The 57671-nt window shown below is 46.0% G+C and carries 48 protein-coding genes (1 of these 48 running past the window's edge); 14 read left to right on the top strand and 34 right to left on the bottom strand.

Annotation, left to right across the window (positions count from 1 at the left end):
* Positions 1-2487 carry the 3' portion of a DNA-directed RNA polymerase subunit beta' gene (rpoC, locus tag AB6E30_RS13935; protein ID WP_017060527.1) on the top strand. 1716 nt of this gene lie to the left of the window's left edge, so only the last 2487 of its 4203 coding nucleotides appear in the window; its start codon lies off the left edge, out of view; it ends in the stop codon at positions 2485-2487.
* Between the two features lie 330 nt (positions 2488-2817).
* Here the strand turns inward: rpoC and AB6E30_RS13930 are convergent, their stop codons facing one another.
* The gene (locus AB6E30_RS13930) at positions 2818-3315 is read right to left on the bottom strand and encodes an Rsd/AlgQ family anti-sigma factor (protein WP_032546263.1); all 498 of its coding nucleotides are present in this window, start codon (positions 3313-3315) and stop codon (positions 2818-2820) included.
* A gap of 165 nt (positions 3316-3480) precedes the next feature.
* Here AB6E30_RS13930 and nudC point away from each other — a divergent pair, with 165 nt between their 5' ends.
* Both nudC and hemE read left to right on the top strand, forming a co-directional pair.
* Entirely contained in the window at positions 3481-4290 is an 810-nt protein-coding gene (gene nudC / locus AB6E30_RS13925; protein WP_017068864.1) for an NAD(+) diphosphatase, read from the top strand.
* A gap of 299 nt (positions 4291-4589) precedes the next feature.
* A complete protein-coding gene (hemE, locus tag AB6E30_RS13920) occupies positions 4590-5657 on the top strand; it encodes a uroporphyrinogen decarboxylase (protein ID WP_017060530.1) in 1068 nt (355 codons plus the stop codon).
* Positions 5658-5760: 103 nt separating this feature from the next.
* On the opposite strand, the gene AB6E30_RS13915 is transcribed toward hemE, so the two are convergent.
* Both AB6E30_RS13915 and AB6E30_RS13910 read right to left on the bottom strand, forming a co-directional pair.
* Positions 5761-6354 (bottom strand): uracil-DNA glycosylase family protein, encoded by a 594-nt coding sequence (locus AB6E30_RS13915; protein ID WP_372103960.1) that lies wholly within the window; start codon positions 6352-6354, stop codon positions 5761-5763.
* Entirely contained in the window at positions 6354-7280 is a 927-nt protein-coding gene (locus tag AB6E30_RS13910; protein ID WP_136974345.1) for a D-2-hydroxyacid dehydrogenase, read from the bottom strand. The genes AB6E30_RS13915 and AB6E30_RS13910 overlap by 1 nt, the downstream gene beginning before the upstream one ends.
* Positions 7281-7351: 71 nt before the next feature.
* Here AB6E30_RS13910 and AB6E30_RS13905 point away from each other — a divergent pair, with 71 nt between their 5' ends.
* Complete coding sequence (locus AB6E30_RS13905; RefSeq protein WP_137001877.1) at positions 7352-7939, top strand: YjaG family protein; 588 nt, start codon at positions 7352-7354, stop codon at positions 7937-7939.
* Between the two features lie 104 nt (positions 7940-8043).
* Here AB6E30_RS13905 and AB6E30_RS13900 read toward each other — a convergent pair whose 3' ends face one another.
* A complete protein-coding gene (locus tag AB6E30_RS13900; protein WP_372103958.1) occupies positions 8044-9186 on the bottom strand; it encodes a CNNM domain-containing protein in 1143 nt (380 codons plus the stop codon).
* 270 nt (positions 9187-9456) lie between these two features.
* On the opposite strand from AB6E30_RS13900, the gene hupA reads away from it, so the two are divergent.
* Together hupA and AB6E30_RS13890 are read left to right on the top strand one after the other, a co-directional pair.
* The gene (gene hupA / locus AB6E30_RS13895; RefSeq protein ID WP_004729753.1) at positions 9457-9729 is read left to right on the top strand and encodes a nucleoid-associated protein HU-alpha; all 273 of its coding nucleotides are present in this window, start codon (positions 9457-9459) and stop codon (positions 9727-9729) included.
* A gap of 47 nt (positions 9730-9776) precedes the next feature.
* On the top strand, positions 9777-10475 hold the full coding sequence (locus AB6E30_RS13890; RefSeq protein WP_137001879.1) for a DUF1481 domain-containing protein: 699 nt from the start codon (positions 9777-9779) through the stop codon (positions 10473-10475).
* Between the two features lie 181 nt (positions 10476-10656).
* Here the strand turns inward: AB6E30_RS13890 and purD are convergent, their stop codons facing one another.
* Positions 10657-11946 (bottom strand): phosphoribosylamine--glycine ligase, encoded by a 1290-nt coding sequence (gene purD / locus AB6E30_RS13885; RefSeq protein ID WP_017062702.1) that lies wholly within the window; start codon positions 11944-11946, stop codon positions 10657-10659.
* 133 nt (positions 11947-12079) lie between these two features.
* Positions 12080-13687 carry a bifunctional phosphoribosylaminoimidazolecarboxamide formyltransferase/IMP cyclohydrolase gene (gene purH / locus AB6E30_RS13880; RefSeq protein ID WP_372103955.1) on the bottom strand — a complete coding sequence of 536 codons (1608 nt, stop codon included), beginning with the start codon at positions 13685-13687 and terminating at the stop codon, positions 12080-12082.
* A 325-nt stretch (positions 13688-14012) separates the two neighbouring features.
* Here purH and zntR point away from each other — a divergent pair, with 325 nt between their 5' ends.
* Positions 14013-14453, top strand: a complete 441-nt coding sequence (gene zntR / locus AB6E30_RS13875; RefSeq protein WP_017062704.1) for a Zn(2+)-responsive transcriptional regulator — start codon at positions 14013-14015, stop codon at positions 14451-14453.
* An 88-nt stretch (positions 14454-14541) separates the two neighbouring features.
* On the opposite strand, the gene fis is transcribed toward zntR, so the two are convergent.
* From fis to AB6E30_RS13830, 9 genes are all read right to left on the bottom strand, one after another.
* Complete coding sequence (gene fis / locus AB6E30_RS13870) at positions 14542-14838, bottom strand: DNA-binding transcriptional regulator Fis (protein ID WP_004729744.1); 297 nt, start codon at positions 14836-14838, stop codon at positions 14542-14544.
* Positions 14839-14861: 23 nt separating this feature from the next.
* Positions 14862-15830: a tRNA dihydrouridine synthase DusB gene (dusB, locus tag AB6E30_RS13865; RefSeq protein WP_032546269.1), complete on the bottom strand. Its 969-nt coding sequence runs from the start codon at positions 15828-15830 to the stop codon at positions 14862-14864.
* A 140-nt stretch (positions 15831-15970) separates the two neighbouring features.
* Positions 15971-16858 carry a 50S ribosomal protein L11 methyltransferase gene (gene prmA / locus AB6E30_RS13860; protein ID WP_017055901.1) on the bottom strand — a complete coding sequence of 296 codons (888 nt, stop codon included), beginning with the start codon at positions 16856-16858 and terminating at the stop codon, positions 15971-15973.
* Positions 16859-17028: 170 nt separating this feature from the next.
* Positions 17029-18372, bottom strand: a complete 1344-nt coding sequence (gene accC, locus AB6E30_RS13855; RefSeq protein ID WP_017062706.1) for an acetyl-CoA carboxylase biotin carboxylase subunit — start codon at positions 18370-18372, stop codon at positions 17029-17031.
* 15 nt (positions 18373-18387) lie between these two features.
* On the bottom strand, positions 18388-18840 hold the full coding sequence (accB, locus tag AB6E30_RS13850) for an acetyl-CoA carboxylase biotin carboxyl carrier protein (RefSeq protein ID WP_017062707.1): 453 nt from the start codon (positions 18838-18840) through the stop codon (positions 18388-18390).
* A 74-nt stretch (positions 18841-18914) separates the two neighbouring features.
* The gene (aroQ, locus tag AB6E30_RS13845; RefSeq protein ID WP_010435475.1) at positions 18915-19364 is read right to left on the bottom strand and encodes a type II 3-dehydroquinate dehydratase; all 450 of its coding nucleotides are present in this window, start codon (positions 19362-19364) and stop codon (positions 18915-18917) included.
* Positions 19365-19686: 322 nt separating this feature from the next.
* A complete protein-coding gene (gene acs / locus AB6E30_RS13840) occupies positions 19687-21636 on the bottom strand; it encodes an acetate--CoA ligase (RefSeq protein WP_372103952.1) in 1950 nt (649 codons plus the stop codon).
* Positions 21637-21854: 218 nt separating this feature from the next.
* The gene (locus AB6E30_RS13835; protein ID WP_017062708.1) at positions 21855-22487 is read right to left on the bottom strand and encodes a 3'-5' exonuclease; all 633 of its coding nucleotides are present in this window, start codon (positions 22485-22487) and stop codon (positions 21855-21857) included.
* Between the two features lie 10 nt (positions 22488-22497).
* On the bottom strand, positions 22498-24330 hold the full coding sequence (locus AB6E30_RS13830) for a DUF294 nucleotidyltransferase-like domain-containing protein (RefSeq protein ID WP_372103962.1): 1833 nt from the start codon (positions 24328-24330) through the stop codon (positions 22498-22500).
* A gap of 232 nt (positions 24331-24562) precedes the next feature.
* Here AB6E30_RS13830 and AB6E30_RS13825 point away from each other — a divergent pair, with 232 nt between their 5' ends.
* Positions 24563-25759 (top strand): 3-phenylpropionate MFS transporter, encoded by a 1197-nt coding sequence (locus AB6E30_RS13825; protein ID WP_372103949.1) that lies wholly within the window; start codon positions 24563-24565, stop codon positions 25757-25759.
* A gap of 118 nt (positions 25760-25877) precedes the next feature.
* Positions 25878-29309 (top strand): PAS-domain containing protein, encoded by a 3432-nt coding sequence (locus AB6E30_RS13820; protein WP_372055022.1) that lies wholly within the window; start codon positions 25878-25880, stop codon positions 29307-29309.
* A gap of 93 nt (positions 29310-29402) precedes the next feature.
* Here AB6E30_RS13820 and AB6E30_RS13815 read toward each other — a convergent pair whose 3' ends face one another.
* The 4 genes from AB6E30_RS13815 to AB6E30_RS13800 form a co-directional block, all read right to left on the bottom strand.
* Entirely contained in the window at positions 29403-30788 is a 1386-nt protein-coding gene (locus AB6E30_RS13815; RefSeq protein ID WP_017063661.1) for a lyase family protein, read from the bottom strand.
* Positions 30789-30800: 12 nt separating this feature from the next.
* Positions 30801-31187, bottom strand: a complete 387-nt coding sequence (locus AB6E30_RS13810) for a hypothetical protein (protein WP_372103946.1) — start codon at positions 31185-31187, stop codon at positions 30801-30803.
* Positions 31188-31387: 200 nt separating this feature from the next.
* Positions 31388-33091 (bottom strand): sodium:solute symporter family protein, encoded by a 1704-nt coding sequence (locus tag AB6E30_RS13805; protein ID WP_017062715.1) that lies wholly within the window; start codon positions 33089-33091, stop codon positions 31388-31390.
* A 10-nt stretch (positions 33092-33101) separates the two neighbouring features.
* Positions 33102-33368, bottom strand: a complete 267-nt coding sequence (locus tag AB6E30_RS13800) for a DUF4212 domain-containing protein (RefSeq protein WP_010435433.1) — start codon at positions 33366-33368, stop codon at positions 33102-33104.
* A 448-nt stretch (positions 33369-33816) separates the two neighbouring features.
* Between AB6E30_RS13800 and AB6E30_RS13795 the strand changes: the two genes are divergently transcribed.
* Entirely contained in the window at positions 33817-35568 is a 1752-nt protein-coding gene (locus tag AB6E30_RS13795; RefSeq protein ID WP_136979831.1) for a potassium/proton antiporter, read from the top strand.
* Here the strand turns inward: AB6E30_RS13795 and AB6E30_RS13790 are convergent.
* The 11 genes from AB6E30_RS13790 to aspA form a co-directional block, all read right to left on the bottom strand.
* Positions 35565-36194 carry a response regulator transcription factor gene (locus AB6E30_RS13790; protein ID WP_017062717.1) on the bottom strand — a complete coding sequence of 210 codons (630 nt, stop codon included), beginning with the start codon at positions 36192-36194 and terminating at the stop codon, positions 35565-35567. The genes AB6E30_RS13795 and AB6E30_RS13790 overlap by 4 nt on opposite strands.
* Positions 36195-36406: 212 nt before the next feature.
* Positions 36407-38257, bottom strand: a complete 1851-nt coding sequence (locus AB6E30_RS13785) for a protein-disulfide reductase DsbD (protein WP_372103943.1) — start codon at positions 38255-38257, stop codon at positions 36407-36409.
* A 175-nt stretch (positions 38258-38432) separates the two neighbouring features.
* Entirely contained in the window at positions 38433-38921 is a 489-nt protein-coding gene (locus AB6E30_RS13780; protein ID WP_017063664.1) for an arginine repressor, read from the bottom strand.
* A 327-nt stretch (positions 38922-39248) separates the two neighbouring features.
* Positions 39249-39713, bottom strand: coding sequence for an aspartate carbamoyltransferase regulatory subunit (pyrI, locus tag AB6E30_RS13775; RefSeq protein WP_059021942.1), 465 nt, complete (start codon positions 39711-39713; stop codon positions 39249-39251).
* A gap of 15 nt (positions 39714-39728) precedes the next feature.
* Complete coding sequence (gene pyrB, locus AB6E30_RS13770; RefSeq protein WP_372103941.1) at positions 39729-40658, bottom strand: aspartate carbamoyltransferase; 930 nt, start codon at positions 40656-40658, stop codon at positions 39729-39731.
* Between the two features lie 456 nt (positions 40659-41114).
* Positions 41115-42125, bottom strand: a complete 1011-nt coding sequence (locus AB6E30_RS13765; RefSeq protein ID WP_004729719.1) for an ornithine carbamoyltransferase — start codon at positions 42123-42125, stop codon at positions 41115-41117.
* Positions 42126-42272: 147 nt separating this feature from the next.
* Positions 42273-43184 carry a carbamate kinase gene (gene arcC, locus AB6E30_RS13760; protein ID WP_016790859.1) on the bottom strand — a complete coding sequence of 304 codons (912 nt, stop codon included), beginning with the start codon at positions 43182-43184 and terminating at the stop codon, positions 42273-42275.
* A 73-nt stretch (positions 43185-43257) separates the two neighbouring features.
* Positions 43258-44481 carry an arginine deiminase gene (arcA, locus tag AB6E30_RS13755; protein ID WP_017062724.1) on the bottom strand — a complete coding sequence of 408 codons (1224 nt, stop codon included), beginning with the start codon at positions 44479-44481 and terminating at the stop codon, positions 43258-43260.
* 805 nt (positions 44482-45286) lie between these two features.
* The gene (locus AB6E30_RS13750; RefSeq protein ID WP_017062726.1) at positions 45287-46735 is read right to left on the bottom strand and encodes a YfcC family protein; all 1449 of its coding nucleotides are present in this window, start codon (positions 46733-46735) and stop codon (positions 45287-45289) included.
* 510 nt (positions 46736-47245) lie between these two features.
* Positions 47246-48553 carry an anaerobic C4-dicarboxylate transporter gene (locus AB6E30_RS13745; protein WP_017061168.1) on the bottom strand — a complete coding sequence of 436 codons (1308 nt, stop codon included), beginning with the start codon at positions 48551-48553 and terminating at the stop codon, positions 47246-47248.
* Positions 48554-48733: 180 nt separating this feature from the next.
* A complete protein-coding gene (gene aspA / locus AB6E30_RS13740; RefSeq protein WP_372103938.1) occupies positions 48734-50185 on the bottom strand; it encodes an aspartate ammonia-lyase in 1452 nt (483 codons plus the stop codon).
* Positions 50186-50469: 284 nt separating this feature from the next.
* Between aspA and AB6E30_RS13735 the strand changes: the two genes are divergently transcribed.
* Positions 50470-50994, top strand: a complete 525-nt coding sequence (locus AB6E30_RS13735; RefSeq protein WP_012604974.1) for an FxsA family protein — start codon at positions 50470-50472, stop codon at positions 50992-50994.
* 189 nt (positions 50995-51183) lie between these two features.
* On the opposite strand, the gene trmL is transcribed toward AB6E30_RS13735, so the two are convergent.
* From trmL to AB6E30_RS13715, 4 genes are all read right to left on the bottom strand, one after another.
* A complete protein-coding gene (trmL, locus tag AB6E30_RS13730; RefSeq protein ID WP_009844716.1) occupies positions 51184-51663 on the bottom strand; it encodes a tRNA (uridine(34)/cytosine(34)/5-carboxymethylaminomethyluridine(34)-2'-O)-methyltransferase TrmL in 480 nt (159 codons plus the stop codon).
* A 77-nt stretch (positions 51664-51740) separates the two neighbouring features.
* Entirely contained in the window at positions 51741-52358 is a 618-nt protein-coding gene (locus AB6E30_RS13725; protein ID WP_017066564.1) for a superoxide dismutase, read from the bottom strand.
* Positions 52359-52399: 41 nt separating this feature from the next.
* Positions 52400-53779 (bottom strand): envelope stress sensor histidine kinase CpxA, encoded by a 1380-nt coding sequence (cpxA, locus tag AB6E30_RS13720; RefSeq protein WP_017068848.1) that lies wholly within the window; start codon positions 53777-53779, stop codon positions 52400-52402.
* A complete protein-coding gene (locus tag AB6E30_RS13715) occupies positions 53779-54468 on the bottom strand; it encodes a response regulator (RefSeq protein ID WP_017066566.1) in 690 nt (229 codons plus the stop codon). Before AB6E30_RS13715 ends, cpxA begins: the two co-directional genes overlap by 1 nt.
* Before the next feature lie 187 nt (positions 54469-54655).
* On the opposite strand from AB6E30_RS13715, the gene AB6E30_RS13710 reads away from it, so the two are divergent.
* The 3 genes from AB6E30_RS13710 (at position 54656) to pfkA (ending at position 57518) form a co-directional block, all read left to right on the top strand.
* Positions 54656-55165, top strand: coding sequence for a CpxP family protein (locus tag AB6E30_RS13710; protein ID WP_017063671.1), 510 nt, complete (start codon positions 54656-54658; stop codon positions 55163-55165).
* A 164-nt stretch (positions 55166-55329) separates the two neighbouring features.
* Complete coding sequence (fieF, locus tag AB6E30_RS13705) at positions 55330-56238, top strand: CDF family cation-efflux transporter FieF (protein WP_136977490.1); 909 nt, start codon at positions 55330-55332, stop codon at positions 56236-56238.
* Positions 56239-56555: 317 nt separating this feature from the next.
* Positions 56556-57518: a 6-phosphofructokinase gene (gene pfkA, locus AB6E30_RS13700; protein ID WP_017061160.1), complete on the top strand. Its 963-nt coding sequence runs from the start codon at positions 56556-56558 to the stop codon at positions 57516-57518.
* Positions 57519-57671 lie beyond the last annotated feature (153 nt).

Below are 57671 nucleotides of genomic sequence, written 5' to 3'. Positions count from 1 at the left end.
ACTGTCGGCCGTGCAATGCTATGGCAAATCGTTCCAGCTGGCCTACCGTACAGCATCGTTAACCAAAAGTTAGGTAAGAAGCAGATCTCTACTCTTCTTAACGAGTGTTACCGTAAGCTTGGTCTAAAAGATACAGTAGTATTTGCTGACCAAATCATGTACGCAGGTTTTGCATACGCTGCACTTTCTGGTGTTTCTGTAGGTATCGACGATATGGTTGTACCTCAAGCGAAATACGATGAAATTGAATCTGCTGAAGAAGAAGTTCGCGAAATCCAAGAGCAATTCCAATCTGGTCTTGTTACTGCGGGTGAGCGTTACAACAAAGTTATCGATATCTGGGCATCTACGAATGACCGCGTTGCGAAAGCAATGATGGATAACCTATCTTCTGAAACAGTTATCAACCGTGACGGCGAAGAAGAACAGCAAGAATCGTTCAACAGCATCTACATGATGGCCGACTCGGGCGCACGTGGTTCTGCAGCTCAGATTCGTCAGCTAGCAGGTATGCGTGGTCTGATGGCGCGTCCAGATGGTTCAATCATCGAAACGCCGATCACAGCGAACTTTAAAGAAGGTCTAAACGTCCTTCAGTACTTTATCTCAACGCACGGTGCTCGTAAGGGTCTTGCGGATACAGCACTGAAAACAGCAAACTCGGGTTACCTAACTCGTCGTCTAGTAGACGTTGCTCAAGACGTTGTAGTACACGAACATGACTGTGGCACGCATGAAGGTATCGACATGATGCCTCACATCGAAGGTGGTGACGTTAAAGTTGCACTTTCTGAGCTTGCTCTAGGTCGTGTAGTAGCTGAAGACGTTCTTAAGCCTGGTACTGAAGATGTACTGATTCCACGTAATACTCTGATTGATGAGAAGTGGTGTCAAATCATGGAAGACAACTCAGTAGATAGCATGAAAGTGCGCTCTGTTGTTACCTGTGATGCAGACTTCGGTTGTTGTGCACAGTGTTACGGTCGTGACCTAGCACGTGGTCACCTAGTGAACCAAGGTGAAGCAGTTGGTGTTATCGCTGCACAATCTATCGGTGAACCGGGTACACAGCTAACGATGCGTACGTTCCACATCGGTGGTGCGGCATCTACTGCAGCAGCAGAGAACAGCATCCAAGCTAAGACAACTGGTACTGTGAAACTTCACAATGCTAAGTTCGTAGTTAACAAAGATAAGAAACTGGTTATCACTTCTCGTGCATCTGAGATGACGATTATTGATGAATTCGGCCGTACTAAAGAGAAGCACAAACTTCCTTACGGTTCGATGCTAACCAAAGGCGACAACGCAGCAGTTACTGCTGGTGAAGTTGTAGCTAACTGGGAAGCGCATACCATGCCAATCATCACTGAAGTGGCAGGTCGTATCCAATTCGTAGATATGATCGATGGTATTACAGTTTCTCGTCAAACTGACGATCTAACGGGTCTTTCTTCAAGTGAAGTTACAGACGCAGCAGCTCGCCCAGCAGCAGGTAAAGATATGCGTCCAGCTATCAAACTTGTTGATGAGCAAGGTAACGACGTAATGATCCCTGGTACTGATATGCCAGCTCACTACTTCCTACCTGGCAAAGCGATTGTAAACATCGAAGATGGCGCTGAAGTTGGCATCGGTGACACACTATCTCGTATCCCTCAAAAATCGAGCGGAAACAAAGATATCACCGGTGGTCTACCACGCGTAGCTGACCTATTCGAAGCTCGTAAGCCTAAAGAGCCTGCGATCCTTGCTGAGCACACAGGTACTGTGTCTTTCGGTAAAGAAACGAAAGGTAAGCGTCGTCTAGTAATCACTCGTGAAGGCGGTGACGCTTACGAAGAGATGATTCCTAAGCATCGTCAATTGAACGTGTTCGAAGGTGAGAAGATTGAACGTGGTGATGTAATCGCCGACGGTCCTGAAACTCCACACGATATCCTGCGTCTACGTGGTATCCACGCAGTAACTCAGTACATCGCGAACGAAGTTCAAGAAGTTTACCGCTTACAAGGCGTAAAGATTAACGATAAGCACATCGAGACTATCGTTCGTCAAATGCTACGTAAGTGTACAATCACTCATTCTGGTGACTCTCCGTTCCTACCTGGCGAACAAGTTGAGTACCACAATGTTAAGATTGCTAACCGTAAGCTAGAAGCTGAAGGTAAAGAACTAGTACGTTTCGAACGTGATCTACTAGGTATTACTAAAGCATCTCTTGCAACTGAGTCATTCATCTCAGCTGCATCGTTCCAAGAAACGACTCGCGTACTAACAGAAGCTGCGGTTTCTGGTAAGCGTGATGACCTTCGCGGTCTGAAAGAGAACGTAATTGTTGGTCGTCTGATCCCAGCTGGTACTGGTTTCGCATACCACCAAGAGCGTCAAAAACAACGTGAAGAAGAGCAAGAAGGTCCTTCAGCTGAACAAGCTACTGACAATCTAGCAGCACTTCTAAACGCTGGTTTCTCTTCAGAAGAGTAAGCTCTACGAGTAGTCTCTAAGAGATAAGAAAAAGGCACCTTCGGGTGCCTTTTTTGTATCTGGCGTATTGGTATTTAGCTATGACTTATAAAGTGATAGGTGTGCTTATCTAGCTGGTGAGGTTGGATTTATGTCCTGAAGAGTGCTCTTTGAGGCCAGTAAGATAAAGGGTAGAGATGACTAGGCTGATTAGGGCTGTAACCATATGCTTATGGCTAAAGGTCAGGGCGAGCGAGTAAGCTCTGTCTGAAAGGTTCTGGGTAGTTTGGATAACCTTACAGACAAAACAAAAAGCTTGCACAGAGGCAAGCTTATTAAGGATTCGGCTAACTAAGCGCCTGGTGGAATCGCTAAACTGTCTGCAATAAGCTGGATAAGATTATCTTCTACTTCAAAACGTAGTTCGAGTAGTTCACCTACTTTGGACATATCTCCTTCGAAGTTAGGCAACTCATCGTCTGCATTTACTTTAACGTACTTATCATTGAATTCTAGAAGCGGCTCGGTTGTAAGTACGATCTTCGCGTAAGTTGTATCAATCTCGTCATTGGTTTTAAAGCCTGTTGCTTGCCATTTTTTCATGACCATATCGTAGATCTTAAAATGACCCTCTGAGATATAATCGACAACATGATCACAGAATGAGCTTATTTCTTTAGGGGAAGGGAGTTCAACAACGTTTGATTGCCCGTTGCTAGCTGGCTGCAAGGCACCTAGCTTACAATACTCAACGATTAGAGACTGTCGAGTTTCGAGCCAATGATCGATGACCTCATTAGAGCCACCCCATTGTTCTTGTATTTGTTTGAATTTATTTAGCATGACCATGTCCTCATGATCTGATCACAACCTTGTGATCAAGTAATTGCCTAAGCAGGGTCCGTTTTATTGGTAGCTACTAAAAGTAATAGCTTGAAATATTCTCTGCTACAACTCTAGTATGAAATTAGATTGCCAGTAAAATGAACGAACTGCAAGCAATGAGGCATAGGGATGTTAAAAAAAAGTGATAACAAAATGACAGAGCAAGCTTATTGGTGCGTCGTTTCTGGTAGTGATATTTGGGTTAATAATGATCAGTTTCCGTTTGGCTCTGCTGAAGAGCTAGGGCTGAGTGTGGAGCATGCAATCTGTATTGGTCAGCATCAAGGTCGCAAGGTGTATTGGCTCAACGATTGTGATGTGGAGAATGAGCTGAGCATGGTCAGCCTAAGAGAGTTACTACACTGGCCCGAAGAGAGTTTCTTGACTGCAAGCAAAGCCATCCAATATGGGCATATGACTCAAAGTATGCGTTTTTGCCCTCAGTGTGGTGGTCGAAATCATCTCAATCATAACCAGGTGGCGATGCAGTGTGGAGATTGCCGCACGCTTCACTACCCCCGTATCTTCCCGTGCATCATTGTCGCTGTACGAAACGACAACAAGATATTGCTTGCACAGCACCCAAGACATAAAACAGGCATGTATACCGTGATAGCGGGCTTCCTAGAGGTCGGAGAAACCTTAGAGCAGTGTGTGGCAAGAGAAGTCAAAGAAGAAACGGGTATCGATGTCGATAATATTCGTTATTTTGGCAGCCAGCCATGGGCGTTTCCATCAAGTATGATGATGGGCTTTCTCGCAGATTATGCTGGTGGTACGCTTAAGCCTGATTACAGCGAGCTATCGGATGCTCAATGGTTTGACGTAACAAGCCTACCTGATGTTGCTCCTGTTGGAACCATTGCGAGACAGTTGATTGAGAAAACCGTTGATGACGTGATGAAAGATGGTGTGACGGAGCAGATGCTAGAGCACTAATTTGCCTGTAATAGTATTTGGCCTATGGGTGGTCAAAAGCTAAAAAAAACCCTCCACAAGTGGAGGGGGTAAGTAAGATGTCGTTATGAGATGCTGAGTAGTGACTACTCAGATATTATAATTGTAATTTTCGCTAGCGAACAAATTTTTAACATGCTCCCGTAATTGGGTGCAAATTAAGCATTGATTTAAAAGTTAATAACTTGATCTAGGTTGCAAAGCACACAGCTTTTACCCTTCAATCAGTGTTAGAATACTTGCCATCAAAACTAGACAAGATTGAATTGGAATTTAACGGAATGACCGAATTAAAAAACGATCGCTATTTACGCGCACTTTTAAAACAGCCTGTTGATTACACACCGGTATGGATGATGCGCCAAGCTGGCCGCTATCTTCCTGAGTACAAAGCAACGCGCGCTGAAGCGGGCGATTTCATGTCTTTGTGCAAAAACGCGGAACTGGCATCCGAAGTAACACTTCAACCTTTACGTCGTTTCCCGCTTGATGCGGCAATCTTGTTCTCAGACATCCTAACTATCCCTGATGCAATGGGCTTAGGTTTGTACTTTGAAACAGGTGAAGGCCCTAAATTTGAGCGTCCTATCACGTGTAAAGCTGACGTAGAGAAGATTGGCCTACCAGATCCAGAAGGTGAGCTTCAATACGTAATGAATGCCGTTCGTCAGATCCGTAAAGACCTGAAAGGCGAAGTGCCACTGATTGGTTTCTCTGGTAGCCCATGGACTCTAGCGACATACATGGTTGAAGGTGGAAGCTCTAAAGCATTCACTAAGATCAAGAAGATGATGTACGCAGAACCACAAACGCTGCACCTGCTTCTAGACAAGCTGGCTGACAGTGTTATCGAATACTTGAACGCGCAAATTAAAGCGGGTGCTCAATCGGTAATGGTATTTGATACATGGGGTGGTGTACTGACTCCTCGTGACTACAACCTATTCTCACTGCAATACATGCACAAAATCGTTGATGGCCTAATCCGTGAAAACGAAGGTCGCCGTGTACCGGTTACTCTGTTCACTAAGAACGGTGGCATGTGGCTTGAGTCTATCGCAGCAACAGGTTGTGATGCGGTTGGTCTAGACTGGACAATCAACATCGCAGATGCAAAAGCTCGCATCGGCGACAAAGTTGCTCTGCAAGGTAACATGGATCCTTCAATGCTTTACGCTCAACCTGAACGTATTCGCGAAGAAGTGGGCAGCATCCTTGAAGGCTTCGGTGACGGTGGTACAGGTCATGTATTTAACCTAGGCCACGGTATCCACTTAGATGTACCGCCAGAGAATGCTGGTGTATTCGTTGACGCTGTTCACGAATTGTCTAAGCCTTACCACAAGTAATTCTGAGTAAGATTATTGAAAGCGCTGTTGGGAAACCAACAGCGCTTTTTTATTGTCTGAAATTGGCATTTGATGGCGGTTTAATCTTATTGTGTGCAGTTAATCAGGCATTTGGATCATGGTAGGCCAAATGCTCTGAGATGTGTTTCCTGATATAAGGAATGACTTCATTTTCAAACCAAGGGTTCTTCTTGAGCCAGATATTATTGCGTGGCGAAGGGTGGGGTAATGGCAAAAACTCAGGCGCCCACCTTTGCCAATCACGCACGGTTTCGGTCAATGTGCTGGTGGTTTTGTTTGTTAGGTAATGGTTTTGTGCGTACTGGCCAATCAGCAGTGTCATTTGAACATTGGGTAGAGATTGCAGCACTTTGTTGTGCCAAAGCTCCGCGCACTCTTTGCGTGGTGGGAGATCACCACTTTTCCCTTTCCCCGGATAACAAAACCCCATAGGCACAATCGCGACTTTTTGCTCGTCGTAAAAAGTATCGCTATCTATCCCTAACCATCCTCTTAATCGTTCGCCACTGGCGTCATTCCAAGGGATGGACGACTCATGCACCTTGATACCCGGCGCTTGACCTATTATCAGCAAGCGCGCGTTTGGATGCGCTTGAATCACCGGGTTGGCACCGTGTGATAGGTGAGGCTCACAAGCTCGGCATTGTCGAATCTCTTTAAGTAACGAAGAGGACATCAGTAACCTTTATCAAAATCGATGACATGATTAAGTGTAAAGCCATCTCGCCACTGTTTGTAATTCTCTGCGAAGATCTCGACTACTTGTCTTGGCTCACTGAGTGCAGCGATGTGTGGAGTGATGGTGACTTGCGGTAGTTTCCAGAAAGGATGTTCCTGAGAGAGGGGTTCACTTTCAAACACATCTAAAAATGCGTGTTCTACCCATCTGTTTTTTATGGCGAGCAACAAGGCTTTATTGTCGATACTTTCCCCTCGACCGACATTAAACAGCAACACATTAGAGCAGTAACCTAACGTGGTTTGGTTCAACAGCTGATAGGTTTCAGCGGTTGATGGCAAGGTGTTGACCACAATATCGGCCTGCTTAAGGGCAGCCTCTATCTCATTGATGTGGAAAGTCTCTTTAAAGGTTTCTTGTTTGGATGGGATACCCGTACGGTTGACACCTATGGTATGAATACCAAAAGCTGCCGCGGTTTTTGCCAAATGACTGCCGATTGAACCTGTTCCTAAAATCACCATAGTTTTGTCAGTTAGGCTAGTATAAAGCTGTGGCTGCCAGTTTCGTTGTTGTTGATGCTGGTGGTAATGAGGGAAGTGTCTACAGTGACTGATTGTGTAACCCAATACGTATTCTGCGATAGCCGGGCCAAAGATGCCTTTGACGTTGGTTAGCGTATAGTCCTGACGCAGATCTGGCTGAGTGAGTTTATTGATTCCAGCATAGGTACTCTGTACCCAGTCTAGCTCTTTAAACTCGCTGAGGCGTTCTGCGATTAGAGGTGGTGACGCCAAGACAATCTGTGCTGATTCGGGGTTTTGAGTGATTTCTAGGTCGGGTAAATCCTGGTTTAGAATCAGTTGCGTATAGGTATCGTCATGCTCAGTAAGAATATAGAGCTTATTCGTAAAATTGTTCATCGGCTTACCTTTTCCCCCCAGGGTTTATCAAGTACACTTTCGCTGTCTTTTTCTGCAATTATTGAGTGACTATGCTTCAGAATCCACTGCAGGTTCGTCTTGAAAAGTTAGAACCTTGGCAACAAATTACCTTTATGGCGTGTCTATGTGAGCGTATGTACCCTAACTATGCCATGTTTTGTGAGAATACAGAATTTGCGGAAGCTCGAATCTATCGTGATGTTTTGGATAGCATTTGGGAAACCCTGACGGTTAAAACAGCAAAGGTGAACTTTGAGCGTCAACTTGAGAAGGTTGAAGAGCTATTCCCTAGCGGTGATGATTTTGATTTTTATGGTGTTTACCCAGCAATGGACGCATGCCAAGGCCTAGCAACGCTAATTCATGGTCTGCTTGACCGTGAACATATGTTGGAAGCGGTAATTAAAGTGAGTCAACAATCGGTGAAGACGGTTGCTGAGCTTGAGTTTGCTCAAGGCGCTGAAGAAGTGACGAACGAAAACCAGAAAGAAAACGAAGCGGTATGTGAAGAGTGGGACGTTCAGTGGGCCATTTTCCGACCTTTACGTGAAACGACTGAGCGTGACTTAGAGTTGATCAAAGACCTACGCCACGAACTGCGTGAAGACCCAGTCAGTAACATTGGTGTTGCGCTATAATTCGCAATTGCACCAAGGTACGAATAAAAACAAAGGCTCCCTAGGGAGCCTTTGTTGTATCTGACGGTATCAAATTTAGATTAAGCGTCTTTTTTGTCTTCGTTCTACACTTTGTCTTTTGATGCGTCGTCGTCATTCGTTGATTTTGCATCTGAAGAGTCGTTGTCTGCTGGAGTTTCTTCCTCGTCCTCGTCCTCGTCATCGCGGTTTTCGATAACACCGTGTGTCTCTTTCCACTTCTCCCAGCGTTGGAACGCCAGTTCTTGCATGTCAGTCGTCTTATCCGCTTCGTCGACAATCTCTTCGCCCACTAGGTGCTCAAAGATGTCTTCTAGGGTGATGATGCCCTGAATAGTGCCGTATTCGTCCACAACTAAAGACAGTTGCAGGCGGTTTGCCATCATCTGGTCAAAGGCCTTAGCCAAGCCCATGTTGTTCAGCAACACGTGGATAGGGCGCATTACTTCACCCAAAGCTTTCTCACCACAACCGGCTTGCTGCAATCTAAACAGCTCTAAGCGGTGAACAAAACCGATGATGTTGTCACTCTGCTCGCTGTAAACCAGCGGACGTGAGAATGGCGTGTCTTTATGTTGTTCTAGGAACGTATTCACACTCATTTCCGCATCAACACGGAATACCACTGGGCGCGGCGTCATTACCTGAGTCACGGGTACATCTTGAATACCCAGTAGGTTGCTCAGGATTTTTGACTCGCCTTCTGCAAATTCACCGCTCTCTTTTGCCAAAATCGCCATTGCAGATAACTCATCACGCATTTTTGGTGCTTGGTGGCCACGAGCAAGACGTTTGGTGATCTGTTCTGAGAACCATACAAACGGTGTTAGGAAGAACACCATCCAACGAAGCACGCTTGCCGAAGCAGGAGCAAGTTGACGCCAGTAGGTTGCACCAATGGTCTTTGGAACAATCTCAGATAATACCAAGATACCTAGCGTTAGCACGGCAGAGAAGACACCTAACCATTGGCTACCAAAAACGACAGCCGCTTGTGCACCTGCTGTCGCAGCACCGATAGTATGGGCGATGGTGTTGAGCGTTAAAATTGACGCAAGCGGGCGGTCAATATCTGTTTTCAGTTTGTCTAAAGACTCTGCTGCAGGGTGCCCATTTTGTTTTAGTTGAGCAATGTAGCTCGGACTAATACTCAAAAGTACAGCTTCCAAAACAGAACAAATGAAAGAAACTCCAATAGCAATGGAGACGTAAATAGATAGCAGCAGCATGTTTGCCCTTAAATTAAATTGTACGCTTTAGCAGCGATTCAGCGTGGATTATAGTGAAAAAGTAGTGGCTAGGTCATCATTAATTTTGCTCTCAGCCCCTTTTAAACAAGGGCTTGCTTAATAAAATCAGTAACAAATTGTGAGTTATTACTCATATTATGGCTAAAACTACGGCATTAGAGCTAAAGATCGACGACAAACCTTTGCCAGATGGGGCATTTATGTTTTAGAGTGAATTGAATTCAAAAATACAAAGAAGGGAAACCTAAAATGAACAAGACTCAATTAATCGACTTTATTGCTGAAAAAGCGGACCTTTCTAAAGCACAAGCTAAAGCTGCTCTAGAAGCGACTCTTGGCGGTGTTACAGATGCTCTTAAAGATGGCGATCAAGTTCAGCTAATTGGTTTTGGTACTTTTAAAGTAAACCACCGTGCAGCTCGCACTGGTCGTAACCCAAAAACTGGTGATGAGATCCAAATCGCTGCTGCAAATGTTCCAGCATTTGTTGCAGGTAAAGCGCTGAAAGATTCAGTGAAATAATCTAAACTGTACCGAGGTAGTCGTATTCCACCTCGGTACAGGTTTTTATGAAAAAAGCATTTCTTCTCGTTTCACTATTATCTACATTTCTTATTGGCTGTTCTTCAACAAGCCCTCGCAAAAACCTAGAGCAATTTGAAACTCACACTGGCGGCCAAGTCATGGGCGACGCGACGAGTTTCTACTGGGTTACAAACAAGCTAACACAACCTCATACTTCAGCTGACTACGTCACTGTCGGCGATTACGGCTGGTACCAAACTGATTATGCTTGGTCAGAAGGCGTGCTTCGTGAATTCATTCGTGAAGGCGAGCAGCGTAACTCTTCTAATGAGCTGGTTCCCTATCGAGTCCATGTGCGTTTCAATAAGTCAGGCGAAGCTGTGTATCAACAGTATCGTATTGATAGCAAAATCTTACCTATCCAAGCCAAGCAGCTTGAAAACTATCAGAAAGAAGCGACGTCGGTTCTAGAGACCACAACGAAGCAGCATGATGAAGGGCTTAGGCTGATTCAGGGTTACTGGAATGGCAGCTCTTTTAAAACGTGCGCTGGTGGTGAGTTTGATCGCATTGAATTTAACCAGACCTTGCCAGGCTTCGTGATTGACCGATTGGCGTCTGTGGAAAGCTATGCGGCGTTTCTTGGCAGTGACTTACTCGGTAAGATGAGCGTGGAAGAGTTACTGATGCTAGCTGAAGACAGCCATGATTGTGTCGTTAGGCCATCATTGTTGAAAGAATAGCGAGTAATCAAAGGATTGAGAGTATTTGGCCTACTGTAGGCCAAGTGCTGATTTGTCTGTACAGACGCGGATTCCTAGAAAGATTGAGTAATAAAAAGGCGCCTATTGAGGCGCCTTTTGTTGTTATTCGCTTACTGTCATTTGCTTACTATTATGAAAAGTAAGCGAGTAACCAGATTGATTACTGCTCTTGCTCGCGCGCAATCGCACGGTAACCAATATCATTGCGGTGGAACATACCATTCCAGCTAACTTGCTTCGTCAACGCGTAAGCGCGCTCTTGAGCCTCAGAAACCGTATTGCCCAGTGCTGTTGCACAAAGTACACGACCGCCGTTTGTCACAACGTCGCCAGCTTCATTATTTGTCGTACCCGCGTGGAAAACCTTTTGGCCTTCAACTTCGCTTGTTGGTAGTGAAATAACGTCACCTTTTGCGTAGTCAGCAGGGTAACCGCCAGCCGCAAGAACAACACCGATAGAAGCGCGTGGATCCCACTTCGATTCTGCTTCGTCGAGCTTCTCGTCGATAGCCATTAGGCAAAGTTCAACAAGGTCTGACTCCATACGCATCATGATAGGTTGCGTTTCAGGGTCGCCAAAGCGGCAGTTGTATTCGATAACTTTAGGTGTGCCGTCAGCATCGATCATTAGGCCAGCGTAAAGGAAACCTGTGTAAGGTGCGCCTTCTGCGTCCATACCACGTACCGTTGGGTAGATAACTTCCTCAAGGATACGGTTGTGGATTTCTGGAGTTACAACCGGCGCAGGAGAGTAAGCACCCATGCCGCCCGTGTTCGGCCCAGTGTCTTTGTCGCCAACACGTTTGTGATCTTGGCTGGTGGCCATAGGAAGCACGCTAGAGCCGTCAACCATTACGATGAAGCTTGCTTCTTCGCCTTCGAGGAACTCTTCGATAACAACGCGGCTGCCTGCTTCGCCAAAGGCGTTGCCCGCTAGCATGTCTTTGATTGCGTCTTCTGCTTCTTCAAGGGTCATCGCAACGATAACGCCTTTACCTGCCGCAAGACCGTCAGCTTTCACTACGATAGGAGCGCCTTGCTCGCGAACGTAAGCGATAGCTGGCTCAATCTCAGTGAAGTTTGAGTAGTAACCTGTTGGGATATCATGACGAGCTAGGAAGTCTTTAGTGAATGCTTTAGAGCCTTCAAGCTGTGCTGCAGCTTGAGTAGGGCCGAAGATTGGCAAACCTACTTCGCGGAATGCATCAACCACACCGATAACCAATGGTGCTTCAGGGCCCACGATAGTCAGTTCGATTTTTTTATCTTGAGCAAACGCGACTAAACCAGCGATGTCTTCAACGCCGATGTTTACGTTCTCTAGTTTTGGCTCAAGTGCAGTACCTGCGTTACCTGGAGCGATGAATACTGTTTCAACGTTTGGGTTTTGTGCTGCTTTCCAACCTAGTGCATGCTCACGACCGCCAGCACCAATAATCAATACATTCATGTTTTAAACCTTCAATCAAAATTGATAGTAGTAGAACTAAAAAATGTCTGAGCAACACTAAATGATAGTGTTGCTCATCTCGGAGCGCAGCGTTCTCGTTTCCCGTAGCGAAGCGCTCTCGTATCTTTTCTTTCTAGTGGCGGAAGTGACGCATGCCCGTAAAGATCATCGCCATGCCGTGTTCGTCTGCTGCTGCGATAACTTCGTCATCACGCATAGAGCCGCCCGGTTGGATAACACACTTGATGCCAGCCTCTGCAGCCGCGTCGATACCGTCACGGAATGGGAAGAATGCATCTGATGCCATCACACAGCCTTCAACCTGTAGACCTTCGTCTGCAGCTTTGATGCCTGCGATTTTCGCAGAGTAAACGCGGCTCATTTGGCCAGCGCCAACACCAATTGTCATGTCGCCTTTCGAGTAAACGATAGCGTTAGATTTAACGTATTTCGCTACTTTCCAGCAGAATAGAGCATCTTTCAATTCTTCAGCTGTAGGTTGGCGCTTAGAAACCACTTTAAGGTCATCTTCAGACACCATGCCTTGGTCGCGGTCTTGAACTAGCAAACCACCGTTAACGCGTTTAACGTCAAAGCCAGTTGTCTTCGTTGTCCACTCACCACACTCAAGTAGGCGAAGGTTTTTCTTAGCCGCTACGATTGCTACTGCTTCAGCAGAAACTGATGGTGCAATGATAACTTCAACGAATTGACGCTCAGTGATAGCCGTTGCTGTTGCAGCGTCTAGCTCACGGTTGAAAGCGATGATGCCGCCAAATGCAGAAGTTGGGTCTGTTTTGAATGCACGGTCGTAAGCTTCTAGGATGTTTTCACCTAGTGCAACACCACATGGGTTAGCGTGCTTAACGATCACACATGCTGGCTGGTCGAACTCTTTCACACACTCAAGTGCTGCGTCGGTGTCAGCGATGTTGTTGTAAGAAAGGGCTTTACCTTGAATCTGGCGAGCTGTAGAAACTGATGCTTCTTCAGGGTTTGCTTCAACGTAGAATGCGGCTGCCTGGTGGCTGTTCTCACCGTAGCGCATGTCTTGCTTTTTCTCGAACTGTTGGTTGAACGTGCGAGGGAATTTGCTCTTGTTTTCAGGAGAAGGTTCGTCACCTTCTTTGTTCTCACCGTAAGATGGAACCATAGTGCCGAAGTAGTTTGCGATCATGCCGTCGTAAGAAGCGGTGTGCTCGAATGCCGCGATAGCGAGGTCGAAGCGAGTCTCTAGTGTTAGAGATTTATCGTTCGTGTCCATTTCAGCGACAACGCGCTCGTAGTCGTGTGCGTTAACAACGATCGTTACGTCTTTGTGGTTTTTCGCTGCAGAGCGAACCATTGTAGGGCCGCCGATGTCGATGTTCTCAACAGCATCAGCAAGGGTACAACCTTCTTTAGCAACGGTTTCTGCGAATGGGTATAGGTTTACAACAACCATATCGATAGGGTTGATACCGTGAGTTTCCATCACGTCATCATCTTGGCCACGACGGCCTAGAACACCACCATGAACTTTTGGGTGCAGAGTCTTAACACGGCCATCCATCATTTCTGGGAAACCAGTGTAGTCAGATACTTCTGTAACAGAGATGCCTTTTTCAGCAAGCAGGCGAGCAGTGCCACCGGTAGATAGGATATCTACACCACGGTTAGCAAGAGCTTGTGCAAATTCAACGATACCAGTTTTGTCTGATACGCTGATTAGAGCGCGGCGAATTGGACGAGCGTTATTCATGCTTCCATCTTCCTCAAATTCATGGGGTTAAAATAAAGATATTTGCCAAAAAAGAACTTGTTTCTATCTTCTTAGCGTGGATTATCTTAGATACCAGTAAGAGATAAAATATTGGCCAGTTTTGGTAAAGACCTTTTGGGTTAGTCTTATGATTAAGCTATAAGATAACCAACTCCAAATTTGATGGCGCAGATTCTAACTAATTTATTACAAAAAAGCTCGCGCAATCGTTTGGCATCTCAAAATTAATTATGAAAAGTGCCATTTCAGCCTGAAAAGTAACGATAAGGTTAATTGTGGAATGGACGAAACAGTAGGAAAAAACATGTTTCAGATCGGTGAATTAGCGAAGCGATGCGGTGTGACAGCCGATACCTTGCGATTTTATGAGAAGAATAACCTGATCGCGCCAGCCAGTCGCAGTGACTCGGGTTATCGCCTATATGATGAAAATAACCAGAAACAGGTGACGTTTATTCTCAAATCTAAAGCGTTGGGACTGAGTTTGGACGAGATTAAAGAATTGCTTGAGATTCGCCTCGAGGCCACACAGCACAGTTGCGCTGAAGTGAAGTCGATTACCTCAGCAAAGCTAGAGATGATTGATGAGAAGATTACCGAGTTAACTAAGATTCGCACCGCACTTAAAAAGATTAATGATGCGTGTTGTGGTCACGTAGACGATGATGCAAGCCATTGTTCGATTCTAGCAGCCTTGGACTCAGCAAACGTCGACAAAGGTCGCTGCTGTCGCACTGGAGAGTAATCAGCGACTATCACGGATCGACAAGCCAAAAAAAAGCCAAACTCAACAATGAGCTTGGCTTTCAATTCAATAAATTACGAAAGAACGATTAGTTCATGCCGTATTTTTTAAGTTTCTTGCGAAGAGTACCGCGGTTAATACCCATCATGGTTGCTGCGCGAGTTTGGTTACCGCGAGTGTACTGCATGATAGTGTCTAGTAGTGGCTGTTCAACTTCAGCTAATACTAATTCGTATAACTCGCTGACTTCTTGACCGTTTAATTGAGCAAGGTAATTTTTCAATGATGCTTTAACTGAGTCACGTAGTGGCTTCTGCGTGATTTGGTCTTGTGATGTAACTGTAGTTACTGTCAATGCTTCTGAAGTCAGATTTTGTTCGAACATATTCGGTCTAGCTCTTCTCGTAATTATGGTGCAACGTTATCAAAAAAACCTTCTAGCGCTTCAAGCTGCAGATCACCTGCTTCGAATGCGTTGAAGGTACGGCGAAACTCACTCGCTTGTTCATGTTCTTTTAGATACCAACCCACATGCTTACGAGCGATGCGAGGGCCTAAAAACTCTCCATAAAATTCATGTAGAGCGTGCACATGACCAAGCATGATGTCTTTCACTTCCGAAATCGGGAGTGGGTCCATCGTGGTGCCGTTTTCCAAATAGTGTAGGATTTCGTTAAAAATCCAAGGACGTCCTTGGGCAGGTCGACCTATCATTAAAGCATCAGCGCCGGTGTACTCCAGCACAAACTTCGCTTTTTCCGGACTATCGATATCACCGTTAGCGATAACCGGAATAGATACTGCTTGTTTCGCTGCTTTAATGTGTTTGTATTCTGCCTCACCTTTGTACATACAAGCGCGAGTTCTTCCATGGAGCGCAAGAGCTTGTATGCCGCAGTCTTCGGCTATTTTCGCGATTTGGACACAGTTTCTATTGTCTGTATCCCAGCCTGTGCGCGTTTTCAACGTTACTGGAACGTCGACAGCATTTACCACCGCTTTCAGAATGTCTTCAATGAGTTCTGGATGCTGCAGTAAGGCTGAGCCCGCAAGCTTCTTATTCACTTTTTTGGCTGGACAACCCATGTTGATATCGATGATTTGCGCACCGTTATCGACATTAAATTGAGCAGCCTCGGCCATAAGCTGTGGATCTGCACCAGCGATTTGTACTGAACGAATGCCCGATTCGCCTTCATGTACCATACGCTGCTGAGACTTTGACGTTTTCCAAACTTTCGGATTGGAGGACATCATTTCACTGACTGCCATCCCCGCACCGTAGCGAAGACACAACTCACGGAATGGTCTATCCGTTACGCCAGCCATAGGAGCGACGATTAGATTGTTCTTAAGTTGATAATTTCCGATTTTCAAAAATGTCATCACAGTTCTGTACCAGCAAGGGCGCGCATTTTACGCATTTTTTCTCTGCGTGAAAAGACTAATATTTGAGCATTTACAATTTGTTTTTGTAATTTGTTTAAATTTCAGTCAATTAGCGCCCAAAGTCTTGTCTAGCCTTGCTTGCGACCTGAGATTCGACACCATTCTTGTTGTTCGATGATCGGATCAATGTGAAGCTCATCACGATAATAAGTGGCAACATCTTCTGCTTGTGTATCTAAAACACCCGACATCGCAAGTACACCATTTGGCTTAACTAGGCCCTTGATGATGCCAGAAAGGTCGCGTAATGGACCCGCAAGAATGTTGGCAACAACAACGTCTGCTAGCAAACCTTCCGGTTGATCTTGTGGCAAGAACACCTCTAGTTGCTCAGCAACGCCATTGCGTTGTGCGTTGTCTTTTGATGCAAGCAGAGCTTGAGGATCAATGTCGATCCCGATAACTTTTGCTGCGCCTAGTTTGATCGCAGCGATCGCTAGGATGCCTGAGCCACAACCGAAGTCGATCACGGTTTTGCCTGCAAGGTCTAAGCCTTCAAGCCACTCAAGACACAATGCCGTTGTCGGGTGAGTACCTGTACCAAATGCAAGGCCAGGGTCTAGCATTACGTTAACAGCGTCAGGTTCAGGGATATCGCGCCAGCTAGGGCAGATCCATAAACGCTCACCAAACTTCATTGGGTGGAAGTTGTCCATCCATTCACGCTCCCAATCCTTGTCTTCAATTTGCTCTACTTTATGAGCAAAGTCTGCAGGGAACATGTTGCTTGCTTTAATCTGCGCTAGAACGACACCAGTATCAGTCTCAGCGTCGTAAAGCGCGAGAATGTCAGTATCACCCCAAAGGCGAGTTTCGCCTGGCAGAGGCTCAAATACAGGGGTATCTTGTGCATCCAGGAAAGTTACAGAAAGAGCACCAGTCTCTTCCATTAACATGTCGCCGATTTGTTCGGCATTTTCATTGGTAGCATTAAGCTTGATTTGAATCCAAGGCATGGCTGCATCTTCTATATGAGAAAAATTGGATGGCGAGTCTAGCAGAAAATATGAGCAAATTCACCAAAACCCCACGGAATATAATGGGGATTAAAGATTGATTTTTTCGGCGGTTCAAAAACAAAAATGCTCACCGAAGTGAGCATTTTGACTGTTCTTAAACGAACGGATTATGACAAACCAAGTTTCTTCTCAAGGTAGTGGATGTTTGCACCACCGTGTTGGAAGTTTTCGTCGTTCATAATAGACAGTTGAAGCTCAGTATTAACGTTAATACCTTCAACAATCATTTCACCCAATGCGTTCTTCATACGAGCGATAGCAACATCACGGTTCTCACCGTAAGTGATCAGCTTACCAATCATTGAATCGTAGTGTGGTGGCACTGTGTAACCCGTGTAGATGTGAGATTCCCAACGTACGCCCATGCCGCCTGGTGCGTGGAAACGTTCAATCTTACCTGGTGAAGGTAGGAAACGAACTGGATCTTCAGCATTGATACGACATTCGATTGAATGGCCACGCAGCTTAATGTCATCCTGAGTGAATGATAGAGGCTGACCAGCTGCAATACGTAGCTGTTCTTTCACTAGGTCGATACCCGTTACCATTTCAGTAATCGTGTGTTCAACCTGGATACGAGTGTTCATTTCGATGAAGTAGAATTCACCGTTCTCGTATAGGAATTCAAATGTACCTGCACCGCGGTAACCGATCTCAATACATGCACGAGTACAACGTTCGCCAATGTACTTACGCATCTCTTCAGTGATACCTGGAGCTGGCGCTTCTTCCACAACTTTCTGGTGACGACGTTGCATTGAACAGTCACGCTCACCTAGGTGGATAGCATTACCTTGGCCATCTGCAAGCACTTGTACTTCAATGTGACGTGGGTTTTCTAGGAATTTCTCCATGTAAACCATGTCGTTGTTGAAACATGCTTTTGCTTCAGCACGAGTCATCGCGATAGCTTCTGTTAATTCTGCTTCAGAACGAACAACACGCATACCACGACCGCCGCCGCCGCCAGATGCCTTGATGATAACTGGGAAGCCAATGCGTTTAGCGTGCGCTTTGTTTTTTGCTTCGTCGTCGTCAAGAGGGCCGTCAGAACCTGGTACACAAGGTACGCCAGCTTTCTTCATTGACGTGATAGCTGACACTTTGTCACCCATCATGCGAATGGTTTCAGCTTTAGGGCCAACGAAGATAAAGCCACTGCGCTCTACCTGTTCTGCAAAGTCTGCATTTTCAGATAGGAAGCCGTAGCCAGGGTGAACAGCTACTGCACCTGTAACTTCAGCTGCGCTGATGATACGAGGGATGTTTAGGTAGCTATCGATACCACGAGCTGGACCGATACAAATGGTTTCGTCTGCAAGCAGTACGTGCTTAAGATCACGGTCAGCAGTTGAGTGAACCGCTACCGTTTTAATGCCAAGCTCTTTACATGCACGCAGAATACGTAGTGCAATCTCACCACGGTTCGCGATTACTAATTTATCTAACATAATGAGTGCTCTCTATTATTCGATAATTACTAGAGCTTGGTCGAATTCTACTGGTTGACCGTCTTCAACTAGGATAGCTGTTACAACACCAGATTTATCAGCTTCGATTTGGTTCATCATTTTCATTGCTTCAACGATACATAGCGTTTCGCCAGCAGTTACAGATTGACCAACTTTAACGAATGGTTTTGCGTCTGGGCTTGGAGCGCCGTAGAAAGTACCAACCATTGGAGAAAGAACTTGGTGACCAGCTGGAACTGCAGGAGCTGCTGCTTCTGCTGCTACAGGTGCCGCCGCAGGAGCTGCTGCCGCTACAGGTGCTGGAGCAGCTGCATATTGAACAGGTGCTACAGGTGCAGTGCTGTTACGACTGATTCGTACAGACTCTTCACCTTCAGAGATTTCTAGCTCAGAAATACCAGACTCTTCAACCAATTCGATTAGCTTTTTGATTTTGCGAATATCCATTGTTTCTTTCTCTTTATCTGTTAATTGAACTTACTCTATGACTGAGTAGGTTAGTAATAGTTCGTTGTTTATGTTTACTTTGAGTTGAGCTTGCTGAGCGCAGCGGTCAAAGCAAATTGATAACCTTGGGCACCTAAGCCACAAATCACACCTTCTGCTTTATCAGATAGGTAAGAGTGGTGACGGAATGGTTCACGCGCGTGAACATTCGATAGATGAACCTCAATAAATGGTATGGCAACGCCAAGTAGTGCATCACGCAGTGCCACACTGGTATGTGTAAAGGCTGCTGGGTTGATAATAATAAAATCAACATTTTGATAAGCACTATGGATAGCTTCAATCAGTTCGTACTCACGATTTGACTGTAAGTGAGATAGCTCAACATCGTGTGCTTTCGCTTGCTCGGTCAGTGAGCTAATAATCTGGTCAAGTGTTTGAGAACCGTAGTGTGCGGGCTCTCTAAGGCCTAACAGGTTAAGGTTTGGGCCATTTAAAACTAGAATGCGAAACTTTGTAGACATCGTGGGGCTATCTTCCTTTATCGTGTTTACGAACGTGAATGTTGCCATTTTATTGAAAATTTGCGGTTAATTTCCAGTGAGAAAAACCCAAATTTAAAAATTAGAACCAGATTATAGCTAATTCAGCGCAAATCGCAGCAATTTACTGGTCTAATCTCCTATTGATACAGCTTGGAATTGTTACCAACTTAACAAAAAAGCGTCTTAGCCTTAATTTGGGGCGGGATATTTGAGATCAAGATCAGCCATAAAAAAACCGCCACATAGGTGACGGTTTAGAAAGTGCTGTTTTAAACAGTGATTAGCTGATGTGACTGGTTGCTTATGCCAGTTCTGCTTTCTCGGCAATCAGCTTATCAACCACACTTGGGTCGGCCAGTGTCGAGGTATCACCTAGGTTACCTGTATCGCCAGTCGCGATTTTACGCAGGATACGACGCATGATTTTACCCGAACGAGTTTTTGGTAGAGAGTCGGTCCAGTGCAGTACATCTGGCGTTGCAATTGGGCCAATCTCTTTACGTACCCAGTCTTTTACTTCTTTATGAAGCTCTGCGGTTGGGAACTCACCATCATTCAGCGTGATGTAAGCGTAAATCGCTTGGCCTTTAATATCATGAGGGATGCCCACAATCGCGGCTTCTGCAATCTTATCGAACGCGACTAGAGCCGATTCAATCTCAGCAGTACCCATACGGTGACCTGATACGTTAAGTACATCATCGACACGCCCCGTAATCCAGTAGTAACCGTCTTCATCACGACGAGCGCCGTCACTGGTGAAGTACATGCCTTTAAAGGTCGAGAAGTAAGTCTGTTCGAAGCGGTCATGATCGCCATGAACGGTACGCATTTGGCCTGGCCAAGAGTCAAGAATCACTAGGTTGCCGTCTGTTGCACCCTCAATGACGTTACCCATGTTATCAACCAGTGCCGGTTGCACACCGAAGAATGGACGAGTTGCAGAGCCCGGTTTCAGATCTGTTGCGCCTGGTAGCGGTGCAATCAAGATACCGCCCGTTTCTGTTTGCCACCATGTATCAACAATTGGAGATTGCTCATTACCGATTGTTTTGTAGTACCACTCCCACGCCTCTGGGTTGATAGGTTCACCCACTGAGCCCATGATTCTTAGGCTGTCACGAGAAGTACCTTCAACGGCTTCATTGCCTTTCGCCATCAATGCACGAATAGCCGTTGGCGCCGTATAAAGAATATTAACTTGGTGCTTATCGACCACTTCGCTCATGCGGCTGGTGTTCGGGTAATTTGGCACGCCTTCAAACAGAATCGTTTTTGCGCCATTAGCAAGCGGTCCGTAAACAAGATATGTGTGACCGGTAATCCAACCCACATCGGCTGTACACCAGAAAGTCTCGCCTTCTTGGTAATCGAATACGTATTTGAAGGTCATCGCAGCATAAACAAGGTAGCCACCTGTGGTGTGCATAACGCCTTTAGGTTTACCTGTTGAGCCTGACGTATAAAGGATGAATAGTGGATCTTCTGCGTTCATCTCTTCTGGTGGGCAATCTGCAGATACATTAGCAATAGCATCGTGCCACCACACATCGCGATGTTCGTGCCATGCCACATCACCGCCAGTGCGTTTGAATACAACAACCTTCTCGATGTTTTTCACTTCAGGGTTCGTCAGTGCTTCATCGACATTCTTTTTCAGTGGAACAGCACGGCCGCCACGCACGCCTTCATCGGCAGTGATAACGACTTTAGAATTTGAATCGATAATACGACCAGACAGTGCTTCTGGTGAGAAACCACCAAATACGACTGTGTGAACCGCACCGATACGGGTACACGCCAGCATGGCTACTGCCGCTTCTGGCACCATTGGCATGTATAAACAAACCACATCACCTTTGCGCACGCCTTGCTCTTTTAGAGCATTCGAAAACAGGCACACTTCTTTATGCAGTTCATTAAAAGTTAGAGTTTTATCATCTGCCGGGTCATCGCCTTCCCAGATGATAGCGACTTCATCACCGCGCTCAGCAAGGTGGCGGTCGATACAGTTAGCCGAAACGTTAAGCGTGCCATCTTCAAACCAGCGAATATCAATGTGGCCAGGGTCGAAAGAGGTGTTTTTTACTTGTGTGAAAGGTTTGATCCAATCAACGATTTTTCCGTGTTCACCCCAAAAGCCTTCAGGGTCAGAAACAGATTGCTGGTACATGGCTAGGTAAGTGTCATTATCCGCGTGTGTGGTTGATTTAATATTTTCTTTTACCGGATAAACGTGGGCTTCACTCATTGCATCTCTCCTTGTGCCTACATTCCTAATGAACTGGCAACTTCCTTTGTGTTCAGTTTCTAGGTCTATTACAGAACCGTCTTTGTGTTATCACTCTCGGCTAGGACGGCGATTTCCACAATTAGACTTTAGGATGAGACGCTGCTTTTCACTTACAAAATAGCGAGTTAAGTTCAATTTTGAGATGTTGCTCTCTATGTGAAGCGCCAGTGGTTGAATTAAGAATAAGAAGAGTTGAAACGGGGAAGGTCACCATGTTTCAGGCGCACAAAGATCAGCGCAGCGGAGATAGCGTCTTGTAATGCATCATGTTTATTGACCGGGATAGGTAAATCGAGTTGGCGACAGATGGCGTCCATACTGAGATCAAAATAGGCATTGGGCAGCTGTCTTTCGAGTTTGTCTTGATAGAGTTGGCTCACTTCGACTAATCGGTTAGGCAGTGGAAATCCAAGCTGTTTTAAACAGGCGCGGTCGAGAATTTTTTTATCATAGCGGATGTGATAGCCGACTAAAGGACGATTTCCAATGAAGTTCAGTAGCTCGATTAAAGCCTGTTTTTCTTCGATGCCGTGCTTTAGATCTTGATGACGGATACGGTGGATTTTTATTGAATTGCAATCGAGCGATTGGGGGGCGCGCAACCGGACTTCAAAAGGTTGGCTGGTAATGATTCGGTTACCGATGATCTTGGTCGCGGCAATGGTAACTAATTCTGCCTGATTGGGATCTAGGCTGGTGGTTTCACAATCGAGCGATACATATTCATGATCAATAGGCGCAGTAAACAGAGGCTGATAGAGGGAGCCTTTGAGCTTGTGATGCCAGTAATAGCGAACCAACCTATTCATCGTTCAATGCCTAATCCCGTATCTGATAGTGGTAGCCGAGCCATTGCTTGAATTTCTTCACCACGTGCAGGCTATGACGAAGCAGATCCCTGTCTGCTCGTTCCATCAGTTTGACGTTAATCTTGTTGCTGCTGTGCTGCTGAGAAAGCCTTTGGGCTAAGCGCCACTTAAAGAATTGCTTGAGTGCTTCACTGAGATTATCGGCAGTACTTTGCTCTAATACTTTCTTGCTGACCAGCTGCTCAATGCGTTCGAAGGTGTTGTTGACCGTGACACCATGTTCTAGGCAAAGCGCTCTCACACCATGCACGATAGGGAAAATACCGCCTTGTTTGATATCGAGTCCGGACTTGGATTGCTTCACATTACCAAACAGGGTCAGGGGAACTGAGAAGTTCAGCGCCGGGCGGCAGAACTCCGTCAGAATCAATTCTTGTCCGAGCATTAAATCACTGAGGTGCTGCTTTACAGGTTTTAATAACTCTCTATTCCCCGCTACTGCGTGTGCATCTGCCATGATCGCGATATCCATCACGGTGTCTGGCGTGGCTTTTTTTACCCAATGGGTAAGGGTTTGTTTCCACTCTTGCTCTGAATGCACCCATTTCGGATTGTTGACCATCACGTTGCCCGGGCACAGTGGGTAACCCAATTGTTGAAGGGTATGAGTGAGGTCGTTCATGGCACTTTGGCATTGATGCCACTCCAAGCCATCTTGAATTATGAGCGCGTTGTCTTGATCGGTTTTGAGAATTTGTTCCCCACGGCCTTCGGAACCCAACACGATTAGGCAGCAATGATTATGCAGTGCAGGTGGTATCACCAACTCAAAAGCCTTCTCCATGATCTGTTCGTTGACCGCAGAAATCAGCTCCATGATAAAGCGTGTGCGAATCCCATTACTGAGCAAGCTCTCGACCAGTTGACGTTGTTTGTTGGATGCCATTGCCAATTCTTCAACGCTGGTGGCGCGCGCAATACGCAAAGTAAGAACGTGGGAGTGTGTGGAGAATGCACTGAGAATCTGTGTCATATCCACCATGCCGACCGCATTTTTACCATCACAAACCATCAACCTTTTTACTCGATTTCTGGTCATGGTAATCATGGCGTTAAATAAGAAATCGCCTTGGTTCACGTGCATCACCGGAAACGTTGCGATCTCACCGACAGGCGCATCCAGTGTGAAATTATCGAGCATCACAGCATGCAATAAATTGGTTCGAGTGACGATTCCATACGACAAGGAACATGATGATCCAAAAGCTTTTGGATCATCATATTCCAAATGGACTAGGGCCGAGTCTAACCCTTGTTCTTTAAGGGTTTGAGTGACTTGGTTGATCGGTTGGTTTGGTTCAAGTATCAGTGGTGGGTGATAGATAGAGTCATCCACTTTGGTTAATATAAACTCGGCAAGATTCTGTTGCTGCTGGGCGGCTTCTATCAAAGCTTTTCGTGTTGATAGGTTGCTATCAAAGTAGGCAGCGAATTGGCCATTGGCGTGGTAAAGCTCAAGAAAAATATCGGTGGGCAGCAGATAACTTAATGTATCTTCGAGTGCGATATATTGGTGTTTGGTGTGGGGTTCAAACTGGCTGCGGACATCAAAAATATCGTCATTGGCATAGTGTGCGTAAATCTCACCATCACTGCTCGCGCGCTCTTCAACAGCTCCTTTGATCAAAATATGCAGGTGTCGGCTCGGCCTTTCAGCTTCCAGTATCACTTCTTGAGAGCGGTAATACACCACGTCTAATGAAGAGCGAAGCTTCAACTGTTCGGCGTCGGACAGGCTATCGAAGGGCGGGTGCTGCATATTAAATTTGTCAGGCATAAGCATCACAAGAAGAAATGGGAGTCTTTAATCAGTCTGACAAAATACCAGCGAAGCTCCAGACGACTTTAGTCTAAATGCGAGTATGAGTATTGATGAGCGTGAAATCTCTTGTTGAAATGCGATATCCAGACCCATTGAATATGGGAATACTATCCCAGTAATAATTCCCTTTTTCATCGTATGCGAGATAGGCATAATTGGTGCTGCCTTTTTCCGCACACTTTATAGGTCATTTATGTTTAGCCCTTCACCCTATGGCTGGATCTCTCAGTATTTTCTTGGTTTCTTTTTTGCGTATGGCGTGTATTTGCCATTTTGGGCGTTGTGGTTTGAAGACCAAGGCGTGTCTGCTGGTGATATTGGCGTATTGATTGGTATCGGCTTTGCGACTCGTTGTGTGGCCAACTTAGTGATTACGCCGCGTATCCATAAAGTGGAACACTTGATGCCAGCGCTACGCTGTTTGAGTTTCGCTGCGCTGCTGTTTGTCGGTTTCCACTTCTTCACCGGTGGCAGCTTTATACTGATGTTGTTGGCAACGGTACTGTTTAACCTCTGTTGTGGGCCGATCATTCCTCTTTCTGATGCGATGGCTAACCATTACAGTCGTTTGAAAATGCTCGACTACGGCCGAACTCGTCTTTGGGGATCAATTGCCTTTATCGCAGGTTCAACGGTTGTTGGCTATTTGGTGGCACAATTCGGCACTGACATGATTTTGTATACTGCGCTTGCCGGTGTGTTGCTGTCATTGATTCTTGCGATGAGAAACCCCAATGTGATGCCAGCAACACAATCTGAGCAACAAGCGGCGCGACCAAAACTAGGTGAACTGCTGCGTGAGTCGTCAGTGGTAAAGTTTTTAGCCTTGATGGCGCTGCTGCAAGGTAGTCATGCGGCTTACTACAGTTTTAGTGCGATTTATTGGAAAGAAGCGGGTCACTCAGAAGCTATCATCGGTTATTTGTGGAGTTTAGGTGTTGTTGCTGAAGTGGCCGTATTTGCTCTGAGTAAGCGATTATTCTCAGGCTGGTCACTGCGTACTTTGTTTGTCGTCGCGGCTATTGGGGTGATGGCGCGTTGGGGTATAACCGCATCAACCACGGCGATTTTTGCACTGGTGATGGTGCAGTTGCTGCACGGTGTGACATTTGCCATGGCACACATCGCCGCGATTCAATACATCCAATCTGAAGAACAAAACAAGATGGTTGCGCTACAAGCCCTGTATAACGCGATTCCATTAGGTGCCTTTATTGCACTGATGACCACCTTAAGTGGTTGGGGTTATGAGCTTTGGGGCGCAAATATTTTCTGGGGCATGGCTGCAATGGGTGCACTTGCTCTGTTCATTAAGTTGGATGAAAGAAGTTCAGTGGTTGAGATTAATCAATCAGATTCGGAACAGTCAGAATCTCACAGCAAATGCTGATAATTAGAGTCTAAAGCACAGAATTTAAGCGATGCGATTGAGTTAATCACCCATCCTTAGTTAAATGAAACCTCTCCCTTATGGAGAGGTTTTTTTATGGATGAAAAAAGGGTTTTCAATGCAAGGATGGATAGTAATTCCAGTCTCTTTAGCCTACTTGGGCGTGTTATTTCTGATCGCTTGGTATGGAGACAGGCAGGTTCGTTGGCTATCGCGTTGGCGCCCGTGGATCTATAGCCTTTCGATTGCCGTGTATTGTACCTCTTGGACCTTCTATGGAACGGTCGGGCAGGCGAGTAACAACCCTTGGTCTTTTTTACCCATTTACCTCGCCCCGATTCTAGTCTTTACACTAGGCTGGCGGATCTTGGCGCGGCTGATCCTGATTGCGAAGCGGGAACATATCACCTCCATTGCCGACTTTATCGCGGCTCGTTATGGAAAATCTCAGGGCTTAGCGGTGGCGGTGACGGTTATCGCCGTGGTTGGTATCCTTCCTTATATTGCTCTGCAACTGCGTGGTATTACCATGGGGTTGGATATTGTTGCACCCAACCTAGCGGCTGACTTCGGTTATCAGGACTATCATGTGTCTTGGTTTGTGGTCGGTGCTTTGGCTATTTTCACCATGCTGTTTGGTACAAGACACATTGATAACACAGAGCATCACCGTGGCATGATGATGGCGGTGGCGTTTGAATCCATCGTTAAGCTCGCGGCATTCCTGATCGTTGGCCTATTCATCATGTATCTGGCGATGAGCAGCGACAAGATCGACTTGCTTGATGTGGCGGCTTCCACCTACGAATCACCCAATATTCCGACCTTAATTATTCATACCGTTTTGACCATGTTGGCGATTGTCTGTCTGCCACGCCAGTTCCATACCATGGTGGTAGAGAACGAACGCCCTCAAGACCTGCATACCGCTCGTTGGTTGTTTCCGCTTTACCTGATTTTGATGGGACTGTTCGTGCTGCCAATTGCTTGGGCAGGACAAGGACTACTTACTGGTATGCCAGCGGATACCTATGTGATCAGTGTGCCAATGTCAGAAGGCGCTAATCACATTGCCTTGCTGGCTTTCCTTGGTGGTACGTCTGCGGCAAGTGGCATGGTGATAGTGTCGACCATCGCCTTGGCGATCATGGTGTCGAATGATTTAGTGATGCCATTGTTACTGCGCCGTATGCGCCTAACTCAAAGAACCCATCGACACTTTTCTGGCCTGCTCTTGGTGATTCGCCGCGGGCTAATTTTACTGCTGTTACTGGGTGCTTGGCTGTTTTATCAGGCGCTCGATACCATCCATTCACTGTCAGCGATTGGCTTTCTTTCCTTTGCTGCGATTGCTCAATTCGCGCCAGCACTTATTGGTGGTTTGTACTGGCGCCCGGGTAACCGCAAGGGCGTGTATGTCGGCTTAATGGTGGGCTCGTTGATTTGGCTGATTACCTTGATGAGCCAAACCAGCATGTTGGCTGGCGACAGTGAAAGTAACCTTTTACTGTGGATTATCACGCCGCCAGAACTGCTCAGTAGCTGGAATATCAGCAGTTCAAACTGGGGCATTGTGCTGAGTATTGTACTTAATACCTTGTGCTATGCCGTGGTTTCGATGACGACTCGCCCAAGCCTAAGTGAGCGCTTACAATCAGCAGCATTTGTTGGCACGCCGCTGCCTGAAAACGAGAATATCAGCCTTTACCAGAACCGAGTGACGGTCGCTGAATTAGAGATGCTGGCGTCGCGTTTTGTAGGCCGTAAGCGTGCCAAAAGTGCCTTACACAGCTATTGGCAACAACACGGTCAGCCGCTGCTTCCTAATCAACAAGCGCCTGCAAGTCTGATTCGACACGCAGAGCGCGTGCTCGCCGGAGTATTCGGTGCTTCGTCTGCTAAGTTAGTACTTACTTCCGCTTTACAGGGAAGAAACATGCAGCTTGAAGAAGTCGCGACCATCGTGGATGAAGCTTCGGAACTGTACGACTTCAGCCGTGGTTTACTGCAAGGCGCGATTGAACATATTGGCCAAGGCATCGCAGTAATCGACAAACAAATGAGGCTGGTGGCGTGGAATCAGCGCTATCTAGAATTGTTTGAGTTCCCTGCTGGTTTGATACAAGTGGGCAGGCCGATCTCCGATGTGATTCGCCATAATGCTCAGCAAGGTTTGTGTGGTCCGGGTGACCCTGAAGATCATGTGCGTCGCCGTGTTTATCATTTGGAGCAAGGCACTCGACATACCTCTTCTCGCATTCGTCCTGATGGTCGAGTGATTGAAGTGCAAGGTAACCCGATGCCAAGTGGTGGCTTTGTGATGAGCTTTACCGACATCACGGTATTCCGACAAGCAGAGCAAGCGCTAAAAGATGCCAACGAAAGTTTGGAATCGAGAGTGCATGAGCGAACTCAAGAACTCGAAAAACTGAACCATCGCTTGGTAAAAGCCACGCAGATTTCGGATCAAGAATCACAATCTAAGAGTCGTTTTCTAGCCGCGGTAAGCCACGATTTGATGCAGCCGCTCAATGCCGCACGTCTATTTGCTTCGTCACTGTCTGAGGTGGCAAAAGAGCAAGAGGTGAAGCAATTGTCATCTCACATCGAGAGTGCACTTGGCGCCGCAGAAGATTTGATTGGTGACTTGCTGGATATCTCTCGATTGGAGTCCGGAAAGTTAGAAACCAACATTCACGCGATTGCCGTGCATGACGTATTAACCAATTTGAACGCGGAATTTAGCGCTCTAGCGAGACAACAGAAAATTGAGTTTAAGATGATTCCGTCGTCATTGTTCATTCATTCAGACCCTAAGCTGTTGAGGCGTGTGATTCAGAACTTTTTGACCAATGCGTTCCGCTATAACCCGGAAGGGAAAGTGGTACTGGGTGCGAGAAGAGTGAATGGACAGGTTCGAATTGATGTGTGGGATAATGGAACCGGTATCGATGAAGACAAGCAACAAGAAATCTTTGAAGAGTTTACTCGTGGCAGCCAAGTACGAGCCGATCAAGGATTGGGGTTAGGGCTGGCTATCTCGAAAGGTATTGCTCATGTGCTTGGCCATCAAATTTCGATGCGCTCATGGCCGGGGCAAGGCAGTGTCTTTTCCATCACCTTAGCTAGAGCGGAAAAAGTGGCTCCAGTTGTGCAAGCTTCGACGCCAATGGCGACCAGCGACATCGAACATCTCAAGATATTGTGTGTCGATAATGAACGAGAAATCTTAGTCGGTATGGAAAACCTGATCGGACGTTGGGGCTGTGAGGTTAAGACGGCGGTTGATTTGGTCGAAAGCTTGCAGTGCCTAGATGAGGGTTGGCTACCTGATGTGATTTTCTCTGATTACCGTTTAGATAATGGCAGAACTGGTCTGGAAGTCTTACAGCAGTGTCGCTTGCGCCTTGGTGATTCTTTTGAAGGGGTCATCATCAGTGCCGATAGAACCGATGACATGCTGGCAGCGATAAAGGCCAACAGCTTTAGCTTTATTGCCAAGCCAGTGAAACCGTTAAAACTCAGAGCGGTCTTGAATCGGGTGAGTTAGTTTAATTAACTCTTAGATATTAAAAAGGCCTCAGATGAGGCCTTTTTTGTCTCTGTTTTTTTGCGAACGCCGATTCGCTTGTTAATTCAATAACTAACCAGCAATGCCACCTTGTGTCAGTGTGGTTGGATCAAGCAGTTTACTGAGCTCTTCTCGGCTAAGATCGGTTTCTCTTTCTGCGACATCCAGAATTGGTAAGCCTTCTTTGTAAGCTTTCTTGGCAATATCAGCCGCCTTCAAGTAGCCAATCACAGGGTTAAGTGCGGTCACTAGGATTGGGTTCTTTGACAGTGCCAAATCGAGATTGTCTTGGCGTACCGTGAAGGTCGCGATGGCTTTGTCCGCTAAAGCGACTGAGCTGTTTGCCAATAACTCAATACTTTCCAACACGTTATGAGCAATCACTGGCAGCATCACATTAAGTTGGAAGTTACCTGATTGTCCGGCTACGGTAATGGTGGTGTCGTTGCCAATGACTTGCGCCGCCGCCATAGCTGCAGCTTCTGGAATCACAGGATTTACCTTGCCAGGCATGATCGATGAGCCTGGTTGTAGAGCCTGTAATTCAATTTCCCCTAAGCCAGCCAACGGCCCAGAGTTCATCCAGCGAAGATCGTTTGAGATCTTCATGATCGCAACTGCTGCCGTTTTGAGCTGACCTGACAGCGCAACGATCGCGTCTTGACTGCTGAGGTTAAAAAAGAAGTTTTCACTCGAGCTAAAACTGATCTTTGTCGATTGAGACAGGTTACTCGCAAACTTATCGGCAAAGCGTGGGTCAGCATTGATCCCTGTTCCAACCGCAGTACCACCTTGTGCTAAAGCCTTGATAGCGGGCAGGGTGTTCTCTATTGCTTGCTTAGCGTGTTCTATCTGAAATTTCCAACCACCTAGCTCTTGAGCAAAGGTCATTGGCATCGCATCCATTAGATGAGTGCGGCCGGTCTTCACGACCTCTGCAAGTTCCTGTTGCTTGATAGTGAGTGCTTCAGAAAGGTGAGTTAATGCAGGTAATAGCTTATTTTCAGCCATCAAAGCAACGCTCACTTGAATTGCGGTTGGCACCACATCGTTACTGCTTTGGCCCATGTTGACGTGATCATTGGGGTTCACGTCGCCTTGCAAGCTTCTTGAGGCAAGCGTAGCAATCACTTCATTGGCATTCATGTTGGAACTGGTACCTGAACCGGTTTGGTAGACATCGATAGGGAATTGATCGAGGTGTTTACCCTCAATGATCTCTTGGCTGGCTTCGGCTATCGCGTTGGCAATATCACCTTCCAGTAGACCTAACTGAGCATTGGTATCTGCCGCTGCCTGTTTAATTAACGCCAGTGCTTGAATAAAACTGGTCGGCATCTTGTGAGAGCTAAACGCGAAGTTATCCGCTGCACGCTGAGTTTGTGCTTGGTATAGCGCATCGGCAGGGACTTTCACTTCGCCCATGCTGTCTTTTTCAATCCGAAATTGTAGGGTCATGTTCTATCCTTGTTAGCCAAGTGGGGCTTGGACTTGTTGTAGTGTTTGGCTGAGATTCAAAAAACGCGCTTGGCCTTGAGGTTGCTGGCAGTAGTGGCGCTTCAAATAAAATAGTGGTGAGTGAATAGAGTCTAGGCAGATATGACGAAAGGCGAAACTGCGCTGAGGAGACTCAATCGCTTCAATCAAATGAAAGAAAACTTGGCGTAGATACAGCTCGCACAACAAGATGTTTTCTTGAGCGGCATGCTTTTCATAGTAAGCCGAAAGCGTCAGTGCACACTCGATATACTCTCGAATTACACACGGCTCATGGCCTTGAACTTGTTCTAATGAAGCAAAGCGATCCTGTGCTTTGTAAAATCTCGAATAGAGAACCTGCTGCTCTTTCATCATCATCTGCATCTCTTTATTGGATGTTAATGATAATTATTATCAAATAAAGTTTTAAAAACAACCCTTTGTTTATCTTTTTATAAAGTGAGCAGAAAAAGAAAAAGCCGATACACGAAGTATCGGCTTTCTGGAGTCAGTACCTAATCCCTACAATGTAAGTACTGATTCATTTTTTGCTAAACATCTTTGTTTAGTGGTCGTGCTTAGTGGTCGTGAGCTTCACCTGCACCTTTCGGGTAACGGATGTTCTCAACCATATCTTGTACATCTTGTGGTACTTCAGCAGTTACTTTGTTTACAGCAATCGATACTACGAAGTTTAGACACATACCTAGCGTACCGATGCCTTCTGGGCTGATACCAAACCACCAGTTTTCAGGTGTGCTTGCTGCTGGGTTAATGAACTTGAAGTAGATGATGTAGCTTGCTGTGAAGGCAATACCTGACAACATACCTGCAATTGCGCCTTCCTTGTTCATCTTCTTGTAGAAGATACCTAGGATAATCGCTGGGAAGAAGGATGCTGCGGCTAAGCCGAAGGCAAACGCTACTACCTGTGCTACAAAGCCTGGTGGGTTAATACCTAAGTAACCGGCACCGACAATCGCGACCATGGCTGCCAGACGAGCGGCTAACAGCTCCTGCTTGTCGGTCATGTTTGGTCTGAAGCCTTTCTTCAACAAGTCATGTGAAATCGACGTTGAGATGACCAATAGTAGACCCGCGGCTGTTGATAGTGCGGCTGCTAGGCCACCGGCTGCAAGCAGTGCTACAACCCAGTTTGGTAGTTTCGCTAGCTCTGGAGAAGCCAGTACGATGATGTCACGGTTAATCTTCATCTCGTTGCGCTCATCGCCCGAGTAGAACATTTTGCCATCGCCGTTCTTATCTTCCCAACCTACTAGGCCAGTGCTTTCCCAGTTTTTGTACCAGCTTGGTGCGTCCGCTGCAGCGACACCTTGCATGTCAGGGCCGTTGATTGTTTCGATCATGTTTACACGAGCGAATGCTGCAACGCCTGGTGCTGTTGTGTATAGCAATGAGATGAACAGTAGTGCCCAACCCGCTGAGATACGAGCATCACGTACTTTTGGTACCGTGAAGAAACGAATGATTACGTGTGGAAGACCCGCAGTACCGACCATTAGAGCCGCACAGATGAAGAATACATCTACCATGCTCTTGTTACCTTCGGTATAGGCGGTAAATCCGAGTTCTTCGGTCAGTCCATCCAGTTTATCAAGAAGGTAAACATCTGTGCCTGATAGCGTAGAGCCCATACCAACTTGTGGAAGTGGGTTACCTGTCATCATGATTGAGGTAAAGATTGCTGGAACAAGGAAGGCGAAAATGAGGACACAGAATTGAGCTACCTGCGTATAAGTGATGCCTTTCATGCCACCTAGTACTGCGTAGAAGAACACAATACCCATACCAATGATGATGCCTAGGTTAATATCAACTTCTAGGAAACGAGAGAATACAACGCCCACACCACGCATCTGGCCTGCAACGTACGTAAACGATACGAAGATTGCACAGAATACCGCTACCATACGTGCCGTTTTCGAGTAGTAACGCTCACCGATGAAATCAGGAACCGTAAACTGACCGAACTTACGTAGGTAAGGTGCTAAACATAGCGCAAGTAGTACATAACCACCTGTCCAACCCATTAGGTAAACCGCACCGTCGTAACCAACGAATGAGATGATACCTGCCATTGAGATGAATGATGCTGCCGACATCCAGTCAGCGGCGGTCGCCATGCCGTTTGCTACTGGGTGTACACCACCGCCAGCAACGTAGAACTCACTAGTAGACCCTGCACGAGCCCAGATTGCGATGCCGATATATACCGCGAAAGTAATACCGACGAGAATAAACGTCCAAGTTTGAATATCCATGTTCTAGCCTCTAGTCTTCCTGTACGTTGTATTTTTTGTCGAGCGCATTCATGCGGACAACGTAAATAAATATCAGCGCCACGAAGGTGTATATCGAACCTTGCTGAGCGAACCAAAATCCTAGCTTGAACCCGCCAAACTGAACGGTATTGAGGGCATCCACAAATAAGATGCCAGCGCCGTAAGACACCGCAAACCAGACCGCGAGCAGTGTTCCCATAATTCCCAAGTTTTCCTTCCAGTAGGCTTGAGCATGTTCCGTAGATTCGAACGCCATTGCCTTCTCCTTTATTCCGTTTTCGTAGAAACTGTTTTTGTGAAACCGTTTTGTAAAATAGCGTGTTAACGTAATGTTACGATTTAGAATGTAGCAAGGATAAGTCAAGGGATCTGTGCAACTTTAGTCGGGATGGTATTAGCGCTAATGTACTGAAATATGGGAGCTAGGAGACATAACCATAGAAAAATGTGATGTTACAATGTTGTTAAATTAGCCAAAGGTCTAACAAAAAGGGATGAATTAGACTGCGAGTCATAAAATTTAACAACTAAATGACCGAGAAACGGTATTTAGCCCTGCTTATGACACGAAGCGAAACATAAGTTTGTTATAGTAACAACGGCACTTTCACCGACCGTGCCTTGCTAAACGGCAGAAGATCAACAAGCTAGCGGCAGAAGATCAACATGCTTATATCTTGAGTTTTATTCTTTGGGGGAACGAATTGGACGCAATAACTATCAACCACTTATTTTTAACTGGTGCGGTGCTCATCGCCATCAGTGTGCTTTTCTCACAAGTGTCCTCACGATTGGGCGTTCCGATTCTTTTGATCTTTTTATTCGTTGGTATGTTAGCGGGTGAAGATGGACCCGGTAATATTCATTTCGATGATTACTCACTGACCTACTTGGTGAGTAACCTTGCGCTTGCCGTGATTCTGTTGGATGGCGGTATGCGAACCAAGGTGGCGAGCTTCAAGGTCGCTTTCTGGCCTTCGCTCTCGCTGGCGACGATAGGTGTCGCATGTACAGCAACCTTAACCGGATTAATGGCGGCTTGGCTGTTTGATTTGTCATTAATGCAGGGCATCTTGGTCGGGGCGATTGTTGGTTCAACCGATGCGGCAGCGGTATTCTCTTTGCTGAAAGGACAGAGTCTCAATGAGCGTGTTGGCTCAACCCTAGAGATCGAATCGGGCACTAACGACCCAATGGCGGTCTTCCTGACGGTGACCTTAATTGCGCTGTTAGGTAACCCTGACGCTGAGATGGGAATGAACTTCCTACTGCAAAGTTTTGCGATGCAGTTTGGTATCGGTACTCTTGTTGGTATTGGCGGCGGCTGGGTTCTATGGAGCTTAATCAATCGAGTACAATTGGCTGATGGCCTTTATTCCATTCTGGTACTCAGTGGGGGCGTGGCGCTGTTTGCGTTCTCTAACATGCTTGGCGGCAGCGGCATCTTATCGATTTACCTAGTGGGCTTGTTCATTGGTAATCGTCCGACGCGCTCTCGACACTCGATTCTTAATGTTCTTGATGGCATGACGTGGCTAAGCCAGATCGTGATGTTCTTGGTATTGGGTTTATTGGTGACGCCATCAACGTTGATGGACATTGCTCTGCCTGCGCTGGCACTGGCCTTCGGTATGATTTTGTTTGCTCGTCCGCTGTCGGTTTGGTTGGGTTTACTGCCGTTCAGAAGCTTTTCCACCAAAGAACGCTGGTTTGTTTCTTGGGTAGGTTTGCGTGGTGCAGTACCAATCATCTTAGCGGTATTCCCGATGATGGCTGGCCTGCCTAATGCTCAGCTTTACTTCAACATCGCGTTCTTCGTGGTTATGGTGTCGCTGATTGTTCAAGGCGGTAGCTTGATGAAAGTTGCAAGACTCGCTCAAGTGACTTTACCACCGACGCCAACACCGATTTCTCGTACCGGTATGGAGATTTATCCGACCAGTGAGTGGGAGATGTTTGTTTACAAATTGAAAGACGAGAAGTGGTGTGTCGGCGAGCCGCTTAAACGCTTATCTATGCCAGAAGGGACGCGCATTGCGGCAGTGTTTCGACAAGATGCCATGCTTCACCCATCAGGCAGCACCGTGTTAGAGGCGAACGATATCTTATGTGTGCTTGGTCAAGACAAAGATTTGGACAGCTTAAGTTCGTTGTTCAGTGAGGCGCCTCTAGCAGAAGAGGCGGCACGATTCTTTGGTGACTTCTTCTTGGATGTTGAGCTATCAGTTGCGGCAGTGAGTGATTGTTATGGTATTGAACTTGGCTCGGAAGAAGAGCGAGAAATGACGCTAAAACAATTGGTTGCTCAAGAGCTTGGCGCACACTCTGTATTGGGTGATAGCTTTGAGTGGCATGACATCACTTGGGTGGTTGCAGAGATAGATGATCATAAAGTCGTCAGGTTGGGTTTATGTTTACCTAAGACGACTTTAGAAGAGGATATCAGTGAAGCTTAATTGTGGACTTCTTGTAGCAAGATAACCGCTTGAGTACGATTTTTCACATCCAGTTTACGGAAGATGGCCGTCATATGTGCTTTGATGGTCGCTTCCGAAACATTCAATTCATACGCGATTTGCTTGTTAAGCAAGCCGTCAGAAAGCATCCCTAATACCTTGTATTGCTGAGGCGTCAGTGTGGAAATCTTTTCTGCAAGGTCGCTACACGCTGCATTATTGGTGATAAGCCCTTCAGGGAAGAACGGGTCGCCATTCAGCACTTGATTCAGTGCACTCACCAACTCACGCATATCACTCGACTTAGGAATAAAGCCAAACGCACCGTGGCTCTTCACCTGAGTGACCACGCTGGCATCTTCACTGGCAGAAACCACCACAATCGGTAGATCTGGGTATTCAGCGCGCAGTTGAATTAAGCCTGACATGCCATTGGCGCCCGGCATTTTCAGATCGAGCAGTAATAAATCCGGCTCGCCTTCTTTCTTTAGCAGAGTCAGTAAGGCATCGAGAGAATCGGCCTCAAGCAGGTTCGCACCACTGATCGCCATATGAACTGACTGAAACAGGGCGTTGCGAAAGAGAGGGTGGTCATCAGCAATGATGATGGTATAGGTCGAGTCCATGACGTTCATACTTTTAACAATTTAGTTAATATTTATTATCATCCTGATTGAGTATGTGGACAATATCTATGCATTAAAAGTCTGAACCATATCGACTTTTATCCCCGGAATAAGAAAGCGTTACTCTGAATAGCAAAAAAGCCGCACTGCCATCTCGTTACGGAGGGGCGGTGCGGCTTTCGATTCGGCTTATATTTTAGTGAATATTGCCGTTATAGCTGGTGGTTTTGCATGTGTTTTAAGAATACATCAGCAGGCATAAAACCGGTTACACGAGCATTTGGAACATGGTTACCCTCGCCATCCCAGAACTCAATCGTCGGTAAGCCAAGTACCTGTAATTGTTTAAGCAGTTCAATGTCTTGAGGCAGGTTTCTCGTTACATCGGCTTGTAGCAGTACAAAGTCAGAAAGCTTGTTTTCCACATCAGCTTGATGGAAGGTGTACTTCTCGAACTCTTTACACGCCACACACCAATCGGCGTAGAAGTCGAGCATCACAGGCTTACCGAGTTTCTTCGCTTCGATGAGCTGGATTTCTAGCTCTTCAACCGTGTTGATGCGTGCAAATTGGATGTGCTGTTGTTCTACCGTTACGCTCTTCTCCGCAAACCAATAGTTCAATGCAGGCTGTGCCGAAGCAAACAAGCCAAGCATCGCGATGATGCCTACCGCACTCTGCTTCCAGCCGCCGAATGGCAGTGCATTCTTGCTATGGTACAGCCAACCAAAGGCGATGAAGCCAAGGCCAGACCAAAGCACGGTTGCCCACAATTCAGGAATGATGCGCTCTAGCAGGAAGATAGGTGCTGCCAGCAAGATAAAGCCGAATACGATCTTCACCTTGTCCATCCAGCTGCCCGCTTTAGGCAATAGCTTATTACCAAATACCGCAACTAAAATCAGCGGAATACCCATACCCATGGCTAATGCATACAGAGCAATCGCACCGGTAAATAGGTCGCCACTCTGAGCCACATACAGCAGCGCGCCTGACAATGGCGCCGTGGTACAAGGTGAACACACCAAGCCAGAGATAGCGCCCATTGCGAATACGCCCAAGGTATTGCCACCTTGCTGCTTATTGCTTTGATTGTTGAGCCAAGTTTGAATGCTGCTTGGCAGTTGCAGGTTATAAACGCCAAACATCGACATTGCCAACGCCACGAACAGAACACTCAGCGCGATCAGCACGTAAGGGTGCTGCATAGCGGCTTGGAACTGCATGCCTGCTGAAGCAACCACTAAACCTAATAAGGTGTAGGTTAACGCCATGCCTTGCACGTAAATAAAGGACAGCATCAGCGCGCGACCTTGGCTGAGTTTGCCACCACCTAAAACGATACCCGTTAGAATCGGATACATAGGCAGCACACACGGCGTAAAGGCTAAACCAACACCGAGTGCTAAGAATAATAGAGGGGTCCACCAACTGTCACCGAGCTTATCGGCTAAGCCTGCTTCTTTTGAAACAGGGGCATTTGGCTGTTGAGTCGTGTTACTTACAACGTCTGCTTTCGGAGATGTTGGTTGCGTAGAAACATCGGTTTCGTTGCCAGCAGAAGATGAAGCTTGTGAGTCACTACCTTGCGAATTAGCAGAACCTGTTGCTGTGAAAGGTTCAATGTCGATGATACGAGTCTCTGGTGGGTAGCAGAACCCTGCGTCCGCACAGCCTTGATACTTAACGATCAGCTGTGAGCCATCTTGGTAACTCTGCAGAGGAACTTGCACGAATAACGGCTGAGTATAAATGCTCACTTCACCGAAGAATTCATCTTGGTGCGGCTTACCATCTTCTAATTCAACATTACCGATAGCGAGATTTTGCCCGGTGAACGAGAGGCTATGTTGATAGAGGTAGTAGCCCTCTTTTACTTGCCAGTCGAGAAGGACTTTGTCGTCTTGCTGGTAGTAATTGAAAGGGAAAGCTTGGTCTACAGGGACAAAACCATTGTTATTGCCTCCGAAGCTTGGCTCGGCGTTGTCGTTCCCAAATAGCGCCCACGCAGGCTGGGTGAATAGGGAAACACAAACAAAAAGTAATGTGGCAAGTCGTCGCATACTATTTAGTCATCAAAATGGAGTTGAAGGTATCTTAACTCAATCAGACCGTAATAGTTTGCTATTAGTTTCATCGGCAAACAAATATCCCCTAAGGCGGGATAGCGACTTTACTGGGTAATCGAGAGGGGATCTGTAGTTCAACTTGAGTTGCTTGCGCTTGGCAAAGAGACATTTAGGCAACACCCAAGCGTGCTTTTACGACTTGTTCGCAAGCATCAATATTCATCGTATCTTTTGGAATAATAAGCACAGTATCATTGCCGCCAACGGTGCCGATAATCTCAGTATGTGGGTCGATATCGACTAATCTTGCGACTAATTGCGCACAACCTGGATGAGTTTTTACGATGACCATCGCTTGGTTATGAGTGATGAATTCGATTTGCGATGAGATGGATGCATCGACACGAACCGGTGCACTTTCAACCGTGATGCAGTAAACCTTTTTACCGCAAGCATTCTGAATTTTGACAACGCCAAGCTGTGACAAAATACGAGAGACGGTCGATTGGCTGATACCTGTATAGCCAATATCGACGAGTTTCTCTCGCAGTTGATTTTGGGTCGAGAAGCTTTGTTGTTGTAGTAAGCGTTTGCACGCTGCAGTCAGTGTTTTATCTTCAGCTGAATACAAGCAACCGTGCTCAGTGATTGGGTTCATGAACAACTCCTTAAGGTCAACATGTGGTTATCGCTTGTCCATAGCGCTGAGCGTACTCCCAAAGCCGTAGAGTACGATTGTTAAATAGGGCTTACCGATGAATCCCGAAATAAAGAGGGAAGGTATGCGTGATATATGATCGTCTATCCATTGAGTCTACCACTAAAGGATAGTTATCTTTTTGAAGGGGATCACCAAATAAAATTCTAGTTAATTGCTTTTATTTTGGAGTTTTATTCTTTTGTTAAATGGATATTTATTCCAAGTTTGGCATAAATATCCATCGGTATTAGGGTGCTTTGGAGACCGTGATAATGGCGCTAAGGGTTAGCGAATTTCACTCATGATCTCGCGAGAGAATACTTTTTCACAGTAGTGACATTTTAGCTGCACGTTTTCCTGTTTTAGCTGCACTTTAAAGCTGCTTTCGACTGGCTCACCGTGTGAGATACAGTTGCTATTCGGGCAAGAGTAGACACTGTTGATTTGGTCTGGCAGTACTAATGTTAGCTTGTTCACCACCTTGTACTCTTCAATCTGATTGACCGTCGCTTGCGGGGCGTACAGAGCCAATTGGTTGGCTTGTTCCTTGGTCAGAAAGATGTTCTCAATCTTGATTAGGTCTTTGTTGCCGAGCGCTGATGATGGCAGGTTTAACCCCATAGTGATGCGCTGCTCTGTTTTATGCAGCTTGAACAGTTTGAGAATTTTAATCCCAAGATGAGCAGGGATGTGGTCAATGACGCTGCCATTACGGATCGCTTCTACTTGTAGCTGAGTTTGTTTAACCATGACTGTATCTCCTGCTTATAAAGTGTCGTTTAGAACTAGGGCTAATAAAGCTTCACGTGCATACACACCGTTTTCAGCTTGTTCGAAGTAGTAAGCGTGTGGCGTTTTATCGACGTCAGTTGTGATTTCGTCGACACGTGGCAGTGGGTGAAGCACCTTCATGTTTTGGCGAGCGTCTTTCAGCGTATCGGCCGTCAGAATGTAAGCCGATTTCATGTGCGCGTATTCTGACGCATCAAAGCGCTCTTTCTGTACGCGAGTCATGTACAGAACATCCAGTTCAGGCACCACTTCTTCAATGCTGCTGTGGGTGCTGTATTGGATGCCCATCTCTTCCAGTTCTTCACAAATGTAATCCGGCATGGCTAACACTTCTGGCGCGATAAAGAAGAAACGCACGTTGTTGAATTTTGATAGTGCTTGCGTCAATGAGTGCACGGTGCGGCCATATTTTAGGTCGCCAACAAATGCCACATTGAGGTTGTCGAGCGTGCCTTGCGTCTCGTAAATCGAGAATAGATCCAACAAGGTTTGCGTTGGGTGCTGATTGGCACCGTCGCCACCATTTACAATTGGCACACCGTTAGAGAACTCAGAGGCTAAACGTGCTGCGCCTTCTTGTGGATGACGCATCACAAAGGCATCAACGTAAGAAGAGATAACTTGCACCGAATCGGCAAGTGTTTCGCCTTTTTGCGCCAATGACGTGTTACCGCCATTATCAAAACCGATGACAGTGCCACCTAGGCGTTGAACTGCGGTTTCAAATGAAAGACGAGTTCGAGTTGAAGGCTCAAAGAAGCAGCTCGCAACGACCTTATTTTTCAGCAGTTCTGGGTTTGGCTCGGCCTTGAGTCTTGCTGCTGTGTCGACGATAAGCTCCAGTTCATTACGAGTGAGCTCGGGTATGGAGATGATGTGCTTGTTAAATAATGAATGCGCCATAACGGGTCTTCCTTCTATGCATACAGTCAAATTGCGGACAAAAAAAAGCCCCCTAAAAATAGGAGGCTTCGAAACGATCAATAGAGCAAAATAAAAATGACACCAACGCCACTCTTTGGCGTGTGGTTTGACAATTATGTGCGACAGAATTGCGGTTCATTTTTTGCTCTCTTTAGACAAATTGCGGAGGATTATACTTAGATAAAAAGGCCATGCAATACTTTCTGTAAAGTATTCATTTAATGGATTTTTATGCGAAACAACGTCCGTTTTTAACTTCCATTTAAGCCTTTGTTGAAGCTGAAAAACTTGTGTTTTTTTGGTAATAATCTCTTCAATCGAATGAAAAAAAATGCGGGCTTTATCCAAGGGTTAAATCCCAAGTACGCCCCCCGCATTTCCCTGTCATTACACTTAACTTGTCAACGTCTTGCGAACAAGTGAGTGCTTAACTTATTAGCTGCCTAGTGTCGCAACCATTACTGCTTTGATGGTGTGCATGCGGTTTTCAGCTTCGTCGAACACGATAGAGTATTCAGACTCAACCACTTCATCTGTCACTTCAACGCCGTCTTTTAGTTGTGGATATTCAGCAGCAAGTTGTTTGCCTACGGTGGTATCTTCGCCGTGGAAAGCCGGTAGGCAGTGCATGAATTTCACATGTGGGTTGCCAGTCGCTTTGATCATGTCCATGTTGACTTGGTAAGGCATCATTAGGTTGATGCGCTCAGCCCACGCTTCTTTTGCTTCGCCCATCGATACCCAAACATCGGTGTATAGGAAGTCACAACCTTGCACGCCTTCTTGAACATCTTCTGTTAGCGTGATTTTGCCGCCAGTGTGTTCAGCAATTTCACGACATTGAGCTAATAGCTCTTCTTGTGGCCAGAATTGTTTTGGAGCAACAAGGCGAATGTCCATGCCCATTTTCGCAGCGCCAACCATTAGAGAGTTACCCATGTTGTTACGAGCATCACCTAGGTAAGCAAAGCTGATTTCATGCAGTTGTTTACCACGGCCGTATTCGGTCATAGTTAGGAAGTCAGCCAGGATTTGTGTTGGGTGGAATTCGTCAGTCAGGCCATTCCATACTGGTACGCCAGCGTAAGCGCCTAGCTCTTCAACGATCTCTTGACCGAAGCCGCGGTATTCAATGCCATCGTACATACGGCCAAGAACGCGAGCGGTATCTTTCATTGATTCTTTGTGGCCAATTTGAGAGCCAGATGGGCCTAAGTAAGAAACTCGAGCACCTTGGTCGAATGCAGCAACTTCAAATGCACAGCGAGTACGAGTTGAGGTTTTCTCAAAGATAAGCGCAATGTTTTTGCCAGTTAGTGTTGGCTGTTCGTAACCGTTGTACTTCGCTTTTTTTAGCTCCATAGAAAGATCTAACAAGTGTTGAATTTCGCGTGGAGTGAAATCTAGTAATTTTAGGAAGTTACGATTGCGTAGGTTAAAAGCCATGATGTATTCCTTCTTAGATTTAGGCGCTTTCTTGTTACAGGGAAAGAAAATTCAAGAAAGCGCGATTCAATATTTAGTTAAATTTGTTCGGTTCTGTTTGTTTCATTTGATTCTGTGTTTACAAGGACATAGAAACTTATTTGTGCGTTAACCTTTGGTGATATTGGTACCCGCTTGGCCTTGTAGGATTTGCAAGCCATCTTCGAGTGCGCCGATACCTACAACCTTGCCGCCTTGCTCAATGAATTCGCACGACGCTTCAATTTTTGGCCCCATAGAGCCTGCATCGAATTCGAACATTGCTAACTCGCTTGGGGTGGTACTGCGCAATGCGTGTTGAGTCGGTTTGCCCCAATCAAGGTAAACAGCGTCCGCGTCGGTCAAAATAAGCAGTGCATCCGCATCCAGTTGTTTCGCTAAGAAAGCCGCTGACATGTCTTTGTCGATAACCGCTTCAACACCCACTAATTTGCCGTTCTCTTTTTTCACTGGGATGCCACCGCCGCCAGTACAAATCACTAGGTGGCCTGCATCGATAAGTTGGGTGATCGCTTCGTGCTCAACAATGCCAGTAGGGCGTGGGCTTGGCACAACGCGACGGAAGTGTTGGCCGTCTGGTTTGACGATCCAGTGGAATTTCTCCGCCAATTCACGCGCTTCCGCTTCTTCGTAGATCGGGCCAATCGGCTTCGTTGGATCGGCGAATGCAGGATCGTTTGGATCAACGGTCATTTGCGTCAACATGCACGAGATGTTGCGGTTAGGTAGATAGTTCTTGAACTCTTGCATCAGCATGTAGCCGATCATGCCTTGAGTCTCACTGCCCAATACATCTAGCGGATACGGGTTTACTTTTTTGTATTCCAAACCTTGCAGAGCCAGTAAACCAACTTGTGGGCCATTACCATGTACTAGAACCACGTTGTACACTTTCGCGATTTCAGAGATGGTTTTAACCGCTGTTTCAATATTACGGCGTTGAACATCGGCTTCTAACGGCTCACCGCGACGAAGTAAGGCATTACCGCCGAGTGCAACAACAACAGTTTGCTTAGTCATAATTGTGTTCTCTCATTTTGGCCAAGCTGAGATTATTTAAGATCATTCAACTTGGCCGTTTTCGTCTTAGTGATTAGATACCATCACGCTCAATTGGGCAGCTCATGCAGCGTGCGCCACCGCGACCGCGGCCAAGTTCATCTCCAGGGATAGGAAGAACTGTGATGCCTGCTTTATCGTATTTTTCATTGGTGTAGGTGTTGCCTTCGTAGCCAATCACAACGCCAGGTTTAACCGTTAGAACGTTGTTTGCATCGTTCCACTGCTCACGTTCTGCATGGAAGTTGTCACCACCGGTCGTGATTAGGTTTAGCTTGTCTACGCCAAGTGCTTTTTCGATAGCTGTTACGAAGTAGCCTTCTTCTTTCACTTTCACTGCGCCAGACTCATCACCAGTTAGGTTCCAGCACTGTACGTCTTTACTCACCACTTCAGGGTAAACAGAGAACGTATCTTCGTTCATGTGCGTCATAACGGTGTCTAAGTGCATGCAAGAGCGGTGTTTTGGTAGCTGCATTGCGATAACTTGTTTCGCTTGACCGTGTTTGAATAGGCTAGATGCTAAGTGCTCAACACCTTGTGCTGTTGTACGCTCAGACATACCGATAAGAACCGTACCGCGACCGATTACAAGAACGTCACCGCCTTCAATGGTTGAGTTGTCGTAGCTGATGTTTTCTTCATCGCCGAAGTACTTAATGAAGTCTTGGCCAGCAAATGTTGGGTGCCAGCGGTAAATAGCGCGAACGTGGTTGGTTTCACGTTGACGAGCAGGTTTCGCCATCGGGTTGATGGATACGCCACCGTATACCCAGCAAGATGTATCACGAGTAAATAGGTGGTTTGGTAGCGGTTCGATAATGAAGTCGGTTGGTGCGTGCATGCCTTGCATCATTGAAGATGATTTCATTGGCATCTCAGCGTAAGACAGACCACCCGTTAGGATTTTTGCTAGTTCTAGGTTTGGTAAGTCGCCCAAGTAGCAGCGCACATCGTTAGCAAAGGTTTTGCCTAAGCGGTAATCAGAAACTTGATGATTCAAAAGCCAATCTTTCGCTTCTGGCACTGCTAGCGTGTCTGCTAGTAGGTCAGTAAGAAGAAGAACTTCAACACCTTGATCACGCAGCGTTTGAGTAAATGCGTCATGCTCTTTACCAGCACGTTCAACAGCCAGTACGTCATCAAATAGTAAATCGTGACAGTTAGAGGGTGTTAGGTGAGTCAGTGCGCGTCTTGGACGGTGAACTAGAACGCGGCGTAATTGACCTATTTCAGAACCTACATAGAACTTACTCATGATCGTCTCTCTCTTATATATTTGAATTACTTTTATCGCTAAGAGTAATTATTTATTTTCAGTTGAGAAGAATGAATTATTTATTCATATCTCTTGTCTGGAATTAATATTACGCCTGCTAGTCAGGTATTCTTAGAGATCTATCACAAATCGTTTTTTATCCCGCAGCCCTTTAAAATTAAGGGTTTTAACAAACTTTATGCACTTTCAGTTATGAATAATACATTCTAAATAGTTAGCAGTTAGGGAACTTTATGCACGCTTTTTTGACGAAACTTACTAGAATCTAATTTACGAGGGATTATATGCAGAATAGTTTTATTGATAAGAGTGTACTTAGCTTGGAAGTATGCAGTGTTTTTATTTAGATATTTAATTTTGGATGTGGAATTAATTGTTTATTAACAAAATAAATGCGAATAAAGCTGTTGCGATCACATTTTAAAATCGGCTGTTTAAGTGTGTTTTTTGATAGAAAAGGGCATTAATCCTCGTCTGTTTATTAGGCTATTAATTACTTTAAATATAATTAACGCTAATAAGTGACTAACTATTTGTTTAAACATCATGGTTGAAAATAGAGTGTTATTTCATCAAGAAAATTAGATGTTTAAAAGTAGGATTGATTCTTCTATTGCGAGTGCTTTGAGTTTGGTTGAGCTTGGCTACGAACAGAAGAACCTTGAATATCGCGTGTATGGCTTTGAGGAGCTGTTTCAGTGGCAGAGGGTTACATTGAGAGGGAACAATAAAAAAGCCGCTGTGAGAAGCGGCTTTGGATGAGAAAGGAGTGAAGTGCTGTTAGTTAGATCAGCGCACCAATACTCAGTACAACAATGCAGAACACCATCAATATACCGACTAGTGGCATCACCCATTTAACCCAGCGCACGTAAGGGACACGAGCAATCGCCAAACCACCCATCACCACCGCGGAGGTTGGGGTGATTAGGTTCACCAAGCCAGATGCAGATTGGTACGCAGTGATAACCAAGTCACGACCTACGCCAGCAAAGTCGGCCAGTGGTGCCATGATTGGCATGGTCAGTACCGCTAAGCCAGAGGTCGATGGCACTAAGAACGACAGTAGAATCTCTAAGAAGAACATCACGTTAATGAAGATAACCGAAGAAAGCCCCGTTACCATCTGTTCTGCTGAGAAGAGAATGGTATCGGTGATCATACCGCGGTCCATCACCACTACGATACCACGTGCAATACCTATGATGAGCGCAACGCCAAGTAGGTCGCGGGCACCATCAATGAAGCTGGTGGTAAACTCTTCTTCGCTCATGCGAGCCACAATACCAACGATGATGGTTGCTGCTAAGAACATCGCTGAGATCTCAGCCATCCACCATCCAGCAACGGATACACCATAAATCATTACAGCGAACGAGCCACCAAAAATGGTCAGAATCAGTTTGCGAGTCGCGGTGAATTCAAGTTTTTCGCCGCTCGCATTACCTAAGAAGTGCGCTTTGTTCTCTTCGTATTTGTCGTAGACAATTGATGTTGTTGGATCGGCTTGAACCATTCTTGCGTAACGCATTACGTAGGCAACACAAATACCCCAACCAATAATCAACATCGCAATGCGCAACACGATACCGTCTGTAAATGGAATACCAGAGGCGTTGGCAGCGATCACGGTTGCGAATGGGTTAATCGTTGAACCCAGCACCCCAATACCTGCACCAAGCAGTACGGTCGCAGCGGCAACAAGAGGGTCAAAGCGAGCTGCCATCATTACCGGCACTAGCAATGTATAGAAGGGCAGTGATTCTTCCGCCATGCCGTAGACGGTACCACCTGCGGCAAATAGCGCCATCAGTATTGGTATCATCAACTCTTCTCGCCCTTCTAAGCGGGCGGTGACGCGCTCGATACCGGCATCAATGGCACCCGTTTTGGTTACTAGCCCTAAGAAGCCACCAATGATTAAGATGAACAGCGAAACGTCGATAGCCGCCGCTTCATAGCTATTGTGGTCATAGAAGCCGTCAATAGGCGCGAGCAGTACATCAATCACGCCTTGAGGGTTACCTTCTACCGCTTGATAGGTTCCGGTTACGGGTACTTCTCGGCCTAGCTCTTCATTCATTGCACGGTCGTATTGGCCTGCTGGAACAATCCAGGTAAGCAGTGCAACGAACGCAATCAGAATAAATAGAATGGTGTAGGCAGAAGGGAATTTAAAGTTGGCAAAGAAGCCGCCCTTTTTTTTCTCGCTTGGTATCGTTTGAGTTGTCATGGCTATCTCCTTACATCATCTTAAATAGAAGTGATGTGAATTAGCGACTAATGATTTATAGATTGTAAATACACGGACACTTATAAAGCACTCAACGATATAAAGTTGCTGACTTTAAATTAAGGTTGTTTTTATATTTACTAATCCAAATGAAGTTAGATTTAATTTAGCTGCGGTTATTTTATTCCTTACTCCGGTATTTAAGTTTGGTGCTGTTCACAAAAATAATGGCTAATAAAAGGGCTAAAAAATGGCAGAAAATCGTCAAGGTTTTTTGGTTAGTTAGCTTGGATTAATATTCGTTTTGGATTAACTGGAAGTGGAAGGAGATTGATTTGGTAGGTGTTGTTTATGATTAGGCAGAATAATCTTGGAATTTTATTCAAACTTTATTTTTAGGCGGCTTTTAAAGTTTATAATGGTTATTTGATGCGTATCAAATAACACATTGAGCAGAAAACAAAAAAGGAAGCCGAAGCTTCCTTTTAAATGTTCAATCACCAGCGAATGTTAGATAAACAGACCGCCGAATGCGAAGCCGAGTGCTACCGCAGTACTGATTGTTACCACACCTGGAATGAAGAATGGGTGGTTGAATACGTAGTTACCGATACGCGTTGAGCCTGTGTCATCCATCTCAACCGCTGCTAGTAGCGTAGGGTAAGTTGGAAGTACGAACAGCGCACTTACCGCAGCAAAAGAAGCAACGGCTGTTAGTGGTGCTACGCCAATCGCTAGTGCTGCAGGCATCAGTGCAACTGTTGTTGCGCCTTGAGAGTAAAGCAGCATAGAAGCGAAGAACAGAACAAGAGCCAGCATCCATGGGTAGTCAGCCAGTAGAGCGCCTGCTACGTCTTTGATTTCAGCAACGTGTGCGTTTACAAACGTTGAACCTAACCAAGCCACACCAAGTACACATACACATGCCGTCATACCAGAACGGAACGTTGGTGCTGAAGAAATCTTCGCTGCATCAATCTTAGTGAACATCACGATAGCCGCTGCTGCTGCCAGCATTACAGACATGATCGCTTCGTTACGACCTAGCGCCGGGTTTTCAATTAGGCCAACAGAGCTAGAGATAGCCGCTGCGTAACAAACCACGAAACCAATTGCAGCTAGGAAGATGTACGTTGCTTTCTTCGCTGTAGGTAGAATTTCGCGTTTCTCTTCTGTTGCTAGCTTGATTAGACCTTTCTCTAGACGTTCTTGATAAACAGGATCGTCTTTCAATTCGCTACCCATGTAGTTAGCAACAACCGCACCAACCATACAAGCGATGAAGGTTGTTGGGATACAAACCATCAATAGCGTTAGGTAATCAACACCAAATGGTGCCAACATTGCTGCGAAAGCCACAACTGCAGCCGAGATTGGCGAAGCTGTGATAGCAATTTGAGAAGCGACAACTGCGATAGACAGTGGACGAGAAGGACGAACACCTTGGCCTTTCGCTACTTCTGCAATAACAGGAAGCGTAGAGAATGCTGTGTGACCAGTACCCGCCATTAATGTCATTACAAAGGTCACAATCGGCGCGTAAAAGGTGATGCGTTCAGGGTGTTTACGCAAAAAGTTTTCGGCAATTTGTACCAACCAGTCCATACCGCCAGCAACTTGCATTGCAGCAATTGCGGTGATAACTGACATGATGATCAAGATTACGTCGATCGGGATGAAAGATTGGCTTGTTGGAACGCCAAGAATAAGTGAAAGGGCAATAACACCAGCACCACCGGCAAAACCAATACCGATACCGCCAATTCTGGCCCCCAAAAAGATAAAGAGCAGGACGACAAACAGTTCTACTGCAATCATAAGTAACACCTCATTTAGATTTTATTATGTGAACATTCGCCGCTGGAATGTTCACATAATAGTTCTATGGTTTAGATTCAATTTGGCAAAAGCGCAACCAACGGAAATCCACAAAATAATCATGGTTAACCGTATTGGAGCCTAAAAAAGGGCTCCGTTTGGAACCCTTTCTCGCTAACTTTATTCGTAGCGCTTCGCTTTATACTGAGGATGCATCAAATTTTCAACAGAGAAAATGTCATCAAGTTCTTCTTCGGTTAATAAACCGCGCTCTAGAACCACATCACGAACGCTCTTACCTGTCTCAGCACAGATCTTACCAACAATGTCACCTTCGTGGTGGCCAATGTATGGGTTTAGGTAAGTGACGATACCGATAGAGTTAAATACGTGCGCTTCACATACTTCTTTGTTTACCGTAATGCCGTCTACACACTTGTCGCGCAGGTTCACACAAGCGTTTGTCAGAATGTCTAGAGACTCAAACATGCTTTGTGCAATAACAGGTTCCATTACGTTCAGTTGAAGTTGACCACCTTCCGCAGCGAAAGAAACCGTGTTGTCGTTACCTAGAACTTTGAAGCAAACTTGGTTTACTACTTCAGGTACAACTGGGTTTACTTTAGCAGGCATGATTGAAGAACCTGCTTGCAGTTCAGGTAGGTTTAGCTCGTTCAAACCAGTACGTGGACCTGAAGAAAGTAGACGCAAGTCGTTACAGATCTTAGATAGCTTAACTGCTAGACGCTTAAGTGCGCCGTGCGTCATTACGTATGCGCCACAGTCAGACGTTGCTTCGATTAAATCTTCAGCCGCTACACACTCTAGGCCTGTTACTTCTGCTAGGTGTTTCACTGCTAGGCCTTGGTAACCCGGTGCTGCGTTCAGACCAGTACCGATAGCTGTTGCGCCTAGGTTAACTTCAAGCAGTAGTTTTGAAGTGTATTCTAGGTTTTTGATTTCTTCATTGATGGTTACCGCCCAAGCGTGGAACTCTTGGCCAACCGTCATTGGAACTGCATCCTGAAGTTGAGTACGACCCATTTTCAGGATGGTGTTGAATTCTTGGCTCTTAAGTTCGAATGCACCTTTTAGGTATTCAATCGCATCGATCAGTTTCAGTACGCTGTTGTAAACAGAGATACGGAAGCCCGTTGGGTAGGCGCAGTTTGTCGATTGGCTGCGGTTTACATGGTCATTTGGGTTGATGAACTCGTATTGACCTTTTTCTTTGCCCATAAGTTCAAGTGCCACGTTCGCAACCACTTCGTTTGCGTTCATGTTTACAGAAGTACCTGCACCACCTTGGAATACATCCGATGGGAATTGATCCATACACTTGCCAGTATCTAGAATTAGGTCACAAGCTTGAATGATGTATTTAGCCACTTCGCTTGGAATTACACCTAACTCTTTGTTTGCTAAAGCCGCAGCTTTTTTAGTCATCACCATACCGCGAACGAATTCAGGTACATCTGAGATCGTTACATTTGAGATGTTGAAGTTTTCAACTGCGCGTAGGGTGTGGATGCCGTAGTAAGCATCAGCTGGAACATGACGTTGACCTAAAAGATCTTCTTCGAGACGAGTAGCTTGAGGAGCATCAACTTGAGCTTCTGATAGAGTAGCCATAACAGGATCCTTAGAGAATTATTCTGATTATATAGTTAGTTATTAGCCTATTCTGTGTGCAAATACTCCGTTCGCTAGAATATTGGGCTGATAAATCCGTCCTGACTTATGTGGCACATGATACTGTACTTAGCGCATAAAAATATTAAGTGGATCACCTTTTTCGGTTTTGTTTCGTCAATATTTTGCAAAGTTATTCTTGGTCAATAAACACGCTTATTTACAGGATAAATTTGAGATTGTTAGGGCTTTCAGCGTAAACTGCAAGTAACAAAGGAGGGCGTGTGTTTCCTATCTTATTATTACTATTTATCTTCGTACCCATCATTGAGATTGGGCTATTTATTCAAGTTGGTGGCTTCTTAGGATTGTGGCCAACTATTGCGTTGGTTTTGATCACTGCATTTGTGGGTGCATCGCTGGTTCGTAGCCAAGGCATTCAGACACTTATGTCTGTGCAAGGTCGTTTGCAACAAGGCGAAATGCCAGCACAACAGATTCTTGAAGGCGTGATGCTTGCAGTTGCCGGTGTATTGCTGCTGACTCCGGGTTTTATGACGGACGCACTCGGTATGTTGGTATTATTGCCAGCACCAAGAGCGATGATTGCCAAGAAAATGATGGAAAAAATGGTGGTGACCAACATGTCTGGTGGTTTCCATGCCGGTGGACAAGCTGGTTTTGGCCAGAGCCCATTTGGACAAGACCCATTCAATCGCGATCCATCTGACCAATCAAAAGACGGCAACACCTTTGAAGGTGAGTTTGAGAAGAAAGACGACGACAACGATCGTAACCGCTTAAACTAATTAATTTTTTCTCTCTTTATATAGAGGGAAAACAGAAAAGGCTCTTACCTTTATCCTTCGCAAGAAAGTGATAATGGTAAGAGCCTTTTTTATTGTCTGTCGCTAGCTGTTACTTACTGTTTACTATCGATAACAGATAACAGATAACAGATAACAGATAACAGATAACAGATAAGCTTGAGTGTTCGGTTATACCGCGCCTTCAAAACCCATTTGTCGCCATGCTTCAAAAGCAATGATTGCCACTGCGTTAGACAGGTTCAGGCTGCGCGCGTCTGGCATCATTGGAATACGAATGCGTTGTTCCATTGGCATACTTTCGATGAATTCAGCAGGCAGCCCGCGAGTCTCTGGGCCAAACATCAACACATCACCTTGTTGGAATTTTGCATCAACGTGGTGACCTGTCGTTTTAGTGGTGCAGGCAAAGATGCGGAAGTCACCCTCGCGTTCATTCTCAAGATACTCAAGGAAAGCTTCTAGGTTCTTGTGACGCTTAACTCGCGCAAGGTCGTGGTAATCCAAGCCAGCACGACGAACCTTCTTCTCTTCAAAATCAAAGCCAAGCGGTTCAATCAGGTGCAGGTTTGCGCCGCAGTTAGCACATAGGCGGATGATGTTACCCGTATTGGGTGCAATTTCTGGTTCGTATAGAGCGATATCAAACATGTTGGTTCACAAGAGTAATCAAAGATAGCCCGAGTATACGGTGGCAAGCTGAGTGAGTACAGTTCACCACCATTCGCTTACGCTTTATTCGCGAGTGCTTGTGCGTAGTTTTCAGCAACCGCCTTCCAATTCACCACATTCCACCATGCGTTGATGTAATCAGGACGACGGTTTTGGTAGCTGATGTAGTAGGCGTGTTCCCAAACATCGAGCGCAAGAATCGGTTCGCCATCACTGACAACGGTATCCATCCACGGATTATCTTGGTTCGAGGTTGAGATGATCTTCAGTTGCCCTTGCTCTACCACTAGCCAAGCAAAGCCGGAGCCAAAGGTATTGATCGCCGCTTGGGCGAACTGATCTTGGAATGTCTCGAAATCACCGAAGGTACTCTTGATAGCCTCACCAAGCTCGCCCGTAGGTTCACCACCGCCGTCTCGCGACATGCAGTTCCAGTACAAGATGTGATTGTAGTAGCCACCGCCATTGTTACGAACAGCCGGGCTGTGCTGAGAGATGTTGGCGAAGATCTCGGTCAGAGATTGCTGTTCTAGCTCGCTGCCAGACACCGCCGCAACAAACTTATCGTAGTAGGTTCTATGGTGCTTGCTGTAATGCACTTCCATTGTCTTAGCGTCAATGTAAGGCTCTAGGGCATCGTAAGCGTAGGGTAAAGCAGGGAAAGTGTGCGACATGGTAATGACAATCATTATCAACTGCGATCTTTGTGGGGGTATTACACCGGTAAGATAGGCAGGGTGATTTCGAGTTGTAATCCACCGAGCTGGCTGCGGGTTGCGGTGATGGTTCCGCTGTGTTGGCGAATCGCACTTTCAGTAATGGTTAATCCAAGCCCTGTGCCGCCAGAGTTTCTGTCACGCGCTGTTGAGACACGGTAAAAAGGTCTGAAGATAGAATCGAGTTCATCCTCTGGAACACCATCACCATTATCATTGACGCAAATTGTTAGCTGATCTTGAACCACATGGAACTGTACATCCACTTGGTCTTTACCGTAGTAGATGGCATTGCGTGTAATGTTGTCTAGCGCACTCATCAGCAGTTTAGGGTTCCCCGAAATAGAGCGTTCTGGGATCTCCGAGAACGTCAGTTGTTTGCCCATCTGTTCGGCTTCAAACTCTGCGTCTTTTAAGATCTCTTCCCATAGGCTCGAGATAGGCTGAACCTCACGAGTAATATGGCTGTCGACCTGCATACGAGATAGCGTCAGCAGCTCACTGATCATCTGTTCCAAACGCTGTGCTTCGGTATCAATGCGTTCTAACTCTTGGCTCTCGCCTTGTTTACGAATCGCCAGTGCATTGGCCATGCGAAGACGTGTCAGTGGCGAGCGGAGCTCGTGTGAGATATCAGAGAGCAGGCGTTGTTGCCCGGAGATCATCTGGTTTACCGCTTCTACCATCTGGTTAAAGCTTTCACCAGCTTGTCTGAACTCTGAAGTACCTTTTTCGAGTGTTGGATCGACCTCGAATTGACCTTTCGCCACGCGTTGTGCCGCGCGTTCTAGCCTGCGAGCGGGTTGACTCAGTGCCCAAGCTAACCAAAGTAATAGCGGGGTACTCGCCAACATCACGGCAAGCAATAGCTGCAGAGGTCTATCAAACAGGCGCAGTAAGAATGGCGGTGGTTGGTTCCACTTCACTCCGGCATACATCAGCAACTCTTCACCAGCGAGAGTAATTGGCACTGGCCCTGCGACCATGTAGTGTCCGTAGAGTTTTTGCTTCGGTATCTCAGGGTTATCAATCGAGGTAACAAAGTTACGAATCGCCTTTAGCTTATAGTCTGAATGCCTTTTCGAGGTAAGGACTGCGCCCTCAAGATCGGTCAGGTAGATGCGAGCTCTAGAATCCTTGCGGCTGCGTGGCGCCTCCAGTTGGAAGACAATCTTGCCCAGATTAGGTTCTTTGGCGTAGCGTTTCTCTGTGATTTTAGCGATACGCTCGAGTTTATCGAGGTGATCTGCGGGCACATCTCGCGCGACTCGAGGGTCTAAATGGGGAAGTGACAGCACCGACAAAAGCACCAGTAACATGGTGAACCAAAAGATAGCAAAGATACGTCCATATAAGCTGGTGATTTTAGGTATACGCATTAATCTTCCTCTACCAATAAGTAGCCACGGCCTCGTAAGGTTTTGATACGTGATTTGCCGTCAGTGCGCTCAGGAATCTTCTTACGTAGATTAGAGATGTGCATGTCTATCGCGCGGTCAAACGCTGCGAGCCTTTTACCCAGCACATCCAAACTCAATGCTTCTTTGGTGATCACTTGCCCTGGGTTTTGGATAAGGTGACTCAGTAGGGCGAACTCGGTTGTGGTGAGGTCGATGAGCTCCCCATTGCAGTAGGCTTCTTGTTTGCCCGGGAAGACTTCGATGTCTTGATATTGAACTCTATCACTGGCCGCCTTAGGTGCGGTGTTGGTTTGAGTACGACGCAAGATAGCTCGAATACGAGCTAACAACTCTCGGTCACTGAAAGGTTTAGGCAGGTAATCATCCGCGCCAAGTTCAAGACCAATCACACGGTCGATCTCTTCGCCTTTTGCGGTCAGCATTAGTACCGGCGTTTCCCAATTTTCCCTCAGCTTTTTTAGCGTTTCCATGCCATTAAGGCGCGGCATCATCACATCCAAAAGGACCAGATCAATCTCATCATTGATCGCTTCAAGCCCGGCATAGCCATCATTGGCTTCGGAGACAGTGAAGCCCTCAAAGCTCAAAATGTCTTTAAGTAAGCTGGTTAACTCTGTGTCGTCATCAATAAGAAGAATGTTCGCCATTGGGAAGCCTTAATCGGTTATCTACTATTTACAGGTTAATAATACTGCTAATTATTCGTCAACTTTCACTCTTTACGATTCTTTACGCTTTCTAAACGTCACTTTACGAGGGAAAGACTAATCTATATCTAAGCGCTGAGAAACAGACGCAACACATGACTTATTATACCGAATTGAGGCAACAATTATGAAAATGACTAAGAAACTTGTACTAGCAGCTGCGGCACTTCCACTTATTTTTGGTACAGCAAGCGCGTATGCTTACGGTGGTGGTGATAAAGGTGACCACAAAGGTATGCACGACAAGTGTGGCGGTTTCGATAAAAAAGTAATGCGCCAACTAGACCTAACCGACGCTCAAAAAGAACAGTTAAAAGAGATGCGTGAAGCAGACCGTGCTGAGATGAAAGCAAAGCGCGGTGCAAACAAAACGGCAAAAATGGCGCAAATGAAAGCGCATCACGAAAAGGTTCAAGCATTGGTACTTGCTGACAACTTTGACGAAGCAGCAGCAAACGACCTAGCAAGCCAAATGGTTGAGAAGCAAACTGAGCGTCGCGTAGCAATGCTTAAGAAGCAACACCAAATGATGAGCGTACTAACGGCTGAGCAAAAGACTCAACTGAAAGAAATCCAACAAGAGCGCATGACTAAGTGTGCTGACAAAATGGGAAAACGCATGAACAAAGACAAGTAATTCATTGCTTGAAAAATCAGCGTTGAATGAAAGTGTTTAGAAAGAAGCGGCCGAGTGCCGCTTTTTTTGATCCTTAAAAATGAATGTTTTACATCATAGCTGTCATATTCAATTGGTTGTTTGCAGGTTATACTTTGTGCTATCAGTCACTTTATAGCCAAGTTATGAAACAAGAATACGCACGTTTAGTTACGCTCGCCGCTTGGGCAGCCACCACCATCGCCACTATTTTATTGATAGTGAAAGTCGCAGCTTGGTGGGTGACAGGTTCCGTGAGTCTGTTGGCTTCCGTCGTGGATTCAATGCTGGATATCGCGGCCTCTGTCGTTAACCTTATCGTGGTTCGTTACTCTCTGCAGCCTGCCGACAAAGAGCACACCTTTGGTCATGGTAAGGCTGAATCTCTCGCTGCATTAGCGCAGGCAATGTTTATTTCAGGCTCTGCATGTTTCCTTATTCTCAATGGTATTGAGCGCTTCTTCCGACCTCATGAACTGAATTCTCCAGAGATTGGTATCTATGTCAGCTTATTTGCGATGGTGATGACCTTCGGTTTGGTTCGATTCCAAAAACATGTGGTCAACAAAACGGGTAGCCAAGCTATTGCAGCCGATTCATTGCACTATCAATCAGACCTTTATATGAACGCCGCGATCATGCTGGCACTGGCATTGAGTTGGTTTGGGCTTGGCCAAGCGGACTCTGTATTTGCGGTGGGTATAGGTATCTACATTCTGTACAGCGCTTATCAAATGGCGATGGAAGCGGTTCAGTCTCTGCTTGATCATAAGCTGCCAGATGATGAGCTGAAACAGATTAAAGAGACATCATTGAGCGTGGAAGGCGTGTTGGGTGTGCATCAATTACGAACGCGTCGCTCGGGGCCAATACGCTTCATCCAACTGCATCTAGAATTGGAAGATAATATCCCACTTATTGAAGCGCATCGCATTTCTGACGAAGTAGAGGCTAAGCTTATCTCCGTGTTCCCTGATGCTGATGTATTAATTCACCAAGACCCGTATTCGGTCGTATTTGGACCAGAGAAGCAGCAGAAATTCCACTCGTGGTAATGCGTGCTAAAAATCAGCGGGCAAATGGTAAGTGAGTGGCTTTTGAACTAAAGTGAGTAAAAATTATTAACTGTTAGGTGATTCAAAAACCACCTTAGTAACAATTAATGTTGATTCTGATGTGAATCAACAAAGTTATTGAGTAAAACTGTAATACTCTTACAGAAGTAGAAATGTTACATAATTTTACGCGATTTGAGTGCTATTCCTGTTGAGGAAATGTAACATAACGCACAAATATAGATTTAAAATCTTGTTGATATACAATCAGCAAGAACAAGAATTGAATAATAGATTCCCAAAAATCGAGGGTGAGCATGATTAAGAAGATCGGTGTTTTGACCAGTGGTGGTGACGCTCCAGGTATGAACGCAGCAGTTCGCGGCGTTGTTCGTACTGCGTTATCAGTTGGCATTGAAGTTTACGGTATTTACGATGGCTACCAAGGCCTTGTTGAAGACCGTATCGAAAAGCTTGACCGTTCAAGCGTATCTGACGTGATCAACCGTGGTGGTACTTTCTTGGGTTCTGCACGTTTCCCTGAATTTAAAGACGTTGCTGTTCGTGAGAAAGGCATTGAGAACCTTAAGAAGCACGGTATCGAAGCACTTGTTGTTATCGGTGGTGACGGTTCTTACATGGGTGCTAAGAAGCTGACTGAAATGGGTTACCCATGTATCGGTCTTCCAGGCACTATCGATAACGATATCGCAGGTACTGACTACACAATCGGTTACCTAACTGCGCTTAACACAGTTATTGACTCAATCGACCGTCTACGCGACACGTCTTCTTCTCACCAACGTATTTCTATTGTTGAAATCATGGGCCGTCACTGTGGTGATCTTACGCTTATGTCAGCAATCGCGGGTGGGTGTGAGTACATTATTACTCCTGAAACTGGTCTAGATAAAGAGCAGCTAATCAGCAATATCCAAGATGGAATTGCGAAGGGTAAAAAGCACGCAATCATCGCTCTAACTGAGCTAATGATGGATGCTAACGAACTGGCTAAAGAGATCGAATCTTCAACAGGTCGTGAAACTCGTGCAACGGTTCTTGGTCACATCCAACGTGGTGGTCGTCCTACTGCATTTGACCGTGTACTGGCTTCACGCATGGGTAACTACGCTGTTCACCTTCTTCAAGAAGGCCACGGTGGTCGTTGTGTTGGTATCGAGAAAGAAGAACTTGTTCACCACGACATCATCGACTGTATCGAGAACATGCAGAACCCAGACCGTTCTGAGCTGTTCCGCGTTGCAGAAGAGTTGTTCTAAGCCACGCTTAGCGTTCGCTTAAAGAATTTAAAAACCGCTGATTTTTCAGCGGTTTTTTTGTGCCTGTCGTTTGAGTTTGAAGCTGCCGCCCAAACAACAGGCAATAAAAAAGGTTCATCGCGGCTTTCCGGGGAAAGCCGCTTTTATCTTCAA

The organism is Vibrio sp. 10N.247.311.12 (assembly GCF_041467515.1).
Classification (GTDB): Bacteria; Pseudomonadota; Gammaproteobacteria; order Enterobacterales; family Vibrionaceae; genus Vibrio; species Vibrio crassostreae_C.
This window is presented reverse-complemented; position numbering and strand designations above follow the sequence as displayed.

What these genes read in the sequence shown, in the direction of transcription:
- AB6E30_RS13820 (WP_372055022.1), top strand. Translation starts at nt 25,878, where the DNA reads ATGCAAGGATGGATAGTAATTCCAGTCTCTTTAGCCTACTTGGGCGTG.
- zntR (WP_017062704.1), top strand. Translation starts at nt 14,013, where the DNA reads ATGTTTCAGATCGGTGAATTAGCGAAGCGATGCGGTGTGACAGCCGAT.
- AB6E30_RS13915 (WP_372103960.1), bottom strand. Translation starts at nt 6,354, where the DNA reads ATGTCCTCTTCGTTACTTAAAGAGATTCGACAATGCCGAGCTTGTGAG.
- AB6E30_RS13835 (WP_017062708.1), bottom strand. Translation starts at nt 22,487, where the DNA reads ATGAATAGGTTGGTTCGCTATTACTGGCATCACAAGCTCAAAGGCTCC.
- AB6E30_RS13810 (WP_372103946.1), bottom strand. Translation starts at nt 31,187, where the DNA reads ATGATGATGAAAGAGCAGCAGGTTCTCTATTCGAGATTTTACAAAGCA.
- AB6E30_RS13900 (WP_372103958.1), bottom strand. Translation starts at nt 9,186, where the DNA reads ATGCTGCTGCTATCTATTTACGTCTCCATTGCTATTGGAGTTTCTTTC.
- arcC (WP_016790859.1), bottom strand. Translation starts at nt 43,184, where the DNA reads ATGACTAAGCAAACTGTTGTTGTTGCACTCGGCGGTAATGCCTTACTT.
- AB6E30_RS13800 (WP_010435433.1), bottom strand. Translation starts at nt 33,368, where the DNA reads ATGGCGTTCGAATCTACGGAACATGCTCAAGCCTACTGGAAGGAAAAC.
- AB6E30_RS13750 (WP_017062726.1), bottom strand. Translation starts at nt 46,735, where the DNA reads ATGACAACTCAAACGATACCAAGCGAGAAAAAAAAGGGCGGCTTCTTT.
- AB6E30_RS13725 (WP_017066564.1), bottom strand. Translation starts at nt 52,358, where the DNA reads ATGTCGCACACTTTCCCTGCTTTACCCTACGCTTACGATGCCCTAGAG.
- nudC (WP_017068864.1), top strand. Translation starts at nt 3,481, where the DNA reads ATGTTAAAAAAAAGTGATAACAAAATGACAGAGCAAGCTTATTGGTGC.
- pyrB (WP_372103941.1), bottom strand. Translation starts at nt 40,658, where the DNA reads ATGGCGCATTCATTATTTAACAAGCACATCATCTCCATACCCGAGCTC.
- AB6E30_RS13710 (WP_017063671.1), top strand. Translation starts at nt 54,656, where the DNA reads ATGAAAATGACTAAGAAACTTGTACTAGCAGCTGCGGCACTTCCACTT.
- AB6E30_RS13890 (WP_137001879.1), top strand. Translation starts at nt 9,777, where the DNA reads ATGAAAAAAGCATTTCTTCTCGTTTCACTATTATCTACATTTCTTATT.
- fieF (WP_136977490.1), top strand. Translation starts at nt 55,330, where the DNA reads ATGAAACAAGAATACGCACGTTTAGTTACGCTCGCCGCTTGGGCAGCC.
- purH (WP_372103955.1), bottom strand. Translation starts at nt 13,687, where the DNA reads ATGAATAACGCTCGTCCAATTCGCCGCGCTCTAATCAGCGTATCAGAC.
- AB6E30_RS13765 (WP_004729719.1), bottom strand. Translation starts at nt 42,125, where the DNA reads ATGGCTTTTAACCTACGCAATCGTAACTTCCTAAAATTACTAGATTTC.
- AB6E30_RS13830 (WP_372103962.1), bottom strand. Translation starts at nt 24,330, where the DNA reads ATGCTTATGCCTGACAAATTTAATATGCAGCACCCGCCCTTCGATAGC.
- pyrI (WP_059021942.1), bottom strand. Translation starts at nt 39,713, where the DNA reads ATGGTTAAACAAACTCAGCTACAAGTAGAAGCGATCCGTAATGGCAGC.
- AB6E30_RS13780 (WP_017063664.1), bottom strand. Translation starts at nt 38,921, where the DNA reads ATGAACCCAATCACTGAGCACGGTTGCTTGTATTCAGCTGAAGATAAA.
- acs (WP_372103952.1), bottom strand. Translation starts at nt 21,636, where the DNA reads ATGAGTGAAGCCCACGTTTATCCGGTAAAAGAAAATATTAAATCAACC.
- AB6E30_RS13825 (WP_372103949.1), top strand. Translation starts at nt 24,563, where the DNA reads ATGTTTAGCCCTTCACCCTATGGCTGGATCTCTCAGTATTTTCTTGGT.
- pfkA (WP_017061160.1), top strand. Translation starts at nt 56,556, where the DNA reads ATGATTAAGAAGATCGGTGTTTTGACCAGTGGTGGTGACGCTCCAGGT.
- AB6E30_RS13910 (WP_136974345.1), bottom strand. Translation starts at nt 7,280, where the DNA reads ATGAACAATTTTACGAATAAGCTCTATATTCTTACTGAGCATGACGAT.
- AB6E30_RS13715 (WP_017066566.1), bottom strand. Translation starts at nt 54,468, where the DNA reads ATGGCGAACATTCTTCTTATTGATGACGACACAGAGTTAACCAGCTTA.
- aspA (WP_372103938.1), bottom strand. Translation starts at nt 50,185, where the DNA reads ATGGCTACTCTATCAGAAGCTCAAGTTGATGCTCCTCAAGCTACTCGT.
- AB6E30_RS13930 (WP_032546263.1), bottom strand. Translation starts at nt 3,315, where the DNA reads ATGGTCATGCTAAATAAATTCAAACAAATACAAGAACAATGGGGTGGC.
- purD (WP_017062702.1), bottom strand. Translation starts at nt 11,946, where the DNA reads ATGAATGTATTGATTATTGGTGCTGGCGGTCGTGAGCATGCACTAGGT.
- AB6E30_RS13745 (WP_017061168.1), bottom strand. Translation starts at nt 48,553, where the DNA reads ATGATTGCAGTAGAACTGTTTGTCGTCCTGCTCTTTATCTTTTTGGGG.
- hemE (WP_017060530.1), top strand. Translation starts at nt 4,590, where the DNA reads ATGACCGAATTAAAAAACGATCGCTATTTACGCGCACTTTTAAAACAG.
- fis (WP_004729744.1), bottom strand. Translation starts at nt 14,838, where the DNA reads ATGTTCGAACAAAATCTGACTTCAGAAGCATTGACAGTAACTACAGTT.
- AB6E30_RS13790 (WP_017062717.1), bottom strand. Translation starts at nt 36,194, where the DNA reads ATGGACTCGACCTATACCATCATCATTGCTGATGACCACCCTCTCTTT.
- trmL (WP_009844716.1), bottom strand. Translation starts at nt 51,663, where the DNA reads ATGTTTGATATCGCTCTATACGAACCAGAAATTGCACCCAATACGGGT.
- AB6E30_RS13905 (WP_137001877.1), top strand. Translation starts at nt 7,352, where the DNA reads ATGCTTCAGAATCCACTGCAGGTTCGTCTTGAAAAGTTAGAACCTTGG.
- prmA (WP_017055901.1), bottom strand. Translation starts at nt 16,858, where the DNA reads ATGCCTTGGATTCAAATCAAGCTTAATGCTACCAATGAAAATGCCGAA.
- arcA (WP_017062724.1), bottom strand. Translation starts at nt 44,481, where the DNA reads ATGAGTAAGTTCTATGTAGGTTCTGAAATAGGTCAATTACGCCGCGTT.
- AB6E30_RS13785 (WP_372103943.1), bottom strand. Translation starts at nt 38,257, where the DNA reads ATGCGACGACTTGCCACATTACTTTTTGTTTGTGTTTCCCTATTCACC.
- accC (WP_017062706.1), bottom strand. Translation starts at nt 18,372, where the DNA reads ATGTTAGATAAATTAGTAATCGCGAACCGTGGTGAGATTGCACTACGT.
- aroQ (WP_010435475.1), bottom strand. Translation starts at nt 19,364, where the DNA reads ATGTCTACAAAGTTTCGCATTCTAGTTTTAAATGGCCCAAACCTTAAC.
- AB6E30_RS13815 (WP_017063661.1), bottom strand. Translation starts at nt 30,788, where the DNA reads ATGACCCTACAATTTCGGATTGAAAAAGACAGCATGGGCGAAGTGAAA.
- cpxA (WP_017068848.1), bottom strand. Translation starts at nt 53,779, where the DNA reads ATGCGTATACCTAAAATCACCAGCTTATATGGACGTATCTTTGCTATC.
- hupA (WP_004729753.1), top strand. Translation starts at nt 9,457, where the DNA reads ATGAACAAGACTCAATTAATCGACTTTATTGCTGAAAAAGCGGACCTT.
- accB (WP_017062707.1), bottom strand. Translation starts at nt 18,840, where the DNA reads ATGGATATTCGCAAAATCAAAAAGCTAATCGAATTGGTTGAAGAGTCT.
- AB6E30_RS13805 (WP_017062715.1), bottom strand. Translation starts at nt 33,091, where the DNA reads ATGGATATTCAAACTTGGACGTTTATTCTCGTCGGTATTACTTTCGCG.